This window comes from Paraburkholderia nemoris (assembly GCF_905221015.1).
Lineage (GTDB): Bacteria > Pseudomonadota > Gammaproteobacteria > Burkholderiales > Burkholderiaceae > Paraburkholderia > Paraburkholderia nemoris.
Genome location: NZ_CAJNBO010000001.1, coordinates 1 through 57,042, shown reverse-complemented (window position 1 = coordinate 57,042; position 57,042 = coordinate 1). Strand labels below are relative to the sequence as shown.

53 protein-coding genes and 2 pseudogenes (1 of these 55 only partly in view) are annotated in these 57,042 nt (G+C 62.3%); 26 read left to right on the top strand and 29 right to left on the bottom strand.

Going from position 1 to position 57,042, the window contains the following annotated elements:
• Window positions 1-609, bottom strand: partial view of an ABC transporter ATP-binding protein gene (locus KHO33_RS00275; protein ID WP_200562215.1) — the 5' portion only. Its footprint begins 549 nt before the window's first position; the window shows 609 of its 1,158 coding nt (coding positions 1-609); it begins with the start codon at window positions 607-609; its stop codon lies beyond the left edge, outside the window.
• 195 nt (window positions 610-804) lie between these two features.
• On the opposite strand from KHO33_RS00275, the gene KHO33_RS00270 reads away from it, so the two are divergent.
• From KHO33_RS00270 to KHO33_RS00245, 6 genes are all read left to right on the top strand, one after another.
• Window positions 805-1,839 (top strand): LacI family DNA-binding transcriptional regulator, encoded by a 1,035-nt coding sequence (locus tag KHO33_RS00270; RefSeq protein ID WP_054039028.1) that lies wholly within the window; start codon window positions 805-807, stop codon window positions 1,837-1,839.
• Window positions 1,840-2,090: 251 nt separating this feature from the next.
• Window positions 2,091-2,855: a flagellar brake protein gene (locus KHO33_RS00265; RefSeq protein WP_200562217.1), complete on the top strand. Its 765-nt coding sequence runs from the start codon at window positions 2,091-2,093 to the stop codon at window positions 2,853-2,855.
• 470 nt (window positions 2,856-3,325) lie between these two features.
• Window positions 3,326-4,330 carry a sugar ABC transporter substrate-binding protein gene (locus KHO33_RS00260; RefSeq protein ID WP_054039031.1) on the top strand — a complete coding sequence of 335 codons (1,005 nt, stop codon included), beginning with the start codon at window positions 3,326-3,328 and terminating at the stop codon, window positions 4,328-4,330.
• A 163-nt stretch (window positions 4,331-4,493) separates the two neighbouring features.
• Window positions 4,494-5,480 carry an ABC transporter permease gene (locus KHO33_RS00255; RefSeq protein WP_054039033.1) on the top strand — a complete coding sequence of 329 codons (987 nt, stop codon included), beginning with the start codon at window positions 4,494-4,496 and terminating at the stop codon, window positions 5,478-5,480.
• Window positions 5,481-5,499: 19 nt separating this feature from the next.
• The gene (locus KHO33_RS00250) at window positions 5,500-6,297 is read left to right on the top strand and encodes an ATP-binding cassette domain-containing protein (protein ID WP_054039035.1); all 798 of its coding nucleotides are present in this window, start codon (window positions 5,500-5,502) and stop codon (window positions 6,295-6,297) included.
• A gap of 30 nt (window positions 6,298-6,327) precedes the next feature.
• Window positions 6,328-7,554 carry an ROK family transcriptional regulator gene (locus tag KHO33_RS00245; RefSeq protein WP_200562219.1) on the top strand — a complete coding sequence of 409 codons (1,227 nt, stop codon included), beginning with the start codon at window positions 6,328-6,330 and terminating at the stop codon, window positions 7,552-7,554.
• 10 nt (window positions 7,555-7,564) lie between these two features.
• Here the strand turns inward: KHO33_RS00245 and KHO33_RS00240 are convergent, their stop codons facing one another.
• Together KHO33_RS00240 and KHO33_RS00235 are read right to left on the bottom strand one after the other, a co-directional pair.
• Window positions 7,565-10,645, bottom strand: a complete 3,081-nt coding sequence (locus KHO33_RS00240) for a transglycosylase domain-containing protein (RefSeq protein ID WP_200562221.1) — start codon at window positions 10,643-10,645, stop codon at window positions 7,565-7,567.
• Between the two features lie 195 nt (window positions 10,646-10,840).
• Window positions 10,841-11,812: a LysR family transcriptional regulator gene (locus KHO33_RS00235; RefSeq protein ID WP_200562223.1), complete on the bottom strand. Its 972-nt coding sequence runs from the start codon at window positions 11,810-11,812 to the stop codon at window positions 10,841-10,843.
• 172 nt (window positions 11,813-11,984) lie between these two features.
• On the opposite strand from KHO33_RS00235, the gene KHO33_RS00230 reads away from it, so the two are divergent.
• The 5 genes from KHO33_RS00230 (at window position 11,985) to KHO33_RS00210 (ending at window position 16,574) form a co-directional block, all read left to right on the top strand.
• Window positions 11,985-12,917: a dihydrodipicolinate synthase family protein gene (locus tag KHO33_RS00230; protein ID WP_154558523.1), complete on the top strand. Its 933-nt coding sequence runs from the start codon at window positions 11,985-11,987 to the stop codon at window positions 12,915-12,917.
• 189 nt (window positions 12,918-13,106) lie between these two features.
• Window positions 13,107-13,676 carry an RNA polymerase sigma factor gene (locus KHO33_RS00225; RefSeq protein ID WP_200562225.1) on the top strand — a complete coding sequence of 190 codons (570 nt, stop codon included), beginning with the start codon at window positions 13,107-13,109 and terminating at the stop codon, window positions 13,674-13,676.
• Entirely contained in the window at window positions 13,676-14,458 is a 783-nt protein-coding gene (locus KHO33_RS00220) for an anti-sigma factor (RefSeq protein ID WP_200562227.1), read from the top strand. Before KHO33_RS00225 ends, KHO33_RS00220 begins: the two co-directional genes overlap by 1 nt.
• Window positions 14,459-14,473: 15 nt before the next feature.
• Window positions 14,474-15,775 (top strand): NAD(P)/FAD-dependent oxidoreductase, encoded by a 1,302-nt coding sequence (locus KHO33_RS00215; RefSeq protein ID WP_200562229.1) that lies wholly within the window; start codon window positions 14,474-14,476, stop codon window positions 15,773-15,775.
• Between the two features lie 118 nt (window positions 15,776-15,893).
• Window positions 15,894-16,574 (top strand): TetR family transcriptional regulator, encoded by a 681-nt coding sequence (locus KHO33_RS00210; RefSeq protein WP_097396063.1) that lies wholly within the window; start codon window positions 15,894-15,896, stop codon window positions 16,572-16,574.
• A gap of 90 nt (window positions 16,575-16,664) precedes the next feature.
• On the opposite strand, the gene KHO33_RS00205 is transcribed toward KHO33_RS00210, so the two are convergent.
• Genes KHO33_RS00205 through aroQ form a run of 3 tightly spaced genes read right to left on the bottom strand, consistent with a single transcriptional unit; the run spans window position 16,665 to window position 19,433 of the window.
• On the bottom strand, window positions 16,665-18,035 hold the full coding sequence (locus KHO33_RS00205; protein WP_093645333.1) for an MFS transporter: 1,371 nt from the start codon (window positions 18,033-18,035) through the stop codon (window positions 16,665-16,667).
• Window positions 18,036-18,081: 46 nt separating this feature from the next.
• On the bottom strand, window positions 18,082-18,981 hold the full coding sequence (locus tag KHO33_RS00200) for a shikimate dehydrogenase (RefSeq protein WP_200562231.1): 900 nt from the start codon (window positions 18,979-18,981) through the stop codon (window positions 18,082-18,084).
• The gene (gene aroQ / locus KHO33_RS00195; RefSeq protein ID WP_093645328.1) at window positions 18,978-19,433 is read right to left on the bottom strand and encodes a type II 3-dehydroquinate dehydratase; all 456 of its coding nucleotides are present in this window, start codon (window positions 19,431-19,433) and stop codon (window positions 18,978-18,980) included. Before aroQ ends, KHO33_RS00200 begins: the two co-directional genes overlap by 4 nt.
• Before the next feature lie 321 nt (window positions 19,434-19,754).
• Between aroQ and KHO33_RS00190 the strand changes: the two genes are divergently transcribed.
• The 3 genes from KHO33_RS00190 (at window position 19,755) to KHO33_RS00180 (ending at window position 22,606) form a co-directional block, all read left to right on the top strand.
• Window positions 19,755-21,638, top strand: coding sequence for a bifunctional sugar phosphate isomerase/epimerase/4-hydroxyphenylpyruvate dioxygenase family protein (locus KHO33_RS00190; protein WP_200562233.1), 1,884 nt, complete (start codon window positions 19,755-19,757; stop codon window positions 21,636-21,638).
• Between the two features lie 218 nt (window positions 21,639-21,856).
• Window positions 21,857-22,189 (top strand): hypothetical protein, encoded by a 333-nt coding sequence (locus KHO33_RS00185; protein WP_054039046.1) that lies wholly within the window; start codon window positions 21,857-21,859, stop codon window positions 22,187-22,189.
• A 156-nt stretch (window positions 22,190-22,345) separates the two neighbouring features.
• Window positions 22,346-22,606, top strand: coding sequence for a hypothetical protein (locus KHO33_RS00180; RefSeq protein WP_054039100.1), 261 nt, complete (start codon window positions 22,346-22,348; stop codon window positions 22,604-22,606).
• A gap of 20 nt (window positions 22,607-22,626) precedes the next feature.
• Here KHO33_RS00180 and KHO33_RS00175 read toward each other — a convergent pair whose 3' ends face one another.
• The 5 genes from KHO33_RS00175 to KHO33_RS00150 form a co-directional block, all read right to left on the bottom strand.
• On the bottom strand, window positions 22,627-22,956 hold the full coding sequence (locus KHO33_RS00175) for a hypothetical protein (RefSeq protein WP_200562235.1): 330 nt from the start codon (window positions 22,954-22,956) through the stop codon (window positions 22,627-22,629).
• Between the two features lie 12 nt (window positions 22,957-22,968).
• Window positions 22,969-23,736: an AraC family transcriptional regulator gene (locus tag KHO33_RS00170; RefSeq protein ID WP_054039102.1), complete on the bottom strand. Its 768-nt coding sequence runs from the start codon at window positions 23,734-23,736 to the stop codon at window positions 22,969-22,971.
• A gap of 147 nt (window positions 23,737-23,883) precedes the next feature.
• Window positions 23,884-25,488, bottom strand: coding sequence for an FAD-dependent oxidoreductase (locus tag KHO33_RS00165; protein ID WP_234480415.1), 1,605 nt, complete (start codon window positions 25,486-25,488; stop codon window positions 23,884-23,886).
• Entirely contained in the window at window positions 25,481-26,608 is a 1,128-nt protein-coding gene (locus KHO33_RS00155) for an NAD(P)/FAD-dependent oxidoreductase (protein WP_200562319.1), read from the bottom strand. Before KHO33_RS00155 ends, KHO33_RS00165 begins: the two co-directional genes overlap by 8 nt.
• Window positions 26,605-27,552 (bottom strand): 4-hydroxyproline epimerase, encoded by a 948-nt coding sequence (locus KHO33_RS00150; RefSeq protein WP_200562237.1) that lies wholly within the window; start codon window positions 27,550-27,552, stop codon window positions 26,605-26,607. The genes KHO33_RS00155 and KHO33_RS00150 overlap by 4 nt, the downstream gene beginning before the upstream one ends.
• Before the next feature lie 355 nt (window positions 27,553-27,907).
• Between KHO33_RS00150 and KHO33_RS00145 the strand changes: the two genes are divergently transcribed.
• Entirely contained in the window at window positions 27,908-28,813 is a 906-nt protein-coding gene (locus KHO33_RS00145; protein ID WP_200562239.1) for a dihydrodipicolinate synthase family protein, read from the top strand.
• 79 nt (window positions 28,814-28,892) lie between these two features.
• On the opposite strand, the gene KHO33_RS00140 is transcribed toward KHO33_RS00145, so the two are convergent.
• Window positions 28,893-29,612, bottom strand: coding sequence for a response regulator transcription factor (locus KHO33_RS00140; RefSeq protein ID WP_200562241.1), 720 nt, complete (start codon window positions 29,610-29,612; stop codon window positions 28,893-28,895).
• A gap of 407 nt (window positions 29,613-30,019) precedes the next feature.
• On the opposite strand from KHO33_RS00140, the gene KHO33_RS00135 reads away from it, so the two are divergent.
• Window positions 30,020-31,321 (top strand): MFS transporter, encoded by a 1,302-nt coding sequence (locus tag KHO33_RS00135; protein WP_200562243.1) that lies wholly within the window; start codon window positions 30,020-30,022, stop codon window positions 31,319-31,321.
• Between the two features lie 143 nt (window positions 31,322-31,464).
• Window positions 31,465-33,039, top strand: coding sequence for an MFS transporter (locus KHO33_RS00130; RefSeq protein WP_234480416.1), 1,575 nt, complete (start codon window positions 31,465-31,467; stop codon window positions 33,037-33,039).
• Between the two features lie 51 nt (window positions 33,040-33,090).
• Here the strand turns inward: KHO33_RS00130 and KHO33_RS00125 are convergent, their stop codons facing one another.
• The 6 genes and pseudogenes from KHO33_RS00125 to KHO33_RS00105 form a co-directional block, all read right to left on the bottom strand.
• A complete protein-coding gene (locus KHO33_RS00125) occupies window positions 33,091-33,363 on the bottom strand; it encodes a hypothetical protein (RefSeq protein WP_054039060.1) in 273 nt (90 codons plus the stop codon).
• A 64-nt stretch (window positions 33,364-33,427) separates the two neighbouring features.
• Complete coding sequence (locus tag KHO33_RS00120) at window positions 33,428-33,859, bottom strand: DoxX family protein (RefSeq protein WP_200562247.1); 432 nt, start codon at window positions 33,857-33,859, stop codon at window positions 33,428-33,430.
• A gap of 210 nt (window positions 33,860-34,069) precedes the next feature.
• Window positions 34,070-34,153 (bottom strand): annotated as a pseudogene (locus KHO33_RS42760) (VOC family protein); the annotation flags it as partial.
• Window positions 34,154-34,174: 21 nt separating this feature from the next.
• Window positions 34,175-34,639, bottom strand: coding sequence for an RbsD/FucU family protein (locus KHO33_RS00115; RefSeq protein WP_168435985.1), 465 nt, complete (start codon window positions 34,637-34,639; stop codon window positions 34,175-34,177).
• A gap of 121 nt (window positions 34,640-34,760) precedes the next feature.
• Window positions 34,761-35,021: a hypothetical protein gene (locus KHO33_RS00110; RefSeq protein ID WP_200562249.1), complete on the bottom strand. Its 261-nt coding sequence runs from the start codon at window positions 35,019-35,021 to the stop codon at window positions 34,761-34,763.
• A 30-nt stretch (window positions 35,022-35,051) separates the two neighbouring features.
• Complete coding sequence (locus KHO33_RS00105; protein WP_054039068.1) at window positions 35,052-35,420, bottom strand: nuclear transport factor 2 family protein; 369 nt, start codon at window positions 35,418-35,420, stop codon at window positions 35,052-35,054.
• 292 nt (window positions 35,421-35,712) lie between these two features.
• Here KHO33_RS00105 and KHO33_RS00100 point away from each other — a divergent pair, with 292 nt between their 5' ends.
• The 7 genes and pseudogenes from KHO33_RS00100 (at window position 35,713) to flhC (ending at window position 39,747) form a co-directional block, all read left to right on the top strand.
• Window positions 35,713-36,084 (top strand): type II toxin-antitoxin system RelE/ParE family toxin, encoded by a 372-nt coding sequence (locus KHO33_RS00100; protein WP_211629143.1) that lies wholly within the window; start codon window positions 35,713-35,715, stop codon window positions 36,082-36,084.
• Entirely contained in the window at window positions 36,081-36,383 is a 303-nt protein-coding gene (locus KHO33_RS00095; RefSeq protein ID WP_054039070.1) for an addiction module antidote protein, read from the top strand. The genes KHO33_RS00100 and KHO33_RS00095 overlap by 4 nt, the downstream gene beginning before the upstream one ends.
• A gap of 163 nt (window positions 36,384-36,546) precedes the next feature.
• A complete protein-coding gene (locus KHO33_RS00090) occupies window positions 36,547-37,425 on the top strand; it encodes a helix-turn-helix domain-containing protein (RefSeq protein WP_054039107.1) in 879 nt (292 codons plus the stop codon).
• A 93-nt stretch (window positions 37,426-37,518) separates the two neighbouring features.
• Entirely contained in the window at window positions 37,519-38,049 is a 531-nt protein-coding gene (locus KHO33_RS00085) for a GNAT family N-acetyltransferase (RefSeq protein ID WP_200562251.1), read from the top strand.
• A 50-nt stretch (window positions 38,050-38,099) separates the two neighbouring features.
• Window positions 38,100-38,349 (top strand): annotated as a pseudogene (locus KHO33_RS00080) (YeeE/YedE thiosulfate transporter family protein); the annotation flags it as partial.
• 493 nt (window positions 38,350-38,842) lie between these two features.
• A complete protein-coding gene (gene flhD, locus KHO33_RS00075; RefSeq protein WP_007177882.1) occupies window positions 38,843-39,163 on the top strand; it encodes a flagellar transcriptional regulator FlhD in 321 nt (106 codons plus the stop codon).
• 14 nt (window positions 39,164-39,177) lie between these two features.
• Complete coding sequence (gene flhC, locus KHO33_RS00070; RefSeq protein WP_054039111.1) at window positions 39,178-39,747, top strand: flagellar transcriptional regulator FlhC; 570 nt, start codon at window positions 39,178-39,180, stop codon at window positions 39,745-39,747.
• 166 nt (window positions 39,748-39,913) lie between these two features.
• On the opposite strand, the gene KHO33_RS00065 is transcribed toward flhC, so the two are convergent.
• The 10 genes from KHO33_RS00065 to KHO33_RS00020 form a co-directional block, all read right to left on the bottom strand.
• Complete coding sequence (locus KHO33_RS00065) at window positions 39,914-41,242, bottom strand: Nramp family divalent metal transporter (protein WP_200562253.1); 1,329 nt, start codon at window positions 41,240-41,242, stop codon at window positions 39,914-39,916.
• A gap of 59 nt (window positions 41,243-41,301) precedes the next feature.
• A complete protein-coding gene (locus KHO33_RS00060; protein ID WP_054039075.1) occupies window positions 41,302-42,504 on the bottom strand; it encodes an acyl-CoA dehydrogenase family protein in 1,203 nt (400 codons plus the stop codon).
• Between the two features lie 144 nt (window positions 42,505-42,648).
• Window positions 42,649-43,305: a methionine ABC transporter permease gene (locus KHO33_RS00055; RefSeq protein WP_121108153.1), complete on the bottom strand. Its 657-nt coding sequence runs from the start codon at window positions 43,303-43,305 to the stop codon at window positions 42,649-42,651.
• Window positions 43,298-44,455 (bottom strand): methionine ABC transporter ATP-binding protein, encoded by a 1,158-nt coding sequence (locus tag KHO33_RS00050; protein ID WP_200562255.1) that lies wholly within the window; start codon window positions 44,453-44,455, stop codon window positions 43,298-43,300. The genes KHO33_RS00055 and KHO33_RS00050 overlap by 8 nt, the downstream gene beginning before the upstream one ends.
• Before the next feature lie 13 nt (window positions 44,456-44,468).
• Window positions 44,469-45,884, bottom strand: a complete 1,416-nt coding sequence (locus KHO33_RS00045; protein ID WP_200562257.1) for an LLM class flavin-dependent oxidoreductase — start codon at window positions 45,882-45,884, stop codon at window positions 44,469-44,471.
• Window positions 45,885-45,925: 41 nt separating this feature from the next.
• Window positions 45,926-46,765: a MetQ/NlpA family ABC transporter substrate-binding protein gene (locus tag KHO33_RS00040; protein ID WP_200562259.1), complete on the bottom strand. Its 840-nt coding sequence runs from the start codon at window positions 46,763-46,765 to the stop codon at window positions 45,926-45,928.
• 383 nt (window positions 46,766-47,148) lie between these two features.
• Window positions 47,149-48,765, bottom strand: coding sequence for an efflux transporter outer membrane subunit (locus KHO33_RS00035; RefSeq protein ID WP_054039084.1), 1,617 nt, complete (start codon window positions 48,763-48,765; stop codon window positions 47,149-47,151).
• 13 nt (window positions 48,766-48,778) lie between these two features.
• Window positions 48,779-51,964 carry an efflux RND transporter permease subunit gene (locus tag KHO33_RS00030; protein WP_200562261.1) on the bottom strand — a complete coding sequence of 1,062 codons (3,186 nt, stop codon included), beginning with the start codon at window positions 51,962-51,964 and terminating at the stop codon, window positions 48,779-48,781.
• Between the two features lie 74 nt (window positions 51,965-52,038).
• On the bottom strand, window positions 52,039-53,250 hold the full coding sequence (locus KHO33_RS00025; RefSeq protein WP_054039087.1) for an efflux RND transporter periplasmic adaptor subunit: 1,212 nt from the start codon (window positions 53,248-53,250) through the stop codon (window positions 52,039-52,041).
• Between the two features lie 45 nt (window positions 53,251-53,295).
• On the bottom strand, window positions 53,296-54,150 hold the full coding sequence (locus KHO33_RS00020; RefSeq protein ID WP_200562263.1) for an alpha/beta hydrolase: 855 nt from the start codon (window positions 54,148-54,150) through the stop codon (window positions 53,296-53,298).
• 174 nt (window positions 54,151-54,324) lie between these two features.
• Here KHO33_RS00020 and KHO33_RS00015 point away from each other — a divergent pair, with 174 nt between their 5' ends.
• Window positions 54,325-55,329: a LysR family transcriptional regulator gene (locus KHO33_RS00015; protein ID WP_054039090.1), complete on the top strand. Its 1,005-nt coding sequence runs from the start codon at window positions 54,325-54,327 to the stop codon at window positions 55,327-55,329.
• 223 nt (window positions 55,330-55,552) lie between these two features.
• On the top strand, window positions 55,553-55,861 hold the full coding sequence (locus KHO33_RS00010; protein WP_054039092.1) for a DUF4148 domain-containing protein: 309 nt from the start codon (window positions 55,553-55,555) through the stop codon (window positions 55,859-55,861).
• Between the two features lie 488 nt (window positions 55,862-56,349).
• Here the strand turns inward: KHO33_RS00010 and KHO33_RS00005 are convergent.
• A partial coding sequence (locus KHO33_RS00005; RefSeq protein ID WP_211629142.1) for a transposase occupies window positions 56,350-57,042 on the bottom strand: 693 nt, incomplete at its 5' end.

Genomic DNA, 57,042 nt, shown 5'->3' with positions numbered 1-57,042 from the left:
GGCGAGCGTCATCGCTTCGATCTGGTCGTGCGTGACGTACACCACGCTGGCTTTGGCGAACTGCTTATGGAGCCGCGCGATTTCGATGCGGGTCTGGCCGCGCAGCGTCGCATCGAGATTGGAGAGCGGCTCGTCGAACAGAAACACGCCCGGCTCGCGCACGATGGCCCGGCCAATCGCCACCCGTTGCCGCTGGCCGCCGGACAGTGCTTTGGGCCGGCGCTCGAGCAGCGCTTCAAGTTGAAGGATGCGCGCGGCTTCTCGCACCTTGCGGTCAATTTCGTCCTTGGGGGTTTTGGCCAGCTTGAGGCCGAAGGCCATGTTCTCGAACACGGTCATATGCGGAAACAGCGCATAGCTCTGGAACACCATCGCCACACCACGCTGCGCCGCCGGGACGTCGTTGACGAGGCGGCCGGCAATCGACAGGTCGCCGTCGGTTACGTCTTCAAGGCCGGCGATCATCCGCAGCAAAGTGGATTTGCCGCAACCGGACGGACCGAGAAATACGCAGAACTCGTTCTCGCCGATTTCCAGATCGACATCGCGGATCACTAGCGCGCCGTCGCCATACGCCTTCTGCACGCCCTTCAACGAAATGCTCGCCATCGCATCGACTCCGTGATTTAATCGGCTCGACGTCGGAGATTAAGCGCTTAATCAGCAGGGCCGAAAAAATCGATCGCTACCGATCGCTGGGGCCTTACCTGTCTCCGATATCGTTTTGTCTGTGCGGCAAATGGTGCCGCGCCTTGGGCTTTGATGCAAATGTCGGACACCCATCCCAAATATTGAATACGCATTATGACAACCCTTAGCGAAGTCGCGCGTCACGCCGGCGTCACCCCTGCCACGGTGTCGAACGTGCTGCGCAATCGCGGCCGGGTCGGCGCGAGCACCCGGCAGCGGGTGCTGGACGCCGTCGCCGCGCTCGGCTACCGCCCGCATCTGGCCGCCCGCGCGCTCGCCGAGGGCCGCGCGCCGACGCTGGCGTTGATGGTGTCGAGCATTGCCAATCCGTTCTATCCGGAGTTCGCGCTCGCGGTCGAACACGCGGCGCGCAGCAGCGGTCACTTCGTGATCATCTGCAATACGAACGAAGATCCACTGACCGGGCGTGCCTATCTCGACCAGATCGCAGGGACGCTTTCCGAAGGTGTGCTCGTCACCAATGCGAACCTGGACTTTGCAGACCTTCATACGACCGAATCGCGCGGCACGCCCGTGGTGCTGTGCATGTGGGAGCGGCCCAATGAGCCGCCGGGGCTGCCATGTGTAGCGGTCGATTTTCGTCTGGCAGGCGAACTGGCCGGCACGCATCTCCTGACGCTCGGCCATCGGCGAATCGGCGCGATTGTCGGCAGCAAGGCCTCGGGTATTCACGCAGCGCGCTACGAAGGTTTTGTCGATGCGCTGCATGCGGCCGGCGCGCCGAAAGGACGGGTCAAGCATGCGCCCGATACGATACAAGGCGGCTACGCCGCGGCGCGTGCGCTGCTGGAAGCCGATCCGAAACTCACCGCGATCTTCGCGACCAACGATCTGCCCGCGCTCGGCGCGATGCACGCCGCCGCCGATCTTGGTCTGAACGTGCCGGGCGATCTGTCGGTGATCGGCATCACCGATATTCAACTGGCGCGAGAGTCGCGGCCTGCGTTGACCACAGTCGCCGTGCCGACTGTCGAAGTCGCCGACCTGGCGGTATCGCTGCTGCGCGAGTTGATCGAATCGTCGTATGGGCAAGCAGGTCATCAATCAACGGCAAGCGTGCCGATGCGGATTTCCTCGGCGCCGAAACTGGTTGTGCGCGCGTCGACCGGGGTGCCGCACCCGAGGTAACGTGGCCGTAACAATATCGAGGACGTTACGTAGCGAACCCCATCCACGGCCGCCCCACCTCCCGGGCCGCCGTCCGCAAACGCCCGTATCAAGCGGGTCCGCGGCAAAAACAGCGTTTCAATCAGTCCATCCATGCAGTTGGCACGGTCCCTGCAATAAAGCAGGCAAAGGCTGAGCGCCGGCATGACTCACATGCCGCCTGCGCTCCCCCAACCGGCCAGGCCAAGGCCATAACAAGCATGGATACTCAAATGAACGCCGCTCTTCTGCTGGACGCCGATCTCGCCGAACAGACCACCGACGCAGACTCGCGCTTCGCGCAGCGCCATCCCTTGCAAATCGCAGTTTGCCTGCGCAAGCTGATGGCCGGACAGGACTTCGTGACGGTGGAATTCAACGGCCGCCAGATCGTGACGCAAGTACTCGAAGTCGATTCGCGCAACGCCCGCTTTATCTTCGACGCCGGCAGTACGGAGCTGGACAACTACGCGCTGCCGTCAGCGCGCCAGTTGATCTTTCGCAGTTTGCCGGGCGGCATTCGCACGGAGTTCACGACGCTCAACGCAGACCCGATCATGTTCGAAGGACGCCCGGCTTTCGAGGCAGCCTTCCCTACGCTCCTGTACTACGTTCAGCGCCGCGAATTCTTCCGCGTGCAAACGCCCGTGCTGGATCCGTACATCGCTAGCGGGCCGTATGTGGACGGCGGTTCGTTCAGCCTCGAACTGCAGGATCTTTCATTGGGCGGCGTGGCGTTGAAAACTGCCGATGCGCGTTTCGGCTCGCTTGAAAGCGGCACCGTATTGCGCGACGTTACGTTGCAACTGGGCAGCTTCGGCACGCTTCTCCTCGATCTGGAAATCGTCGCGCCACGGCAATCGACTACGCCGAAGGGCGACGTACGCTTCGTGATCGGCTGCAAGTTCGTGACGACGCCGGGGCCGGCTGAACGGATCTTGCAGCGTGTCGTTACGCAACTCGAAACGAAGCGTCAAAGGCTCACGCCGCGGGGGTGAGTTCCTGCGGGCACGCTCGCCACGATTCTCACGGAGTAGATAAAGTCTGCCGTCATCGCCGCTGAGAATCGCTGCTTTTCGGCCACCACTTAACGCCTTCGCGACGACAGTCAAAACCGTCGCAACGCATCAACTAACATTTCAATAAGCTTTCAATCGAGCCAGGACTTTCCCGAAGTCCCGGCGCTCGATCTTGCATCGCACCACTCCCGCAAAGCCACGTCACGTAAGGCTCATAGCCTTGGCGGCAGCTTTGGCGCGTCGCCCCCCTCCCCGCGCGTTTCCTTGACTCCCGTCCCCACGCCTGCTCTACTAAATCAACCAAAGTGATTTAAGCGATCGATTTCGGACGACCACGGAGTCGCATCAGCTTCGAAACCAGATCGCAAACAGGCGGCAAGCGCGCAGCGTTCGCGTGTGCAATCACCCGCAGTTCACAACGTCGTGACTAATAACCGGAGGAGCGTCCCATGAATCTGAATTCCCGCAGGCACCCTGTCGCCAGGAAAATCGTATCGATGTGCGTCGCGGCATCGGCCGTGTGGTGTGCGAGCGCGAGCCAGGCGGCCGACCAGCCTGTCGTCGGCCTCATCACCAAGACGGACACCAACCCGTTCTTTGTGAAGATGAAACAGGGCGCCGAAGCAGCGGCATCGAAAGACGGCGCCAAGCTGCTCACCGCCGCCGGCAAGTTCGACGGCGACAACGCGAGCCAGGTCACCGCCATCGAAAACATGATGACGGCCGGCGCGAAAGCGATTCTGATCACGCCGAGCGACACCAAGGCGATCGTGCCGAGCATCAAGAAAGCGCGCGCTGCGGGCGTGATGGTGGTCGCACTCGACACGCCGACCGATCCGCAAGATGCCACGGACGCCCTCTTCGCCACCGACAACTTCAAAGCCGGCGTGCTGATCGGCAAGTACGCGAAAGCCGCCATGAACGGCAAGCCCGCGAAGATCGCGACGCTTGACCTCGCACCCGGCGTCTCAGTCGGCGTGCTGCGTCATAACGGCTTCCTGGAAGGCTTCGGCGTGAAGGAAGGCGATCCGTCGATCGTCTGCAGCCAGGACACCCGCGGCGATCAGTCGAAGGGCCAGACGGCGATGGAAAACTGCCTGCAAAAATCGCCGGATATCAACGTGGTCTACACGATCAACGAACCGGCTGCAGCGGGTGCGTATCGCGCGCTCAAGGCAGCGGGCAAGGACAAGAGCGTGATGATCGTTTCCATCGACGGCGGCTGTGAAGGCGTACGTAACGTGAAGGCCGGTGCGATTGCCGCGACCTCGCAGCAGTATCCGCTGAAGATGGCCTCGCTCGGCGTGACGGCGGGTGTCGAGTATGCGAAGACCGGCAAGAAGGTCTCCGGCTATCAGGACACCGGCGTGACGCTGATCACCGACAAGCCGATGTCCGGCGTCGACAGCAAAGATACAAAGTACGGCCTCGACAACTGCTGGGGCAACAAGTAACGCGCACTGAACAGCGGCCCACTTCGCTGGGCCGCTCACGGATTGCCAGCCACTGAACCGCCGGCCGCGGGATACCCCGCGGATCGCCCGGTACACCAGATGGCCAGCTTCCGAATTTGCCACGTGGCCTGCCCGCCACGTTCATGCATCGAGGACACCAATCATGTCGACACCTTCCGCGCCCGCCGGCCACCCACGCACCTTCACCGATCGCTTGCCGTCGCTCGCTGAAATCGGACCGCTGATCGCCCTGCTGCTGGCCTGCGGCTTCTTCATTTCGCAGAGCAACCGTTTCCTGTCGTTCCAGAACCTCTCGCTGATCCTGCAGCAGACCATGGTGGTCGCAGTCATCGCCATCGGCCAGACGCTGATCGTGCTGACAGGCGGGATCGATCTCTCGTGCGGGATGGTGATGGCGTTCGGCTCGATCATCATGACCAAATTCGCGGTCACGCTCGGCGTGCCGCCCGTTCTCGCGATTCTGTGCGGCGTCGCCGCGAGCGCGTTGTTCGGCGCGCTCAACGGCGTGCTGATCACGCGCATCAAACTGCCCGCCTTCATCGTCACGCTCGGTACGCTGAACATCGCATTCGCGCTCACGCAGATCTATTCGAACGCGGAGAGCGTCTCGAACCTGCCGGACGCGATCATGTTCCTCGGCAACACCTTCAAACTCGGCCCTGCTGACGTCACCTACGGCACGGTGCTGACGTTGCTGATGTATGGGGCGACGTGGTTCGTCTTGCGCGACACCGTGCCCGGCCGGCATCTGTACGCGCTCGGCAATAATCCCGAAGCCGCACGCCTGATGGGCCTCTCGTCGCAGAAGATCCTGCTCACCGTGTATACGCTGGCCGGTGCGATCTATGGCATCGCCGCGCTGTTATCCGTTTCGCGCACCGGCGTCGGCGATCCGCAGGCGGGGCAAACCGAGAACCTCGACAGTATTACGGCGGTGGTGCTGGGTGGCACGAGTCTGTTCGGCGGACGTGGCTCGATTAGCGGAACGCTGCTTGGCGCGCTGATCGTCGGCGTGTTTCGCAATGGCTTGACGCTAATCGGTGTCTCTTCGGTCTACCAGGTGTTGATCACCGGCATGCTGGTGATTCTCGCGGTTGCCGCGGACAAACTTTCCCATCGTCGCGGTTGAACGCCCAAAGGAACCTGTCATGTCGACACCTACTTCCGCTTCTGCTGTGATGCCCGTTCTGCAGGCGCGCGGACTCGTCAAACGCTACGGCAACGTCACCGCGCTCGACGGCTGCGATTTCGAAGTGCTGCCCGGCGAGATTCTCGCTGTGATCGGCGACAACGGCGCGGGCAAATCGTCGTTGATCAAGGCACTTTCCGGCGCCACCATCCCCGATGAAGGCGAAATCCTGCTCGACGGCAAGCCGGTCAAATTCCGCAGCCCTCTGGACGCGCGCGCTCAAGGCATCGAAACCGTGTACCAGGAACTCGCGGTGGCGCCCGCCATGAGCATCGCCGAAAACCTGTTTCTCGCCCGTGAGCTCGTCAAACCGGGCTGGCGCGGTTCGATCTTCAAGATGATCGACAAGCGCCGCATGCTCGACGAAGCCACCGCGCACATGAAGGATTTGCAGATCGGCATCCGCTCGATGCGCCAGGCGGTCGAAACCTTGTCCGGCGGTCAGCGTCAGGGCGTGGCTGTCGCGCGCAGCGCGGCGTTCGCACGGCATGTGGTGATTCTCGACGAGCCCACCGCCGCACTCGGCGTCAAGGAAGGCAACATGGTGCTCGAATTGATTCGCCGCGTGCGTGATCGCGGCCTGCCGGTGATCCTGATCAGCCACAACATGCCGCACGTGTTCGAAGTCGCGGATCGTATTCATATCCAGCGGCTCGGCAGGCGTGCCGCGGTGGTCAACACCAAAGACATCCACATGTCGGAGGCCGTGGCGATCATGACGGGCGCGAAGCAGGCGGACGTCAAGGCGATTGCATGATGCACGCATCCCGCTGAGGGGCACACGACGATGGACACCACCGGTACACGTTCGCCTCTCAAACGCACGGTCGGCTCGAACCAGGTCGGCATGCGGCAGTTCAACGAACGGATCGTCCTGCAAGCTATCCGTTTGCATGGGCCGCTGCCGAAAGCCGATGTGGGCCGTCTCACGCGTCTGTCGATGCAGACCGTCTCGATGATCGTCGACCGTCTGATCGACGACGGCCTGCTCGAAAAGCAGGCGCGCGTGCGCGGCCGCATCGGTCAACCGTCTGTGCCGATCGCTCTGCGTGCGGATGGCGCGTACACCATCGGCATCAAGGTGGGCAGACGCAGCCTCGACGTGCTGGCGATGGATTTCGCGGGCCACGTGGTGTGCCGCGATGTATTCGACTATGCCTATCCCGATCCGCGCACACTATTCCCAGCGCTCGAAAGCAAACTGGCGCGCGTGAATCAGACGCTCGGCGCGAAGGCGAACAAAGTGGTTGGTGTGGGCGTGGCGGCGCCGTTGTGGCTCGGCGGCTGGCGCGACTTTCTCGGCGCCCCGCAGGACGCGCTGGAAGCGTGGCACGAGATCGACTTGCGCAGTCGCATCGCGACGATGACGGGCTTGCCCGTCGAGTTCGCCAAAGACACTACCGCGGCCTGCGCGGCCGAACTCGTGATGGGTCAGGGCCGCGGGATTCACAATTTTCTGTACCTGTTCGTCGGTACGTTTATCGGCGGCGGCCTGGTGATCGACGGCCGTTTGCATGCCGGACCGCACGACAACGCTGGCGCAGTCGGCTCGATACCGCTGCGAGACGGCAGCGCTCGCAAACCCGCGCGACAACTGCTGCACGCAGCATCGGGTTTCGTTCTGGAACGGCTATTGAGCGATGCAGGCGTGCCGCCCGCCGCCGCGCACGATCATCGCGCGTTGTCGCCTGAACTGTGGCGGCAGACCGAACAATGGCTCGACACCGCGTGTCCAGCGATCGCCAATGCATTGACCAATGCGGCGGCGCTGCTCGACCTGGAAGCGGTGGTGATCGACGGCGAACTCGACCGGCAACTGGTCCGCGAAATCATCCGCCGAACCGAGCGCGTACTCGATCGCTTCGAATGGGAAGGCATGGTGCGTCCGCAACTACTGGAAGGCACCATCGGCGCCGACGCGCGAGCGATGGGCGGCGCAATTCTGCCGCTGTACGCGCATTTCGCGCCGGTGCACGAGCTTTTCCTTAAGCCGGCGACAGACGCCAGCTACTAGGCACAGTTGCTCATTGCGCGGCGACTTTCGCTATCGCAGCCGTTTTGGCCGGCGGATTTTGCAGCAAGGGCTGCAGCACCGGCGCCAGCGACTTCAGCAACTGCACCGAGAGCGCACTCGTGAACTCGTAATGCGCCGCATACGGCTCATGCACCCAGGCAGTCAGCGTGCCGTAGAAGCGGTCTCCCATCACGAACACGAAGGTTGCGCTGCGGTTCACCTTGCGCGACTCGATCAGGCGCGCGCCTTTGGCCCACACATTGAAGCGCTGATCGCCGGTGCCGGTCTTGCCGTAAATTTCGAGTGTCTGGCCATCGGGGAACGTCATGCCCTGCGCGAGACGCTTGGCCGTACCGCCTAGCACGACATCACGCAGCAGTCCCCTGACCACCCCGGCGATCTCCGGCGACAACTGCTGCTGCGGCGCCACTGCCGCGCGCTGGAAATGCGTTTCGTACGGCGTGTTTTTCGCGAAGTCGAGTTGCGTGAGGCTTTCGGTCGGCACCTTGTTGCCGTTGTTGGCAATCACGCCTATCAGTTGCGCGAGCGCTGCCGGCCGGTCGCCGGACGCGCCGATCGCCGCCGCATACGACGGCGTGAGCGTCGCGAACGGATAGCCGAGCGCCTGCCACGATTTACCGATTGCATCGTAGGCGCGCAGTTCGACCATCCGCTTGATGCGGCGATCCTGAGTGGCGTGATAGCGGGTCTTGAAGAGCCATGAATAGGTCGACAGACGCACGTCGCGGCTCGCGCTTTGTATCTGGTCGAGCGTCGCGTCGGGATGGGCGCGCAGATAGTTGAGGGTCCACAGTTCCAGCGGATGCACGCTCGAAATGTAGCCGCGATCGTTCAGATTGAAGCGGTCAATCGCATATTTATCGTACAGGTTCGCCAGGTCCTCGTCGTCCAGGATTGAGGCAGCCGGCGTGTTCTTCAGCGCGGCACGCATCTTCGCGTTGAACCACGCGTTCGATTCGTCCGGCGCGACACTGCGCAACACCGTCGCTACTTTAGGCGGCGATTTTCGCACGCCGAGCAGCAGCAAGGCCAGTTGCTGTTCGGGCGCCTTGCCGTGGTACTTCGTGTAGAAACGATTCATGTACACGCGGCTTTCCTGATCGGCGAAGCGTGTGAGATACATCTTGCGAATCGCCGGATCACCCAGCCATTGCGACGACGGTCCGGTGGTCTGCACCATCTCGTAGTGGACGATATCGCGCATCAGCCGCACGAACACCAGATTCACCGAATGCTGGAACGCGCGGTGCACGGTGAGAATGCGGCTGTTGTCGTCGGATTCGAAGTTGTTGAAGGTCTGCGCGCCGCCGCCCGTGTAAAACGTTTCGCCCGGACTTGCCGAGTATTTGCGTTCCACGGCCGCGTCGAGCATGGCTTGCAGCGAGCGGTTCGAGGTATGCGCCAGATAGTCCAGCGACCAGCGCGTGAGCTGATCGTTCGGATCGTACTTCACGGCTTTCAGCTCCGTTGTGCTCAACGGAGCATAACGCGCATGCAGTTCGGAGACGATCTGCAAATACGTCACCACGGTACGCATTTTCGCGGTCGAACCGAGATTCAGTCGCGCACCGGAATTGATGTCGAATGGCTGGTTCACGCTATCGGTTTGCACGCGCACCAGGTTCGCGCCGTCACGCCGTTCGAACAGCGTGAAGCTATAGGCGATTCTCGATGGATCGTCGGAGGCGCGCAGCATTTCATAGCCGACCAGCCCCGCGGCTTTTGCACCATCGCGCGTCGCGGCCGCAGCAAGACGCTCACTCACGGCCTGCTGCACGGCGTTGTTGAGCGTGCCCGTTGCCTGCATGTCCAGCCGGTCGAGTTCGTAGAAACTCGGAATGCCGAGCGCCGTCAACAGGTGCGAACGCATCGACGTCACGGCCTTGCGCGATACGAACGAGTCGGCGTTGTGCGTTTTTTCCGGTGTGCGGCGCAAATCCACTTGCGCGGACAACGCGGCATCGCGCAGCGGGATCGAAATAACACCACCGCTCGCCAGCAAGCGCAGATAGCTATCCGTCAGACGTTCAAGTTCGGCATAGCCGTGATTCAGGAAATACGACGGCGCACGTTGCGCGATCATCAGCGAGAGCACCTGGCGAAACGCCACGCCCTGCTCCGCAAGATTCTCTTCTGTTGAAAGCGCTTTGAGAATGCGGTTGACGTCGTTGAAATCGCGACTGTACCAGGCGGCCAGACCATCGCCGATGCCATTGATCTCACCAATACCCGGTTGGGCGGCAAGCGGCACCGAGTTGAGATAGTGGACGACGATCTGCTGGCGCGCGGGCATGGTCTGCGGACCATTCAGATAGGCACGTACCGAGGCGGATGCGATTTGCCGCAATTTCTCGGGCGGCGTTGCCGTGCGCCCGCCCGCTGAGTGGCGGAACTTCTCGATCTGCGTAGCGAGCGTGCTGCCGCCGGGCGTCGACTGATGCCGGTTGAACACGCGCGCGCCCTGGTCGACGAGCGCATGGCTAAAGCGTCCCCAGTCGATCGCCGGATTACGGTTCGGCTGATCCGGATCGAGCAGATAGCGGTCTTCGATAAACAGCAGCGAATTGACGATCAGCGGCGGGATCGAATCGAAGCTGTCATAAACGCGCCCCGGATACTGTGCACCAAAGAGCGGCGCGCCGGTACCGTCGAAGAGTTGCAACCCCGCCTGATCTTTTTCGGCGTAAGGAATAAATAGACCGCTATCGGCCAGCGACAGCATTCGCTCGGAATCACGCGACTGCGCGCTGATTTCAAACCCGCGTTCGAGCAAGCGTTTCTGGAACGACGGCAGCAACGCGTAGCCGAGGCGGCTGTCGTAAGGGCCTTTGTCTGTTTGAGGGAAGCGGATGGAATGACTTGGACCGCTCTCGACGGAAAAACCCACGTCGCGCGTGAGTTCGGAGAGATAGCGCGCCTGCAGTCGAGACGTTTCGATCTCGACCTGGACAAAGCGGGCCGCCAGAGCCAGCGCGAGCACGAATCCCGCTGCCAGCCCCCATTTAAGCCACTTCCTGACGGGCGCCGTGCCTGTCGCGCGAAGCGGTAACCGAATCAGTGGCCGATTCATGGCTGCTCTCCCCGAGCGTGCGCCATTCTCTTGATTCTGGCGCACCTTCGATCAAGTGTAGCGCGGAACGCGAGCATGCAATCGGTTCGGATTTACCCGAGAGTGTCGCCGCCGCAACACCTTCTCGTCGCGCATGGCGAAGCACTAATTGCCATGAGATATTGAAGGTCTTTCGCGCGTCAAAAGAAAGCAGATTCAGGCGTTTTTTTGCGCCGACGCCGTTTGCCCTTCCACCTGCCCGATCGTCCGTCCACGCAGTAACTCGATGAATTGCTCAGCCGGCGGCGACAGCACGCCGCCTTTGCGCGTCACAATGCCGAAGGTTTGTGACGGCGACTTCAGTTTGACCGGCACCAAGCGCAGCATTTTCTGCCGCACGAACAAATCCGCGATCGCCGTCGGCAACAACGAAACCAGATCGGCACTGCTCTGCAGTAATGCAACTGTCACGAAAGTGGAGGCAGTCGAGATCGGGTTGTCTGGCATCTCCAGCCCCGCCAGATCCATCTCCCGTTCGAGCAACGCATGCAAGGGCATATGCGACGGATACATGACCCAGCGGTGGCCGGCAAGGTCACGCAGTTTCACTTCTCTCCTCGGCAATGGCGGATGGCCATAACCCACCACCACGGATAACGGCTCGTCCCCAAGCGGACGGTAGTGATATTTCGACGGGTCGGCGGCAACCGCCGCACGGCCGATCACCAGATCGAGCCGGCCTTCGTCGAGTTGCAGCAGCATGCGCGCGCTGGTGTCTTCCATCACTTCAATCGACAGGCCCGGCTGTCCGGCATGCAGATCGTTCAGCGCCGGCACGACACACTCCGGAATCGCACCCATGATCGCGCCGATCGCGAGCCGCCCGCCGCGCCCCGAGCGGATCTCAGCGACGTCCTGGCAGAGCGCGGTAAGGTCCGTCGCCACAAGCCGCGCGTAGCGGATCACGCAGTGGCCGAGCTGGTTCGGAATCATGCCGCTCTTCGAGCGCTCGAAAAGCGGCGCCTCGAGCATCGACTCCAACTCCTGCAACGCCTTGCTGGCGGCCGATTGCGTCATCGACATCGCGCCGGCGGCTTTGTGCAGCGACTTATGATCGTCGAGCGCGATCAGCAATTGCAGCTGCTTCATGCGCAGTCTCGACAGCAGGACGTTCAGGGTGTCTTTCATGAATTGCCGGGTAGCCGCGGGGTGAATCGCAAGGTGAGTCGCAAAAGCGATCACAAGATGGAAACAATTCAATATACCCGCCACGCACCCCGCCGTATAGTCAGCGACGGAGACATTCAAACACCCACGCCTCATCAGGTCGTCATCTCACCTCGGCACAACGCACATCACCATGACCCACACCCACAACCCTGCTCCCATGCGCGGCGTGTTCCCCGTCGCACCGACCATCTTCGACGAGGCCGGCGGTCTCGACCTGGAAGGCCAGAAACGCTGCATCGATTTCATGATCGACGCGGGCTCCAACGGCCTGTGCATTCTGGCGAACTTCTCCGAACAGTTCGCGCTGTCCGACGACGAGCGCAACACACTGATGCATGTGGTACTCGAACACGTTGCCGGCCGCGTGCCGGTGATCGTCACGACCACGCATTTCAGCTCGTACCAGTGCGCTGAACGCAGCCGAAGCGCGCAGGCTGCCGGCGCCGCGATGGTGATGATCATGCCGCCGTATCACGGCGCGACGATCCGCATCGGCGAGCGCGGCATCTATGAGTTCTATCGCACCGTGTCCGATGCAATCGGGATTCCGATCATGATCCAGGACGCGCCGGTCAGCGGCACGGCGTTATCCGCGCCGTTTCTCGCCCGCATGGCGCGTGAACTGCAGAACGTGTCGTACTTCAAGATCGAAGTGCCGCAAGCGGCGAACAAGCTGCGCGAGCTGATCGAACTGGGTGGCGACGCCGTGGTAGGTCCATGGGATGGCGAAGAAGCGATCACGCTAATGGCCGATCTCGATGCGGGCGCAACCGGTTCGATGACCGGCGGCGGCTACGCGGACGGCATCCGCCTCATCGTCGACGCCTATGCGGCGGGCGACACTGAAGCGGCGGCCGCCCACTATCAGGAATGGCTGCCGCTCATCAACTATGAAAACCGCCAGGGCGGCCTCGCATCGTGCAAGGCCTTGATGAAAGAAGGCGGCGTGATTCGATCGGACGCAGTGCGCCATCCGCTGCCGCCGATGCATCCGGCCACACGCGCAGGCTTGCTGAAAGTCGCACGGCGACTCGATCCGCTGGTATTGCGCTGGGGCGTCTAAGCTCGACCTGGAGCAGTCCAAAGCAAAACAACGAGCGCCCACGCGCAACCCTTGGACGCAAACCCCGGGTCCTGCATCGATATACGCGGCCATAAGCCTGGCGGATGCAGCACATCCGGGGAAAAACCACATATAAGGTCGGAAGGAAATTGAGTAACATAGGCCCGCAAGCTCACCACTCCACTTTCCATGACCGCCGATCCTCGAGAACTGACGCCGGAAACCCTCGCCGAGTTGCTCGAACGCATTGCCAAAGAGGATGCTTCGGCACTGCGCGAGCTATATGATCTCGCCGCCCCGAAACTGTTTGGTCTTGCGCTCCGTATATTGAGCAAGCACGAGTGGGCCGAAGAAGTATTGCAGGACAGCTTCGTCAACATCTGGCGCTTTGCAGGCGACTACCGGCGGGCGCTCTCCGCCCCCATGACGTGGATGTCGGCAATCGTCCGGAACCGTGCTCTCGATCACCTGCGGCGGGTCAACAAGCAGGAAACAGAATGGAGCGATGCGTTGGACGATCTTGTGGCAACCGGCGATCCGGATCCCGAAGCACTGACCGCGGTCAGCCTGCAGGCACGTCTGCTGGCCGGGTGCATGCAGCAGCTGGAACCGGCGCAGCGTCAGGCGGTGGCTCTCGCCTACCTGCGTGACCAGAGCCATAGCGAGATCGCTGAAGCGCTGATGGTGCCGCTCGGCACCATCAAATCCTGGATCCGGCGCGGCCTTGCCAAGTTGAAGACCTGCCTGGGAGGCGAGTGATGAATCTCCATCGCTACCCTCAACTGGTCGATATGCTGGCCGCCGAGTATGTGCTCGGCACGCTGCGTGGCGGCGCCCGGCGACGCTTCCAACGCTACGCGGATCACGATGTGGTGATTCGTCAGGCCGTCGAAGAATGGCAGCGGCGGATTTCTCCGCTGGCCGAACTCGCGGAGCCGCGTATGCCGCCGGCCGCCATCTGGGATGCCATCGAGCGGCGGCTCGGTCTGACCTCGGCACGCGAGGCGGCACGACCGCGCACCGTGGTCGAAAAACCCGCGCGTCCGTCCGGCAGCATTTTCGAGAATCTCGCGTTCTGGCGCGGCTGGGCAATCGGCGTGACAGGGTTCGCCGTAATCGCCGCGGTGGTTGCCGTGCGCTCGCTGTTGCCGTCCGGCGTAATACCGTCCACGACGCCGACCGTCGCGCAACAGCCAGAGGCGGCCGTCTCGCATGTCGCGGTGCTGAATGACAAGGACGCGCATCCGGTCATGCTGGTCGCGTGGGATGAAGCCCGCTCCACCATGACACTGCATCCGCTCGGCAAGGTCGACTTGCCGGCCGGCCGGGCGATGGAACTGTGGGGCATCCCGGCCAAAGGCCATCCAGTGTCGCTCGGCATGCTGCCGGACAGCGCCAACGGCAAGGTCACGGCCGGTCAGCAGAAGCCGGAGAGCTACGCGGCGCTGGCGGTCTCGATCGAAGCGCCGGGCGGCTCGCCCGATCACAATGCACCTACGGGTCCGGTGGTGTTCAGCGGCAAGCTGCTGCCGGTGTCCTGATCTACCCTTAGCCCTATGCAAAGCTTTTACGAAGCCACTGTCACCCGCGCTGCCGCGCACTCGTCCGCTTACGCGCCGCTAACCGGCCGGCGCAGCGTTAACGTCTGCATCATGGGCGGCGGCCTCGCGGGGTTGTCCACGGCATTAGGACTCGCCGAGCGGGGCGTCACCGACGTCGCCGTGCTCGAAGCCGAGCAGGTGGGCTTCGGCGCGTCCGGCCGCAACGGCGGCTTCGTGTTCGGCGGCTACAGCCTCGATTGCGCGGATCTGCTCAAAACCCTCGGGCCGGCCCGCGCGCGCGAACTCTATGCACTGACAACCGACGCCGTCGATCTGATGAGGCAACGTATCCAGTGCTACCGCATCGATTGCGACGTAACTGATGCCGGTGTGATCCTCGCCAACTGGTTCGACGAACCGGCAAGGCTCGACACGCAGCGGCGCCTGATGCGGGATTCGTTCGGCGTCGAGTGGGAACCCGTAGCGCCCGCGGAGCTCGCTTCACAATTGAAGACGAGCCGTTATCACGGCGGCCTGTTCGAGCGCAACGCGTTCCACTTTCATCCGCTGAAATATGTGCTCGGTATCGCGGGCGCTGCGGCTAATGCGGGCGTGCAGATTCACGAGAAGTCGCCTGTTGTGCGCTTTGAGCGCGACGGCGCCGGCTTCGTGGTGCATACGCCGCAGGGCGCGCTCGAAGCACGCCACGTGGTGATGGCCGGCGGCGGCTATGCGCGCAACGTCTATGCACAGGTCGAACGCGCGGTGCTGCCGATCGCCACCTACGTGATGGCCACCGAACCCCTCGGCGCCCGCCTGAAAGACGCGATGGACACCCGCGCCGCCGTCTACGACACCCGCTTCGCCTTCGACTACTACCGTCCGCTGCCCGACACACGCATCCTGTGGGGCGGCCGCATCTCGGTACGCGACCGTGCTCCCGACGACATCGCGCGACTCTTGCGGCGTGATCTGTTGAAGGTCTATCCGCAGTTGCACGACGTGCGTATCGAGCACGCCTGGGGCGGCCTGATGAGCTACGCGCGGCACAAGATGCCGCAAATCGGCCGCAGCACGGACGGCGTCTGGTACGCGGTCGGCTTTGGCGGCCACGGCATGGCGCCCACCACCGTCTCGGGCGAATTGCTGGCGGCGGCCATCTCCGGCGAGCGGCCGGTGCCCGAGGCATTTGCGGCTTTCGGCCTGACCCGCACCTACGGCGCGCTCGGTCTCGCGGCCGCGCAACTCACCTACACCGCCATGCAAACGCGCGACGCGCTCGCCGCCCGGCGCACTTCGGCTCGGCCGGCACCGTGACGCTAAGCAGTAAGCGACCCGACTGCTGGCTCAATACGCCGCCGCTTATGCCCGAGACCCGCTCCGGAGGCTGGTTTCAGCGTGCTAGAATGCGCCGTCATCGCCGCTCGAATACACAATGAAAAAGGGAAGCAAGGCCGCCGAGCCTGATACCAACGGCATCGCGTCCGACACCCGACGCAAGTACGACCCCGAACAGACGAAGCGCAACATCCTCGACGTCGCGACGCAGGAGTTCTCCGCGATGGGATTGACCGGCGCACGCGTCGACGCGATCGCGGAGCGCACGAACACCACCAAGCGCATGCTGTACTACTACTTCGGCAGCAAGGAAGGGTTGTACCAGGCCGTGCTGGAAAAAGTGTATGGCGACATTCGCGCGCTCGAACAGGATCTGCACGTCAGCGAACTCGATCCGATCGAGGGCATGCGCGCGCTGGTCGAGTTTACATTCGACTATCACGACCGCCAGCGCGACTTCGTCCGCCTCGTGACGATCGAGAACATTCACGGCGCGAAGTACGTCGAGCAGGTGAAGAGCTTCAAAGGCCGCAACGTCACCGTCATTCATACGATCGAAGATCTGCTCTCGCGCGGCATCGCAGCGGGACTGTTCCGCAGCGACGTCGATGCAATCGACCTGCATCTGATGATCAGCTCGCTGTGCTTTCACCGTGTCGGCAATCGCCATACCTTCGGTACGGCGTTCGGCCGCGATCCGTCGCACCCACGCCTGCGCGCGCGTCATCGCGCGATGATCGTCGACGCCGTGCTGCGTTTCGTGCGCAAGGAAGACTGAGGCAAACCTGAAACAAAAAAGCGGGACCTGGTGTTAGCCAGGTCCCGCTTTTTTTTGCCCAATGAAAGCCGTTCGAACGATACGTGCCGTTTAATCCACCAGCACGATCCGCTTGATATCGCCGACGATAAAGATGTACGACAGCGCGCCGATCAACGCGATCGCGCCGATGAACACCAACGCACCGACAAACGAGCCGGTTGCCGCGACGATGAAACCCACCACCAGCGGCGTGACAATGCCGGCCAGATTGGCGGCAAAGTTGAAGATGCCGCCGGTCACGCCAAGCAGACCATCCGGCGCAATGTCCGACACCAGCGTCCAGCCCAGCGCCGCCATCCCCTGCGCGAAAAACGCCACCGACAGAATCGCGATCACCGCCACGTTGCTCTCGACATAGTTGGCGAGAATGATCGTCGAGGCGAGTAGCAAGCCGGCGATGATCGGCAGCTTGCGCGCCACGTTCGGCGACTTGCCGCGGCGCAGCAGCCAATCGGAGAAGATGCCGCCGAACATCACGCCGATCGACGCGGCAATGAACGGCATGATCGCGAAGAAGCCGATCTTCAGCCATGCCATATGGCGTTCGGTGGCGAGATACGTCGGGAACCAGGTGAGGAAGAACACGAGCGTCGAGTTACCGGCAAATTGGCCAAGGCAGATGCCGGCCAATTGACGATGCTTGAGCAGGCGCCCGATGGTGCGCCATTCGAAACCGCTCTTCGCCGATGCGGCCGGTGCGCCGGAAACATCGGCGTCCTTCTTGCTGTGCGTCAGACCGCCGCCTGCTTCGATATAGTCGAGCTCCGCCTGATTGACGGACGGATGATCGTGCGGTTCGCGATAGAACATCCACCAGATCACACCGAATACGAGACCCACGCCGCCCACCACGTAGAACAACGAACGCCAGCCGAACGTACCCATCAACATGAACAGGAACGGGCTGAAAAACGCGAGGCCGATATATTCGCCGACCGTGTAGGTGCCGGTCGCCATCGCGCGTTCGCTCTGTGGGAACCATGTGGCCACCACGCGGCTATTGGTCGGAAAACACGGCGCTTCCGAAACGCCGAGGCCGAGCCGGAACACGAACAACGCGCCGATGCCATGCACGAGCCCTTGCGCGAGGGTGCACAGCGACCAGAACGTCATCGAGAGGAAATACGTGAGCTTGCTGCCGAAACGGTCGAGAAACAGACCGCCCGGAATCTGCGAGGCCACATAGCTCCACGAGAACACGGAGAACAGCAGGCCCATGAGCGCGGCGTTGATGCCGAGTTCCTTGGTCAGTTGCGGCGCCGCGATACCGAGCACCGTGCGGTCCAGATAGTTGATCATTGTGCCGACCGCTAGCAGCGAGAGAATCTGATAGCGGGCTTTCGAGCGGCGCGCGGTGCTTACCGTGGCAGCCGTTTGGCGAGTTGCTTCGGCGGGCGTGGAATGAATGGGTTGTGGCATGGCGTCTCTGTCTCCTCGGTCGGGTTACGTACCGGATATGTAGGGCTTATGTGCTACTGGCCTGGCGTTGCAACAAGGACTGGAAATGCGTGTACACGCGCTCCGCGTCGGGTTCCAGACCCGTGAAGATGCGCATCGCGTCGACCGCCTGATATACCGCCATCCCGCCGCCGCTCAGCGTGCGGCAGCCGAGTTCTTCGGCGGCCTGCAGCAGCGTGGTGCGGATCGGGAAATAGACGATGTCCGCAACCCATAAATCGCGGTGCAGCAATTCAACCGGCAGCGGCAAGCCAGGCAATTTCGCCATGCCGGTGGGCGTTGCGTGAATCAGGCCGTTAGCGGCGGCCAGCGATTCTGCGAGCGAACTGCCGGCACCGACGTTGGAGGCGGGGAAACGCTTCTGCAATTCCGCGGCGAGCGATGCGGCGCGCTCGGCGTCCACGTCGAATAGCGTGAGTGTTTGCGCGCCCATGGTCAGCGCGGCATGCGCGACCGCTGCGCCCGCGCCGCCCGCGCCCAGTTGCACGACGCGTTCCAGCGATACGTCCGGCAGGCCGCGTTGAAACGCACGCGCGAAACCGGACCAATCGGTGTTGTGGCCGATACGTTTGCCGTTCTTGAACAGAACCGTGTTGACCGCGCCGAGTGCGCGCGCGTCATCGGAGAGTTCGTCGAGCAGCGGAATCACGGCCTGTTTGCAGGGGTACGTGATGTTCAGCCCGTTGTAGCCCATGCGTTCGGCTGAAACGAGCAAATCGGAGAGCGCCGTGATGTCCAGCTTCAACGCTTCCAGATCGATGCGTCGATACACATAGTGCAGGCCGAGTTTGCTGCCCTCTTCCTCATGCATCGCGGGGCTAAGCGATCCGCCGATGCCCGAACCGATCAGACCGACGAGAAACGATTGTGGGCTCGCTTGTGCGTTCATGTTCGCTTGTGCGTTCATTTGGCCGCCCTATTCTTAAGGATGACCGCCATCCGCTCCAGAGCGAGCACATAGCCTTGCGTGCCGCAACCGACGATGATCGCCTCGGCCACCGCCGATACGTACGAGTGATGCCGGAACGCTTCGCGGCGATGCACGTTTGAAATATGCACTTCGATGACGGGCTTTTCGATCGCAGAGAGCGCGTCGGCGATCGCCACCGAGGTATGCGTGTAAGCCGCTGGATTGATCACGATACCGTCGACCTTGCTGCGCGCCGCATGCAGCCAGTCGATGAGTTGGTGTTCCGCATTCGATTGGCAGAAATCGACCGACAGATCCAGCCGCTCGCCCGCGTCGCGGCAGAGCCGCGCGACGTCGTCGAGCGTTTCCGAACCGTAGATGGCCGGCTCACGCGTGCCGAGCAGGTTGAGATTCGGTCCGTTGAGGACCAGCACTGAGGCAAAACTCATGACGACCACTCCTGCAAAAGTAAGGCATAAAGCGGGCCACAGCACGCGCTGCGGCTCTACAACGTAATCGCAGTGTGCGCGCATTGCCCGAAATCGTCATTCGGGGTTTATACGAATTTGTACCATCTAGTTAGTTTGTATAGACTGTCGGGAAATTCCGCTAATATGGGCGCTTCTGGCCTGCGACCTACTGGTTGACGGTAACTAGCTAGACCATTTTGCGCATTGCAGCATAGCGGAGCGCAAGACATGCGGACGCCGCACAGCGGCCGCTTCGTGCGGGTCCCAATAGCCGTTTCATTGTTTTTGCAGGAGCCGTTCATGCAACGTTCGATTGCCACCGTGTCGATTAGCGGGACCCTCGTCGAAAAGCTGACCGCAATCCAGGCGGCGGGCTTCGAAGGCGTCGAAATCTTCGAGAACGACCTGCTGTATTTCGACGGCTCACCCGCCGACGTGCGGCGCATCGCCGAGGATCTCGGGCTGAAGATCATGCTGTTCCAGCCGTTCCGCGATTTCGACGGCGTCAGCGCGGAGCGCCTCGAACGCAATCTGGATCGGGCGAAGCGCAAGTTCGACGTGATGCACGAACTGGGTACGGACCGGATTCTGGTGTGCAGCAACGTCTCGCCCGACACCATCGGCGACGATTCGCTGATGACCGACCAGCTCGGCGCGCTGGCCCGCGCGGCCGAAGCGGCCGGCGTGATCGCCGGCTATGAGGCGCTCGCGTGGGGCAAGCACGTGAAGACCTACCGCCACGCGTGGAAACTCGTCAACGCAGTCAATCATCCGAATCTGGGGCTCGTGCTCGACAGCTTCCATACCCTGTCGCTGAACGATACGGTGGACGCGATCGCCGATATCCCGGGCGACCGTATCGCCTTCGTGCAGATTGCCGATGCGCCGAAGCTCGCCATGGACGTGCTGGAATGGAGCCGCCACTACCGCTGCTTCCCGGGCCAAGGCGATTTCGATCTGGCAGGCTTCACCGCCCAGGTCGTGAAAACCGGCTACTCAGGGCCGCTTTCGCTCGAAATTTTCAACGACGGTTTTCGCGCCGCACCAACCGCCATCACCGCGGCGGACGGCCATCGCTCATTGCTGTTCCTCGAGGAACAGACTCGGGCGCTGCTTGAATCCACCCGGCAGCCGGTCGGCGAGCTCTATCGATCGCCCGCCGCGCCCGCGCACGTCGGCTATCAGTTTCTCGAGTTCGCGGTCGACCACACCACCCGCGCGCATCTCGTCGACTGGCTCGGCAAGCTGCGCTTCCGTCAGGCCGGCCAGCATCGTTCGAAAGATGTGACGCTGTTTCAGCACGGCGCGGCGTCGATCGTGCTGAATGCTGAACCGGATTCATTCGCCAATGCCTTCTTCCAGCAGCATGGTTTGTCGCTGTGCGCGTCGGCATTTCGCGTGGATGACGCCAATCAGGCATTCGAGCGCGCCGCCGGGTTCGGCTATGCCCCGTTCTCGGGCCAGATCGGCCCGAACGAACGCGTGCTGCCGGCCGTGCAGGCGCCCGACGGCAGCCTGAACTACTTCGTCGACGAGACACCGGACCAGCCCACTCTGTTCGAAGCCGATTTCGTGCTCACCGATGTCAACGGTCCAACCGAAGTGGGGCCGCTCGCGCGCATCGACCATGTCTGCCTGTCGGTGCCGGCGCCTTCGCTGGATACGTGGGTTCTGTTCCTGCGCACCGCGCTCGGCTTCCAGGCCGAGCCGAGCGTGCTGGTGCCCGACCCTTACGGGCTGGTGCGCAGCCGCGCGCTGCGCAGTCATGACGGTTCGGTGCGCATCGTGCTGAACGCCTCGGTGGACCATCACACGGCAGTGGCCGAAGCCTTGCACACCTACCACGGCTCGGGCCTGAATCACGTCGCATTCAGCACCGGCGATATTTTTAGCGCAGTTCCCGAATTCGTCGCCGACGGTCTGCCGGTGCTCCGCATTCCGCGCAATTACTACGACGATCTTGCGGCTCGCTATGCGCTGCCGGACGAAACGCTCGAGGCGCTGCGCGCGCACAACATCCTGTACGACCGCGACGAACGCGGTGGCGAGTTCTTCCACGCTTACACAGAACAACTGGATCAGCGCTTTTTCCTCGAGATCGTCGAACGACGCGGCGGCTACGACGGTTATGGCGCGGCCAATGCTGCCGTGCGGCTCGCAGCGCAGGCTCAGCGCCGCAAGTAGGCGTTTGCGGCCGGCAATGCTGGTGGGGGCTGGTGTGTTGCGGTTCGCGGCCCTTCACCCGCGAATTCAGGCAGATCGGGCACGGCCCATGCTCCATCGGCTCAAGCGGGCGCGCCGCACCGATATAATGGCGTTTGATCCGCGGCCCGACGCCGCGCGCACTCTGCCCCATGCGGGTGTGACGCGAACCGTCAGCCGAATGAAACGCCAGGAGAGATATGAAGAAGTTTGCCGTAGTTCTGTCAGTTCCCCTGCTTCTCAGCGCTTGCGCGTACTTCCAGAAGAATCCGGATGCTGGCGAGCCCGTCACGGACACCACCACGCAACGCTCGGTCAACGACGTAGTCGCCTGCCTGACGCAAGTGGCGACGAGCCACAACGCCGCGTTCAAATCGACCCAGATCCCGCAGGGTCAGATGCTCGATTTCGGCGACTCGAATATCGTCAAGGTGCGCAGCGACAACGGCGCAACGACTTATCGCTTCTACGCGGGCAAACGCCACGTGAACAATCTGTGGATTGAATCGGCGAGCAAAACTTGCGCGCCGTAAGGTAAGCAATGGCAACAATCGGCCAGGTGTAACGGTCGGTAACTTGTTCCGGCGCAATCATAGTGTCACGGTGTTACATCACAATGGTGTCTTAAGAATCGTTTAAGACTTCATCCGCATGATCCATCCGACACTAATCCGCACAAGGTGCGCTTCATGAACCAGCCCGATCAAAACACGAATGACTCGCCCGCACCGGCGAAAAAGCCCACGATTCTGCGTCGCTTGCTGAGCCACCACGAACTGGCGACGCTGCTGCTGTTGCTGCATGCGCCGATCGATGCCTCCGCGAAACCCGAGATTCCGCAGCTTCACGAAGCCGGACTGATCGAAACGATCTCCGGCGATGCAGGCGACTCGCATATCCGTCTGACACCCGAAGGCAATGCAGTGCTGCGCGGACTCGGCGTGAAATAAGGCGCGTTTTAAATTTTTAGTTACGCCTGCCAGACGCCGTACCCCGCCTCGCGTAGTCCAATCGCCAACTCCACTTCCATATCCTGTGCGCCGCGGTAAGGCATCGGATTGTAAACTTCATACAATTCAGGCATGAGGCGCAGACCGTAATCGCGCACATAGCGATTTGCCTGAATATCGGCCTTGTGCCGGTCGAATCTCAGATCCGGGTCCAATCCCGTCATTCCCACATACACGCACGGCTTGTCGAACCGGTAATCCGGATTCGCGCGGCGAAAGCGCGCCTCGTTCCAGACGGTGTCGTCCAGTGCGACGACATAGACGTAGTAATTATGCTTGCGACGAACCATGTGCGCGGCGGCTCAGCTTCGCGAGGTTCCGTGCAGCAGCATCCGGTACTCGGTCGGCGTGACGCCGACGGTCGCCTTGAATTGACGCGTAAAAGCGCTGTGGTCGGTGTAGCCGCAAAGTGCGGCGACGTCCGTGACCTTGTCGTGTGAAACCAGCAATGCGGTGGCGGCGTCCAGCCGCGTTTTCAGCAGAACCTGGCGCGGCGTCAAATGAAACACTTTGTGAAAGTAGCGCTCCAGTTGCGCCACCGACATATCCGCCATTGCAGCAAGCTGTTTCAGATTCAGCGGCTGCACATAGTTTTCCTGAATGGATTGCACCACTTCAGCCAGCCGGCTGTAAGCGGGATGACTGCTTTCGTCCGCTTTCAGGTCACGGGAGATGCCCGCGAGGCCGACCACCTTACCCGCCGGATCGCGCAGCGGCTGCTTGCAGGTCAGACACCAACCGGGCTGACGGCCGGGATACAGGTGCAGCTCCAGCTGATCGATCATCTGGCTGCCGACGTTGATGATCGCTTTGTCCTGGGCGGTGTAGATACGGCCAAAACGGTGCGGGAAGACGTCCTCGGCGGTCTTGCCGAGCAGCGCGGACTTTTCCTTGAAGCCACAGCGCGAAGCCAGCGTGCGATTGACCAGCGCATAGCGGGCCTGCGCGTCCTTGACGAAGAACACGACGTCCGGCATCGCATCGAACACGGGCTCGAGTAGCGTGAAATGCGACAGCATGCCGGACAGCGTTGCGTCGTCCGGTTCGAGCGGATGAGCCAGCGTGTTCATCGTGCGGGTTCCGAGGTCGGTGCGGTTGTACGTTGGGTGCGTTGGTGCGTTCACCCGCCGCGCAACTACACGGGTTGGCACTTGCGGTCGATTATAGGGCCACGCGCTGCTGAGAATATCCAGCGGACGAATGGATGACGGTGTCATTCAGCGGGCTGACTCATCCTCGCTAATTGCCATCAACGTGCCGATTTGCGCCGGACTGAACGGCGGGCGCGGCGCTGCAGCTTGCCAGCCTAGATACAGAGAAGCCGCGGCGCCGCAGATACGGCCCTGGCATGCGCCCATCCCGCAGCGGGTATGCAGCTTGGCTTCGCGCCAATCCGGATAGGCGCGCACCTCGCCGAGGCTGACGTCTTCGCAACGGCAGAGCAGCGTGGCGTCGTCGGGTGGCGTGCGCGCGGCGGTCTGCAAGGCAAAGGCCGCTTCGACGCGACTCGCGAAACGGCGCCATCGGGTTCGTTGCGCAAGCAGCGCGGTGGCGTTTTCCGGGATGCCGCTTGCTAAGCCGCCGCTCGCGGCTAGCCCGGCAATCTCTCCCTCCACACCCGCCAGTTCCGCGCCGCCGACGCCCGTGCATTCGCCTGCCGCCAGCACGCCGTCGACCGAAGTCCTCTGTTCACCGTCGACGACGATCTCGCCCGCTTCGGTGATCGCACAGCCGAGCGCCTGCGCAAGCGTGATGTTCGGCACGAGTCCATAGCCGCAGGCGATACGGTCGCAGTCGAGCGTCGACTCCTGCTGGCCGCGCCGGATCGTCACGCGCTCGACGCGGCCATCGCCATGCGCTTGCCGGACGATGCTGCCGGTCCAGTAACGCACGCCCGCGAAGCCGCGCGTCATGGAAAAGGCTTGCCGCAACTTCGCCGGCTCGCCTAACAATGAGACTCCGAAGCGGGCGACCTGAAGCGCCGATGCCTGCTCGACTACCGCCACCACCTCCGCCCCGGCAGCACGCGCGGTGGCCAGCGCCGCGATCAGCAATGGACCGCTGCCTGCAATCACGATCCGTTCGCCGCGTACCGGCATGCCGCCTTTGATGAGTGCCTGCAGTGCGCCCGCACCGGTCACGCCGGGCAACGTCCAGCCGGCGAATGGCAAGAGCCGCTCGCGCGCGCCGGTCGCGAGGATCAATCGATCGTAGCTGATCGACACGCCACCATGCTCAGCCGACTCGAGCAGCAAACCTCGCGGACTCAAAGGCGCGATCACGCGAGTCGACGGCGAAAGGGTGACATTGGTTTGCGTCTTCAAAGCGCCGAGCAGGCCTTGTAGCGGCACTTGCTGCAGATGGCCGGGACCTTGCCGCCAGATTTGACCGCCGGCGCGCGGATTGTCGTCGAGCACCGCGACTGTGGCGCCCTCGCGCGCCGCTGCATGCGCGGCGTTCAGTCCGGCTGGACCGGCGCCTACCACGACGACGTCGAAGTGATGCTTCATCTTTTTTCTGTGGTGGTGGGGGGTGCTGGTCGCACCGGTCGCATTGGCCGCAGCCGCGCCAGTGCAAACCATCTGCCCTTCGCGGCAAAGCGTCTGGCATGCCAACACATGCGCCCGGCCGTCGATCGTGACGCGGCACTCCTGGCACACGCCCATCCCGCACAGCGCTGCACGCGGCTCGCCGCTGACCGACGTCCGCGTACGGCCCGCGCCCGCCATGGCAAGCGCCGCGGCCACGATCGTGCCGGCTTCGACCTCGACGCTTCTACCGTCGATCGTCAAGTGAAGGTACGTTGCATCGGCGTCAGCCATGGGCCACCTGTTGCGCAAAACGGACCGGCAAGTACGGCTCGACGGGAATCGGTGCAGTGTTCCCAGTGATCTGCGCGGCGAGCAACTTTGCCGTTGCCAGCGAGGTCGTCACGCCAAGGCCCTCATGTCCAACCGCAAGCCACACGCCGGGTGCAATATCACCGGCCGGACCGATCAACGGCAAACCGTCCGGCGACGCAGCACGAAAGCCGGTCCACGCGCGAATGCCATTGAGCGTCGGCAGGATCGGCAGATAGCATGCCGCGCGTTGCAGCATCTGTGCGAGCACCGGCATGTCGACGGCAGGATCGGTTGTATCGAACTGCCGCGACGAGCCGATCAGCAACTGGCCTGTAGGCCGCGGCTGCGCGTTGAACGCCACCGAGGTGCCGGCCGCATGATGCGCGCTCTTGATGTAGCCCAGTTCGAGCAGTTGATGGCGAATGAGTCCGGGATAACGGTCGGTGATCAGCAGATGACCTTTTTTCGGTTGCAACGGCAGCGACCGCAGCAGTTGCTGAGCGCCCAGACCGTTGGCCACGATCACATGCTCCGCGCTAATGCGCTCGCCGTCGGCCAGCGTCACACCACCCGCGTTGATTGCGGCCACCCGCGTACCGAGCCGCACGCGGATCTTCTCGACTCCTGACGATTGCGTCAGCAGCCACTCGGCAACCGTGGGCGCATACACGATGCTGTCGTGCTCGATCCGCAGGCCGCCTGCCATCGATGCCGCCAGCGCCGGCTCGCACGCCCGCAGCGCGGCCGCGTCGAGCAGTTGAGCGGAGACACCCTGCGCTTCGAAGGCGGCATGCATGGCGCGGGCGGCTTGCCATTCCTCATCGTCGGCGGCGACCCACAAAGTACCGCAGCGCGCGAACGCGTCGCGCGTGCGCAGTTGCGGCGCGAGCGCCAGCCACAAGTCGCGCGAATAGCGGCTCAACGCGAATTCCACGGGCGAGTCGTTCATCACGACGATATGGCCCATGCCCGCCGCCGTCGCGCCGCCACCGATGCCCTGCGCGTCGAGTACCTCAACGCGCATGCCGAGCGCGGCCAGCTCCGCCGCGCAAGCCGCGCCGACAATGCCGGCCCCGACGATCAACGCATCCGCTGTCATGCCGTGCGGATGCCCCATGCGAACGGGTCGCGCTCGTCGAAACACAAACGCCCTTCGGCCATGATGTGCGCGTGGCCGGTGATAGTCGGAATCACCGAGACGCCATCGCCTACGTGACGATAGCTCGCCTCGAATACGCTGCCGATGATGCTCTCCTGCCGCCACACCGCGCCTTCGGCCAGCTTGCCGTCGGCGGCGAGGCAGGCGATTTTCGCGCTCGTGCCGGTACCGCACGGCGAGCGGTCATACGCGTTGCCGGGGCAGAGAACGAAGCTGCGGCTGTCGATACCGTCTCGCGAGCCGGGTCCGAAAAGTTCGATGTGGTCGATCAAGGCGCCGTCCGCGCCGGTGATGCGCTGCGCGATCAGTGCATCGCGGATTGCCGTACTGAACGTGGTCAGCTCGGGGATACGCGCCGCCTCAAGCGTGTGTCCGTGGTCGGCGACCAGAAAGAACCAGTTGCCGCCCCAGCCGATGTCGCCAGTCAGCATGCCGTGGCCCGGCACGTCGACCTGCACGCCTTGCCGGTAGCGAGACGCCGGCACGTTGCGCACGGCCACGCTGCCGTCCTCGTTGAGCGTCGCTTCGACGACACCGACCGGCGTCTCGATCCGATGCAGCCCCGGCCCGATCCGCCCCATGTGCGCGAGCGAGACGACGAGACCGATCGTGCCGTGCCCGCACATGCCGAGATAGCCGACGTTGTTGAAAAAGATCACACCGGCCGCGCACGCGGGGTCGTCCGGCTCGCACAGCAGCGCGCCGACCACCACGTCCGAACCGCGCGGTTCGGTGACGATGCCTGCGCGCCAGTCGTCGAAACGCGTGCGAAACACGTCGAGACGCTGTGCCAGCGTGCCGCCGCCAAGCGCTGGGCCACCCGACACCACCAGGCGGGTCGGTTCACCGCCGGTGTGCGAGTCGATGATGTCTAGGGTTTTCATGATGCAATGGTAGGAATACCGGGTGTCGAAGTCTTGGTGTGCATAATCGTGGATTGTGACGATTTCAGCATATCTTATCTGTCCATCTGCGCATGCGTCGACTATTGAAATCAGACGGGCACCGCCGCTGAACAGACTCTCTCGAGCGAACTCAGGAGCACACGTGAGGCCCGTTCCACATGGTTCCGACGTATTTTGCGTCCTATGCTGAAATAGCCGAGCCGCTTGACCTTGTCGGGTATGCAGGCACAGCTGCTATGCTGAAATCGTCATCCGCCACGCGTGAATCACGCAAGACGGCAGCATTTTCCCTGCTTACACTGCGCTTCGACTCAACACACTCAGGAGAGCAGTCGTGGCGCATATCTGGGAAGGCGTATTGCCCGCAGTTACCACCAAGTTTCACGCGGATTTCAGCATAGATCGCGAATGGACCGGCAAGAATATCGAGGCGCAGATCGACGCGGGTGTGGACGGCATCATCGTGTGCGGATCGCTCGGCGAAGCATCGACGCTCTCGCTCGATGAGAAGCTGCAAGTGCTCGACATCGCCGTCGAGGCCTCGCGCGGCCGTGTGCCCGTTCTGCTGACGATCGCCGAGAACAGCACGCTCGACGCATGCCGCCAGGCCGAAGCCGGCAGCCGGCATGGCGCGGCCGGTTTCATGGTGCTGCCCGGGTTGCGCTATCTGTCCGACCGCCGCGAAACGCTGCACCACTTTCGCAGCGTCGCCGATGCGAGCGCGCTGCCGCTGATGATCTATAACAATCCGCTGGCCTATGGCGTCGACATGACGCCCGAGATGTTCGCGGAAATCGCCGACGAAAAGAAGATCGTCGCGATCAAGGAATCATGCGGCGACGTGCGGCGCGTGACCGATCTGATCAACGTGGTCGGCGACCGCTTCGCGATTCTGTGCGGGGTCGACAATCTCGCGATGGAAGCGATATTGATGGGTGCGCATGGCTGGGTGGCCGGTCTCGTGTGCGCGTTTCCGCGCGAGACGGTGGTGATTTACAAGTTGCTGAAGGCGGGCCGTCTTGAAGAAGCGCGCGCGATCTATCGCTGGTTCGCGCCCCTGCTCGCACTCGACGTTTCGTCGAAGCTGGTGCAGAACATCAAGCTGGCCGAGACGATCGTCGGACTCGGTACGGAGCCGGTGCGGCCGCCGCGTTTGCCGTTGGCCGGAGATGAACGCAAAGCCGTTGAAACGTTGATCCGCCAGTCGATTGAAAACCGTCCGACGCTGCCGCAGGTTTAAGTTGCGGTTTGAGTTGCAGCAAGCTGATGGGTAGCCGCTCCCGGCCGCAGAGCAGCGCGGCCGGTGAGGTACCCGCTTGTCAGGCCGCCTGCTTTTCCGCGGCCGCTTCGCCTTGCCGCAGATGCAGCAGCCGATAACCGCTCTTGTAAACGGGTTGCAGCCGGAAGTCGTTTTGCGGCTCGATCTCAAGCAGCAAACGCAGGCGCGACACATGGCTGTCGATCGTGCGGGTGAACTCGCGGAACTCACGGCCCCACACCATCGCGAAGATATGGTCGCGCGACATCACGCGGCCAATATTGGAAAAGAACAGCGACGCCAACCGGTATTGCGTACCCGATAGCGGCACCGGCTGACCGCGCAGCATGACGAGCTGGCGATGCGTGTCGAAATGGTAGGGGCCGACATCGAAGCTCGCGGCGCTGAAACGGTCCGGATAGGCGCGGCGCAGTAAGGCCGCAACGCGCTCGCGGAACTCGCCTGGACGCAGCGGCAGCCCGACATAGTCGTCTGCCCCGCTGACAAAGGCGCGCACCACGCTGTCCTCCGACGTCTCGGCCGAAGCGAACAGGACCGGCAGGCGGTCGCCGCCAACGGCGCGCACCGACCTCAGGACTTCGGCGCCGGAGAGGCGAGTGCCTTGCCAGTCCAGCACCAGCATGTCCACGGTGGAACGGGCGAGCGCTTTCGACATGCTCAGACCGTCGTCGTAGACCATACAGGTATGGCCGGCACTCATGAGAATCTTTTCGATCGATTGACGCGTGACGGGGTCACGCTGAAGGATGGCAATGCGCATGGGATGACTCTTAACTGATAGCTCGGACGCGATTCTCAGAGGGACGCCCAAGCCATCCCATAGGAGCATTCCTAATTTGCGCGTCAATCGCCCCCTTCCGACCCGTGTGTGCTGCATTCCTACACGCGACCGCTGCGTCTCGCACGACACACAGGCCAGCCGTCCTGGCTGCCTTCGAAAAACCCCGTTTCGGGAACTTTTCCCAATCTAATTAAGCACTTCCCGAAGCGATCGGCTTTCATCCTGTAAAATCGCCGCCCTGGCCCCAGTCGTCATCGCGCTTGCCCTATCCGGGCCGGCGCGCCGGTGTCCCGTGCTCTACCCAGCGCTTGCCACACTTCTCGCCCGACGACCGCCGTTTTTCCACGCGCTACGTGCGGTTTCCAATTCAAGACAAGACACAAGCAATGCAAGCGACAAATCTGGGTGGAGCGCAGGCTGTCACCCCACGCCCTCTTGGGCGAAGCGATTACAAGACGCTCGGTCTCGCCGCGCTCGGCGGGGCGCTGGAGTTTTACGACTTCATCATCTTCGTATTCTTTGCGCCGGCGATCGGCCAGTTGTTCTTCCCCGCCGCGATGCCGGACTGGCTGCGTCAGGTGCAGACCTTCGGCATCTTCGCGGCCGGCTATCTGGCCCGGCCGCTCGGCGGCATCATCATGGCGCACTTCGGCGACCTGTTCGGCCGCAAGCGCATGTTCACGCTGAGCGTGCTGCTGATGTCGGTGCCGACGCTGATGATGGGTCTGCTGCCCACCTACGCCAGCATCGGCGTGATGGCTCCGGTCTTGCTGCTGGTGTTCCGCGTGATGCAAGGCGCGGCGGTCGGCGGCGAAGTACCGGGCGCATGGGTGTTCGTCTCCGAGCACGTGCCGCAGCGGCACATCGGCTATGCGTGCGGCACACTGACAGCCGGCCTCACGGCTGGCATCCTGCTCGGCTCGCTGATCGCCTCGGCGGTGAACCGCAACTTCGCGCCGGCGGAAATCTCCGCCTACGCATGGCGCATTCCGTTCCTCGTGGGTGGCGTCTTCGGCATGTTCTCGGTTTATCTGCGCCGCTGGCTGCATGAGACGCCGGTGTTCGCCGAGCTCAAGCAACGCAAGGCGATCGCCGCGGAAGTGCCGCTCAAGGCCGTGCTGCGCGACCACGGCCGCGCCGTGATCGTGTCGATGCTGCTCACGTGGATGCTGTCGGCTGCGATCGTCGTGGTGATTCTGATGACGCCGACGCTGCTGCAGAAGCAGTTTCATATCGCGCCGGCCACCGCGTTGCTGGCGAACTGCGTGGCGACGCTGTGCCTGACGATCGGCTGCGTGATGGCGGGCTCGATTGCCGGCCGCATCGGCGCGGGGCGCACGATTTTCATCGGCGGCCTCGCGCTGGCCGTGACGTACTACGTGATGTTCCAGCAGCTTGCCGTCGATACGTCGGCGCTGGTGCCGCTGTACGCCGTGGCCGGCCTGTTCGTCGGTGTGATCGGCGCGATTCCGTTCGTGCTGGTGAAGGCATTCCCGCCGGTCGTGCGATTCTCGGGCATCTCGTTCTCGTATAACGTTGCCTACGCAGTGTTCGGCGGCCTCACGCCGATCGCCGTTTCGCTGATGATGAAGTCGAACCCGATGGCCGCGCCGCTGTATGTCGGCGCGATCTGCATTGTCGGGGCGTTGACTACGCTGCTCATCAAAGACGCGCCGCAAGCGCGCTAATCAAGCTGTTTTGTAACGGCGCACCGCCTGGTGCGCCGTTGTTTCAATCGGCTTCACGCTCAGCCTTTCCGGCAATTGCGGCAACATCGACACTTCACGCCGCCGCGAAACATCGTGCGCCGCATCGGCCTACGATGTGTCTCATGAACTCTTCCAATACCCCCGTCTCGCCCAGCCTCGGCCGCGTCCTTGCGACCGTCAGCATCGGCTTCGTCGTCACGCAACTCGACGTGACCATCGTCAACATCGCTCTGCCGAAGATCGGCGCGGACCTGCATGCGGACGTCGCGGGCCTGCAGTGGGTCGTCGACGCGTACACACTCGCGTTCGCCGTGCTGATGCTTTCGGCGGGCGCGCTTGGGGACCGGCTCGGCACACGGCGCATGTACGCGGCCGGCATCGTGCTGTTTGCGCTCGCGTCGCTCGCCTGCGGACTCGCGCTCGACGCCACCATGCTGGTCGCCGCGCGCGCCGTGCAAGGCATCGGCGCCGCCGCCATGCTGCCGAACTCACTGGCGCTGCTCAATCAGTCATACGGCCACGATCCGAAGCTCCGGGCACGTGCAGTCGGGCTGTGGACCGCCGCCGGTGCGATTTCGATCGCGGCCGGACCGGTGGTTGGTGGCGTGCTGATCGCGGCATTCGGCTGGCGCAGCATCTTTCTCGTCAACCTGCCGATTTGCGTAGCTGGTTTGCTGGCGACGTTGCTTTGGGTGCCGCGGTCCGGGTCCACAGGAAAAGACGCGCAAGCAGCGGCTTCGTCTCCTGCTACGACCACGACTGGTACTCGTACGAGGACTGGGACGGGGGCAACGGGGGACACTGCCGCGAGAACTCCGGCTGGAGCTACGGCAACGGCATCGGCTACGGCCACAGCAATCCCGCGTGGCATCGATCTGAGCGGCCAGGCCCTTGCGATCGTGGCACTCACCGCCTTCGTCGCCGCTGTGATCGAATGGCGGCCGCTGGGGCTGAGCCATCCGCTGGTCGCCGGCGGTTTCATACTCGCGCTGATCTCGGCCGGCGCATTTATCGTCGTGGAATCGCGTGTCGCGACACCGATGCTGCCGCTCTCGCTATTCAGCAAGCGCACCTTCAATGCAGCGGTGCTGTTCGGCATCTGCGTGAATCTGACGTACTACGGCATGGTGTTCGTGCTGAGCCTGTATTTGCAGCGCGTACGCGGCTATACCCCGCTGCAGGCGGGCCTCGCGTTCCTGCCGTTGACGGGTGGCTTTCTGCTCTCGAACGTAGCAAGCGGCTGGGTGGTCGGACGCTTTGGCGTACGTGTGCCGATGATCGCCGGCGCGATCACTGCGGGGCTCGGCTATGGCCTGCTGCATTTCGTCGATGCGTCTACGCCGCTCGTCGGCTTGCTGTTGCCGTTCCTGCTGATTCCGTCCGGGATGGGTCTCGCGGTTCCGGCCATGACGACCGCCGTGCTGGCTTCCGTCGAAGCGCAGCGCGCGGGCACTGCGTCCGCCGTGCTGAATACCGCCCGGCAAGCAGGCGGTGCGGTGGGTGTGGCCGCTTTTGGCGCGTTGGCGAGCGGCGCAGCCGCCACGCAGATCGTTGCGGGGATGCAGGCCGCGACGGCCGTCTCGGTCGGTCTGCTGGTGCTCGGTGGCGTAATGGGGTGTCTCGTGCATCCGGAACCGCACGCGTCGGCCTCGACGCCGCACAAGATCGGTTCCGGGCACGTGGGTGAATCGCGCTGATCGTCTCTTCGGTTGACCAGCGCGGTTCGGCAGCACTGCCTCCGCACGGACTTACAGCGGCGCTTCCTGAATCGTGCCAGTGTCGATCGCACGCTCGATCAGCCCTTCGTTTTGTGCCTTGGCGATCGCGTCGGCAATCAACTTTTCCGGCTGTTCAATTTCGGCCTTGATCGTGCTGATAAAACCCGATGCGTCCAGAACCACCAGTGTTTTCGCCGAATCGGCAAGGCTGATGATGACGCGATGCGGCGTAGGCCCTTCGCCCAGACTTGCACACAACTGCGTGACCTTGCCGCCAATGGTTTGCTCAAAACTTTGAATCATTATTTGCTCCCTTGATTACGGCCACAATCAAAAGCGACCTGCACAGACTACCTCAATTGCGTGATCAGAGATTCAGCCCGCCGCGTGGCGAGCGCGCGCCGTCGATACTGATTCGGCCCGCTCCAGTCACGAACAGCAGCAGGAAACCACCCGCGATACCGATGTTTTTCCAGAAGTGGATCACCATATCGCGTTGCAAAGCGGGATCGGTAACATTCCAGAAATCGTGGCCCAGCACTGCGGTTGCCACGGTGTAGACGGCCATGATGACCGCGAGCGGACGGATCTTGAAGCCGACGATCAGCAACAGGCCGCCGAGTGCCTCGACCGCTGTTGCGATCGGCGCGGCGACCTGGACGAGCGGCACACCCTTCGCATTCAGATAGCCGACAAAGCCCGCATAGCCCAGCAGTTTCATCACGCCGCCCCACAAAAACAGCACGGCAAGGGCAATACGCGCGATGAGGATGACGCCGGAATCGACGGGACGCGTCATGAGGGGCTCCTGTAAATGAATAAGCAGCAGACCCGGCCAGACGGCCGCAGTTCCCCACTTTGCACCTGAGAATAGGTGCACTGCCCGCCTTTTCCAAGGCTGCGCCGGCATGAACTGCGCAATCCGCGCCGTCTCAAGGGAGGGGAAACGGTGTCCGAGCGCACAGCGCGTGCCCGATCGTGCACGCCACGGACAGTATCAGCGCCGTGCCTAAGCGCGGGGATATGTCGCGACCTCGGACAGATTGCCATCCGGATCGCGGCACTACACCGAGGTCATCTTGCCGCGTGCGCCGTAGTGAGGTGCTGTTAGGTGCTATTGCTGCGGCGCATCCGGCGCGAGCAGGACACCCTTCGTAAAAACGAAGCAGCCGTAACCGCGCTCTTCGCCGGTAGCGATCACGCAATAGGCTTTGCGCGCCCGCTCATAGAAAGCGAAACGTTCGACCGAAGCAAACGGCACCTCGCGTCCTTCCGCCGCATTGATTTCGATCTGCACTTCGCGCTGAACGGCAGGAATCGTATTCGGTTCGCCCACCACTTCCATGCGCGACGCAGGACGCTCGATGAAGGTATCGAGCGGCATCACCGACAGGATCGCGCGAATGGCACGCGGTGCGTTCACACCATCGAGGCGCAGCAGCTTGCCCAATACCGTCTCCTGCGCAACGGACGCACCTGGAAAGTTGGCATCGCAAACCACCAGTTCGTCGCCATGCCCCATCGAGCGTAGCGCATGCAGCACATCGGCATTCAGCAGCGGGTCCAGATTCTTCAGCACGGTGTCTCCTTGAGGTTCGGTTGGCCGCCAGCCACCCGGGTTCGAGCGGATTGCCCTTGTGGCGCGTCGCGATCGATTGTAGCAAGACCGTGGCGCACGGTCCGTGGCCTGCTGCTCACGGTCAATTCGCCTTTCCACACGATGCGGCGAGCGGCATTCCGCGACACCGCCACCGCAGCCATCCAACCAACGCTAGCAGCACGAGACCCGCGCCACCCAGCACCGGCTCGCGCCAGGCCAGCAACGCCGTGAAGGTGAACGCGCGCGTGCCGGCCAGCAGAGCGAAGCCGGCGATCGCGCTGGAGAGCGCGTCGACAGCGCCCGACAGGCGCGCGACCGTGAGGACAGTACCGGGAGCCGTGACGGCAACGGACTCGTGCATGATCGTCTCCGTGAAAAAACTTGCGAGTGCTCAGGTAGCGGCAGGGACCTGGTCGAGGAAACCGGTCACCGCCTGCAGGCGGCCATGCGTGTCGAGCACGCCGAAGTCGGATCCCTTGACGATCGCCTCGCCGGCCGGTGTGGTGAGCGCCCACGAAAAACGCAGGCGGTTCGCGAAACCGTCGACTTCCGTCGTGCGGTGAAACGTGTGATGCGGGAAGCGTTCATGGACCGCACGGATCATCGCGTCGATGCCGTCATGGCCCGCGCCTGCCAGCAGCGGATCGCGATAGTCGGCATCGGCAGTCCATGTCGCGGCGATCAGTTCGCGGCGGCGCACTGCATCGGTTTCATTCCATGCGTCGAAATAACGGTCGATCAGATCGGTATGCGCATTCATCTCAGACTCCTTGATTGGCACGACTGAGCACTACGCTCGGCAGACACGTTGTATGCGGCGGGCTCGGAGTGAAGATTGACGGCCCGAGCGCGGCGCGTCGATTACGTGGGAGGTAAGCATCCGGATGCACCGGCGTGAAGAACCACGCGTTTTGTCCACCGGATTGGCCATCCGGCCGAGTCGTCACCGGCTGCGTCAGCCGCTAACCTCATGGCGGAATTGGGGGCCGCGCAGCGTCGACTCGCGGCATGTGACGAACTGAATGGGCGCGGACACAAGCCGCTTTTTTAATATGGTTTTCACACTTGCAAGACCGTATCCACCAGGATACACTCATCAACAAATCGGTTCACCGCCTGTGTACACGGTCAAGCGCACCGAGGAATTCGACCACTGGCTTGCCGGCCTCTCAGACTTGAGGGCGAGAGCCAAAATCCTGGTGCGGGTCCGGCGTGCTGAGCGAGGTCATTTCGGCGACGTCAAGTTGCTGGAAGACGGTGTATCCGAGATGCGCATCGATTGCGGGCCCGGCTATCGGGCCTACTTCGCGCGCGAAGGGCGCATGGTGTTCCTGCTGCTCTGCGGTGGCGATAAATCCACGCAGCCAGCCGACATCAGGCATGCCAAATCAATGTGGGCAGACATCAGAAAGGAACTGTCATGAGCAAAGTCAAAACCGCACGGTTCGACGCATCGCATTACCTCGATAGCGAAGAGATGATCGCCGAGTATCTCAACGCAGCACTGGAAGAAGGCGACGCCGACCTCCTCCTCGCCGCGATCGCCGACATCGCAAAAGCACGCGGCATTGCGAAGGTTGCGGCCGACGCTGGACTCGGCCGCGAAAGCCTTTATAAAACACTCGCGCCCGGTTCCAAACCGCGTATGGATACGGTGTTCAAACTGCTGCGCGCGCTCGGCGTCAAACTCAACGCCGTGCCGGAAGGCGTGGCGCCCGCCTGATTCGCGCCTGGCGTGTTGTCGCTTGGGGTAACGGTAACGCCCTGAATGAGCTGCGTATTCATGGGTGCTCCTACGCTTTCTCGGATATTCCTGGACATTCCCGGGGTATTCCATTACCTGTCAGGTAATGGATCGCTAACGCGCTTTGGCTATCATCGGCAACATGAACACACTCTCTCTTGCACAAACCATCCCGTCGAACAGGCCGACGGCAAGCCGCACGGTCGGCGATCTGCTGCGCGAATGGCGGCAGCGGCGAAGAATGAGCCAGTTGCTGCTCGCCGCTGAAGCCGATATTTCAACGCGGCATCTGAGCTTCGTCGAATCGGGCCGTGCGGTGCCCAGCCGGGAAATGGTTATGCATCTCGCGGAGCGGCTCGACGTGCCGCTGCGCGCGCGCAATGCGCTGCTGATTGCGGCGGGTTATGCGCCGCTGTTCCGCGAACGCCCGTTGACGGACCCGCAGTTAGCCGCCGCACGCGAGGCAGTCGAGTTGGTGCTCAAAGGTCACGAGCCGTATCCGGCTCTTGCGATCGACCGTCACTGGACCATCGTTGCCGCGAACAATGCGCTTGCGCCGCTGCTTGCAGGCGCAAGCCCGGAACTTCTGAAACCACCGGTCAATGCGATGCGACTGAGCTTGCATCCGGAAGGCATCGCGGCGTCGATCGTCAACTGGCATGCCTGGCGCGCGCACGCGCTGTCCCGACTCCAGCGACAAATCGACGTGAGCGGTGACGACACGTTAAGCGCACTGCGCGACGAACTCGCCGCATATCCCGCTCCGCCCGGCGCGGAAGCAGCCGACCACGACGACACCGCGGGCAATCAGATCGCCGTGCCGCTGCGTTTACGCACGCCGATCGGCGTGCTGTCGTTCTTCAGCACGACCACGGTATTCGGCACACCGGTAGACGTCACACTGTCGGAGCTTGCTATTGAAGCCTTCTTTCCCGCCGATCAGGAAACCGCCGCGGCGTTGCGCGAGTTTGCCGTGAGCCAGCGCGCCGAAGGCCAAGACGCTGAAGCCGCGAAACCATAGCAACACTGCTGAACCGCAGAAACCCAAAGAGCAACATCGAAAGCCGAGTTGTTCTCGCTTGCAGCGCCATTCAAACCAAACGGAGAGACCCACTTGATCAACAGCGCCCTACTGGTACGCCAACTCGGCGCCGACGACCGCGACGCCTACTTTCAGCTTCGCCTGCGCGGACTGAAGGCGCATCCGGAGTCGTTCGGGCAAAGCTACGAGGAAGCGGTGGCCAGGGGCGCAGCCCGGCACGATGCGATTTTGCAAGGCACGCGCGCAGCCGAAGGCGACTTTTTGCTCGGTGCTTATGAATCGGCCAATGCCCCGTTGATCGGCGTGGTGGGATTGCTGCGTAACCAGAGCGACAAGGAACGGCACAAGGCCTCCGTCGTCGGTATGTATGTCGCGCCGGAAGCCGCGGGGCGCGGCGTCGGGCGCGCCTTGCTTAATGAATTGCTGGCGCGAGCGGCACAGGTAGAAGGTCTACGGCAAATCCAGTTGATGGTGGGTAGCCGCAACGAGGCAGCGCGCAAACTCTATGAGTCGCTTGGCTTTCGCAAATATGGCTGCGAGGTCGACGCATTGAACGTCGGCGGAGTGTTTCACGACGCTGATCTGATGGCGCGCTTCATGTAACAGCTATCTGTAACAGCAATCGGACGCCAATCCGGGTCTCGGGGCTTACGGCCCGCTCGCTGGTCGCGGCGGTGACCGGCGGCCTGATGCTCGGCTACGGAGCCCCGTCTGGCCTACGGTTGTAACATCGGCGCCTGTTTCAGCGGCACCGTGTCAGGCAGCTTGTACGGCTGGCTGTGGCTGGTCGCCGCCTTCGTCGGCAACGTACTCGGTACCCGCCTGCGGCCGGTGTTCGGCCTCAAAGTCGGACGGATCCGCGCAAACGGTTGCGAGAAGTTACAAATGCAGCCTCGTTTGTAACTGGGGCTGCATCAACCTGTTACACGCCTGATTTGTCCCCATAGCAGCACCAACGAACGGTATTTATTACTTTCAATTGGGCTCGCTTTCTATTTCCTTTCTGATTCAATCCTGATTTTCCGGCTCTCGGCCAGGCCCACGCCATTGCTCAGATGAATGAGTCTAATGCCCACCACACAAGGGTTTTCATGGATCAGACAAAATTCTCAGGCAACAAAAAAACCACAAAGCATCGTCTATTACAGGACTGTGAAAGACTTACCGAAATTTGATGTATCTTTTTGAGATATTTTTTTGAGAAGGGATTGATTTCTTGTTTTGCCCTTCATACAATTCGACCCAAGCTGTTACGAAATGTAACGCGATGTATCAAAAAGTCGCCGTCTGTATCAGGTGGTGACATGTAGCCGGAGGACAACGTTTCCGGCGAGGCACAAAAGACATAACGGCAAAAAAAGCCGACTTAGTAATTCGGGGCTTCGGAAAACAGAAAATGGACCGTAGCAGCGAGACGCTGGATTCAATCCGCGAGATCAACTTGTCTTACATCATGCTCGCGCAACGTATGTTGCGTGAGGACAAACCGGTCGGGATGTTCCGACTGGGACTGTCGTCGGAACTGGCTGATTTGCTTGCCGGGCTATCGCTCGCGCAGATCGTCAAGCTGGCCGCTTCCGATCAGCTTTTGTGCTTCTTCCGCTTCAACGACCACTCGATGTTGTCGGCGTTGACGCAAACGACGAAGCACACAGCAGTTGCACCGACTCACGCGGCGATCCTGCTTGCAGGCCAGCCTGCTGAGCAGTTTGCTTAATCGAGGTGACCGCGATGCTTAAGCGTAGCCTGACGGAAGACGCACAAGAAGTATTCCGTGCCATCGCGCTGATTGAACTCGGCGCGCGCATGCAGGTGCTCGAAAGCGAGTTGACGCTTTCGCGCGACCGCATGATCCGCCTGTACCGCGAGGTCAAAGGTGTGTCGCCGCCCAAGGGCATGCTGCCGTTCTCGGCGGACTGGTACATGACGTGGCTGGCGAACATCCACGCGTCGTTGTTCTACAACACGTATCTGTTCCTGAAGAACGAAGCGCGCTGCTCGCACCTGGATGCGCTGACTAAAGGGTATCGGCTGTATCTGGAACATTGCCAGCACAGCGATTCCGAACCGGTGCTGGATCTCACGCGGGCATGGACGCTGGTGCGTTTCTTCGACGCCGACATCCTGCAGCTGACGAAATGCTGCCGTTGCACCGGCAAGTTCGTCGCGCACAAGCACGACCTCCAACACAACGTGGTGTGTGGCGCATGCCAACCGCCATCGCGCGCCGGCAAGACCAAAAAGGCAGCCGCCGCTCGTCAGGAAGCGCTCGAAGCAGCGCAGATCGCGCAAGCCGCCTGAGTTATGTGGAATCGATGAGGGCCGGTCCAGCCTGATTCGAACCGAAGCACCTTGGAAAAAGTCCGCCATCCCGCGGACTTTTTTTTGTGTGGTTCTCGTCCTGACACGGACACCTCACATTTAACAGCCGACTCTGGGCGCTACCCGGCTACCTCCCGCTGCCGCATCAGTCCACCAGCCCCACCGTCTGCACCACCAGCCACAGGTTCGCCGCACTGATCACCACGAACAGCGACCAGGCGAGGAGCCGCGTCGGCAGTCGGTTGGCAAATTCGCCCATCAGCGAACGATCGTTGGTCATACGGATCAGCGGATAAAGCGCGAACGGCAGTTGCAGGCTCAACACGACCTGGCTTGCGACCAGCAGTTTGCCGACTGCACCGTTGCCCATCATCTGCACGCCGATCAGCGCCGGAATCAAGGCAAGCGCCCGCGTGATGAAGCGCCGCTGCCAGCACGGAATTTTCAGCTTCAGGAAGCCTTCCATGATGACCTGCCCCGCCACGGTGCCGGTGAAGGTCGAACTTTGCCCCGACGCCAGCAGCGTGATCGCGAACAGCACCGCCGCGAAACCGGTGCCGACGATCGGCGCCAGCAGCTTGTACGCATCTTCGATCTCGGTGACCTGATTGTGGCCGGTCGCGTGGAACGCGGCGGCCGCGAGAATCAGGATCGCCATGTTGATCAGCAGCGCGATGATCAGCGAGACGATCGTATCGATGCGCGACATGCCGATCGCCGAGCGGATGCTGGCCGAATCGCGCTTAACCGCGCGGGTCTGCACGATCGACGAATGCAGATAGAGATTGTGAGGCATCACGGTCGCACCGAGAATGCCGATCGCCAGATACATCGGCTCGCGGCTGCTGAGCGCCTGCAACGAAGGAATCAGTCCTTGTGCGACGGACGGCCAATGCGGCTTCACCAGCGCCAGCTCGATGATGTAACCGACGCCGATGGTCGCGATCAACCCCAGCATGATCGCTTCAAGGTCGCGGAAATTCTTGCCCTTCAGGCCGAGCACGATCAGCGTATCGAATGCGGTCAGCAACACGCCGGTGGTCAGCGAACATTTGAAGAGCAGATGGAAAGCCAGCGCGCCGCCGAGCACTTCGGCCAGATCGCAGGCCACGATCGACAGTTCGGCAAGCAGCCATTGAAAGCGCGCCACACTAGGTGAGTAACGCAGTCTCGACAATTCCGCGAGGTCCCGCCCGGTAGCGATGCCAAGACGCATGCTCAGGCATTGCAGCGCCATCGCCGCCAGACTCGACAGCATGACGACGAACAGCAGGCTGTAGCCGTAACGCGAGCCTGCTTCGATATCGGTGGCCCAGTTGCCGGGGTCCATGTAGCCGATCGAAATCAGCAGCCCAGGCCCCGCGAATTGCAGGATTTTTTTCCAGAACGGCGCGCCTTGCGTAACGGCGACCGTGCCTTGCACCTCGGATGGGCAAAACGGCGCCGTTGCGGTGGTCGGTAATTTGAACTGCAAGCCGATGGTCTCTTGAAGGGGATAAACCGCGACGCCTCAGGCAGACGCCGCGAACCGCCTCAAGTGTACAAAGAAACTTCCGGCAATGTCCCGCTTAACGCATAACGGCCGACGTCGCGGACGCGATAGTCGAGCGGATCGTGCAGCGTATGCACGCGAGCGTTACGCCAGAAGCGGTCGAGCGCGAGCGGCGCGTGTGTGGCGCGCGCGCCGCAGGCATCGAAGAGTTTTTCGCTGACGTCGAGCGCGGCGCGGTGCGCGACGATTTTCGCCTCCGAGGTGGCGAGCGCCACCTGAGCACGGGTTTCGGCGTCCAGAGCCGGGCCTTGTTGCCATGCGTCTTCCAGCGCGTAGGCAGCGCGCACCGCCAGCGCTTCCGCACTCACCGCCTGCAGACGCATCTCACCGAAGCGCTGGATCAGGTAGGGATCGTCTGTGGCTTTTTCGACGCCCGAGGATATCCACGGTTTGCCGTACTGCGTGACGTACGCGCGTGCTTCTTCGAGCGCGCCCTGCGCGATGCCGACGAACAGATTGATCAGCACCTGCTGCGAGATCAGCGTGCGCAGGCTCGCGTATGACGTGTCGGCCCGCTCGAGCACCTCATGCGGTTCAACCTTGACCTGCACAAAGGAGACGCTGCCGCTATCGGTTTGCCGCTGACCGATCGGATTCCAGTCTTCATTAACGGTGATGCCTTCACGCGTGGTCGGGACCACCGCGAACACCGGTTTGCCGGTAAGCGGATCGTGCCCGGAAACCGTCATCATGTGCGAGCCGCGCGTGCCCGAACAAAATCCTTTCTGCCCATCTAAAAGATAGCCACCGTCGCTGGTTGCGCTTGCAACGAGTCGCGTGTCGAGCGGATTGACCGCATTGCCCCACCACCAGCGCTCCTCCACCGTGCCGCCCAGATAGCGGGCACGTTGTTCCGGGTTGCCCCATACATTGACGCTGACCACCTGCAGACACGTGAAGCCCAGCAGATGCGCGAGCGCACTGTCGACTCGCGCGATCTGACGGATCGTCTCGTAGATCTCGGGCCAGCGCGTGCCGGAACCGCCGAATTCACGCGGCACGGCGAGCGTGAGCAGCCCCGCGTCGGCGATCCATTGTTTTTCCTGCGCGGCGTGGCCGCCGTCGCGATCGCGCTGAGCCGCGCTGGCACGCAACGCATCGAGCAGGCCGGTCAGATCGCGCACCACAGGCGCAGCGCCGGTTTGCAGCGGTTGCAATGCCTCGGGATGTCGAGGTTCGTTCATGCAATGTCCACGTGGAGAAGTTTGGCGAGCGGGAGTCTCGCTGCGCCCAGCGTTGTAAATAGCATGATAGACGGTGGCGTCAACACTGAAAACGTGGGCCGCAAGCGCGTATTCGTCATGCAAATAGCGGGCGAAAGGAGAAGATCATGCGCGTTGCGCAAGCCGTTGCACGAAACGGTCGCCGACGAACTGCACCGCCGTCACGATCACGATCAGCAGTACGATCACCGTTACCATCACGGTCGTATCGAACCGCTGATAGCCGTAGCGGATCGCCAGATCGCCGAGACCACCGGCGCCCACCGCGCCCGCCATGGCCGAGGAGCCGATCATCGCCACCACGGTGATCGTGAAGCCGCCGAGAATGCCCGGCAGCGCTTCAGGCAGCAGCACATGCCAGATGATATGCCGGCGCTGTGCACCCATTGCCTGCGCAGCTTCGATCAAACCGCGGTCCACTTCGCGCAAGCTCACTTCGGCCACGCGCGCAAAAAAAGGAATCGCCGCGATACTGAGCGGCACGATGGCAGCCCATACGCCGATCGTCGTACCGATCAGCAAACGTGTAAGCGGCAACAGCGCGACCAGCAAAATGATGAACGGCGTGGAGCGGAACGCGTTGACGAGCGCGCCCAGTGTGCTGTTCACCACACGCTTTTCAAAGATGCCGCCGCGCGTGGTGGTAACCAACACGAGTGCAAGGGGAATGCCGACCAGCGCCGCGACGAAGGCCGATACGCCAACCATGACGATGGTGTCGCGAATGGCATCGGCGAGTTCCGAGAGCCAGAGATCAGACATAGCCGAGCACCTCGACATGATTGGCATAGTGCCGCGCACGTTCAAGCAGCGTAGCGATCTGCTTTTGCACCGTGCCGTCCGCGTTCGCGCGCACTTCCGCCGACACCACCAGACGCCCTTGCGCATGCCCCTGAATCCGGTCGATGCCGCCATGCACGAAACTCACGCGGCCGCCTTCAATGCTCAATGCGGACGTCAACCCGCCCAGGTCGGGCTCACGCGCATCGTTGCCGGTGAAGCGCACGTCGAGCAGAATCTGCGCATCCGCTTGTTCGATCTCGTGCAACGGTTTGACGCGCGCGGCGAGATCCGCAGGCAGATCATGCACAAGGGTCCGCAGCAACGCGCGCGTCGCATCATGCCGCGGGTCGCCGAACACGCGCCACACCGGCCCCGTCTCCACCACCTCACCGCGTTCGATCACGGCCACCGTATCGCAGACTTCGCGAATCACCTGCATCTCGTGCGTAATCAGCACGATGGTCAGGTTGAGCCGCTGATTGATATCGCGCAGCAACGCGAGAATGGCTTGCGTCGTTTCAGGATCGAGTGCGGAGGTCGCCTCGTCGCACAGCAGAATGTCCGGGTCGGTCACAAGGGCGCGCGCAATGCCGACGCGCTGTTTCTGGCCACCGGACAAACTCGCCGGATAGGCATCGCGCTTGGTCGACAGGCCGACAAGTTCGAGCAAGGCGTCGACCTTTTTGTCGATCGCAGCTTTCGGCGCGCCAGCGATTTTTAGGGGCAACGCAATGTTTTCGCGCACCGTTTTCGCGGAGAGCAAATTGAAATGCTGGAACACCATGCCGATACGCCGCCGCAGCGTGACGAGCCCGCGTTCGTCGAGTTCGCCGACGCTCACGCCGTTCACGCGCACGGCGCCGGAACTCGGCTTTTCCAGACCATTGACGAGCCGCAGCAGCGTCGATTTGCCTGCACCGCTTCGGCCGATGATGCCGAACACTTCACCACGCGCCACCTTCAACGTGACGTTCGCCAGCGCCGCGGTCGACACACCGCGCGTGTTGGCGAACACCTTGCCCACGTCGTCGAATACGACAACTTCTTGCGCGGCATCGGCCGCATCACGATTCAAGGCGAGGGACGGCGCGTCTTCAATGAATTGCGGCACGTCGAAAAGATGAGCCATGGCTTCGTTCCTCTCATGCGTCCACGGTGGACCGCGCGCCGCTTTGCGCAATAGGTGCATTACGCCGATGCTGCGCGCCGGCATGCACCTCAGGCAGTCGCGCCCGGCCGCCGCCGAATAGCTTTTCGCGCAGCGTCGGCGCCGGGTCGTAGTCTTCCTTGTAGACGCCGCGATTCTGCAATTCCGGCACCACCAGATCGACGAAATCTTCGAACGATTCGGGCATGACGGTACGCGTCAGATTGAATCCGTCGACGCCGGCCTCTTCTATCCACGACACCAGCTCGTCCGCGATCTGCTGCGGCGAACCGACTACGGGCTTCGCACGGCCGCCGAGCGTCATCTGTTCGAGCACCTTGCGTTTGGTCCATACGCCGCTCACGCTCTTCTTCGAAATCGCTTCAACGGCCGATTGCATCGATTCGGTCTTCACATACGAAATCGGTTCATCCAGTTCGTACTGCGAGAAGTCGATGCCGGTCGAACTGGAAAAATGCGCAATGCCGCCCTCGGCGCTCGCATAGCGCCGGTACTCTTCGAATTTGTCCTGCGCGGCGCGTTCTGTTCCGCCGACTACAACGGTGATGCCGGCAAAGATCTTGATATCGTCCGGCGCGCGGCCGAAGCTGACTGCCCGTGCGCGAATGTCGTCGACAATGGAACGCGTGAGCTGCTTGTTCTGACCACCGACAAACACGCATTCCGCGTGACGCGCCGCGAAATCGACGCCCCGGCTCGACGAACCCGCCTGATACAGCACCGGCGTGCGTTGCGGCGACGGCTCGCTCAAATGAATGGCGTCGATCGAATAGTACGGACCGTCGTGCTTCACGCGATGCACCTTGTCAGGATGCGAGAAGATACGCGCCTCGCGATCGCGCACTACCGCGTCGTCTTCCCAGCTTTGCTCCCACAGCTTGTAGACCACGTCCATGTAATCGTCGGCGCGGTCGTAACGGTCGTCGTGGCTGATCTGTTGCGCGAGACCCATGCCGCGCGCCGCGCTATCCAGATAGCCGGTGACGATATTCCAGCCGACCCGGCCCTTCGTCAGGTGATCCAGCGTCGACATGCGGCGCGCGAACAGGTACGGCGGCTCGTAAGTCAGATTCGACGTGACACCGAAGCCGATATGCTTCGTCACGTGCGCCATCGCAGGCACGATCAGCGAGGGATCGTTGATCGGAATCTGCACCGATTCACGCAACGGGGTTTCCGGGCCGCCCTGATAAACATCGTATACGCCGACGATATCCGCAAGAAAGATCCCGTCGAACTTGCCGCGCTCGAGCGTTTGCGCGAGGCTCGTCCAGTAGTCGAGGTCGGTGTAGTGCGCAGAGCGGTCGCGCGGATGCGTCCACAAACCATGATTGATGTGGCCGACCGCATTCATATTGAACGCGTTCAGCAGGATCTTTTTCTTCGCCATCGTGCGGCTCCTTGCTGGTTGCAACGTTGCTAGCGGCGTGCTTACCAGGCGACGGCGTAGAGGCTGCCGAAGGCTTTGTCGAGCGCGGCGCGCACAGCGGGCGAATGCTGATAGATCGAGATGAACTTGCGGATACGCGGATCATTTGCGCTTTCCGGGCGTACGACCCACTGGATCGCGTAGTTCTTGTTTTCCAGGCCGTCGAACAATAAAGCGCTATTCGGATCGGTGGTGCCCGCGAGCTTGATGAAGCTCGGGTAGCCTTGGGCGAGATCGACGTCGTCGAGCGAGCGGGCCAATTGCGAGGCCTCGAGCTGGACGATCTTCAGGTGCTTCGGGTTGTCGATGATGTCGAGCGTCGTGGCGCGATAGTCGATGCCCGGCGTCAGCTTGATGAGACCGGCGCGTTGCAGCAACAACAAACCGCGACCGCCGTTGACCGGATCGTTGGCGATGGCAACCGTGGCGCCGTCTTTCAATTCGTCGAAGCGTTTGATCTTCTTCGAATACAGACCGATCTTCATGATCGTGCCCGGTGCGATTGCGACGAAGTTATAACCGCCCTGCTTCTTTGCGTTCTCGAGAAACGGGATGTGCTGGAAATAGTTGGCGTCGATATCCTTGTTGGCGAGCGCCGCGTTCGGCGTATTCCAGTCAGTGAACTCGATGATCTTCACGTCCAGCCCTTGTTCCTTCGCTTCGCGCGCGGCGACTTTGAGCGCCTCGATTTGCGGGCTGGTGGCGGTGCCGATTTTCAGCGTGGGCGTGTCCGCCGCGAACGCGGGCGTCGCGGACAACGTCAGCGCGAGGCCGAACGCGCCGAGGAGTGTCAGCGTCCGCGCCTTGAAAAAACGCCGTGCAGTGGTCAGAGAAATGCGCATGGTGAACTCGTTAGGATGGGGGCGTGGTGTGTTTCGAGGCGAGCCGATCCGACGGCATGCGGGCAGGCGCACCGGAATCGGTCGGACAACGGAAATCTGCAGCGCGCGGGTTAGCCGGCGTGCGGCAGCGATAGAACGCGCGAGCGGATCAGCGCGGACAGCGGCAGGTCGGACAGGTCATCGCCTCTCTCCAGATGAGGTGCGAATCATCATAGACGGCGGGAAACCGGCGGTCTACGAACGGATTTTTGGAAGGAAAGCGGGAAAAATGATTTGGGGCTCGCCCCATGGAGCCGGCGCAACACGTCACCAAAGAAAAAACGCCGGGCCGCGCTTTAGCGCAACCCGGCGTTCTTCACCAGCCAACAAACTAAAAGCAAACCCTAGCGCTTCGCCACCTGCTCCGCCGACGCAGACGCAGAAGCTGCACCCGAAGCCGGCGCAACCGCCCCAACCGCCTCGTCGCCCGCCGGCTTCACATCACCCCAGCCGCCGCCCAGCGCGCGAATCAGATTAACCGTCGCCACCGCCTGCGTGCCCGACAGATGGCTCGCCTGAAGTTGCGACGTCAGCACCTGCCGCTCGCCGTCGATCACATCCAGATAGCTGACCGCGCCTTCCGTGTACTGCGTGCGCGACAGATGCGCCGCGCGTTGCGAGGCCACGACCGCATCGTTCTGCTCGCGCATCTGATCGTCGAGCAAACGCAGATCGGCCAGGTTGTCCTCGACCTCGCGGAACGCCACCAGCACCTGTTGACGATACTGCGCGACATCTTCGTCGTACTTCGAGCGAGCTTGCGCGAGGTTGGCCTTGCGGCGTCCGCCATCGAACAGCGGCACGGTCAGCGCGGTGCCGGCCAACGGCCCGAGCAGGAACGCGCGGCTCGACCACATGAACAGATCGCCGAGTGTCGCCGACTCATACCCAAACGCGCCCGTGATATCGAGCTTCGGGAAAAATGCCGACTTCGCCAGACCGACTCGTGCATTGGCCGCCATCATCGCCCGCTCCGCCGCCGAAATATCCGGCCGGCGTTCGAGCAGCGCCGAAGGCAAACCTGGCGGCACACGCACCGTCACCGGCGCGAGCGGCGCTTCCGCGAACGAGAAATCCGCCGGCGGCTTGCCGAGCAGAATCGCCAGACTATGCTCGGAGGCCGCGCGCTGACGCGCCACGCCGACAGCATCGGCACGCGCACTCGCCAGTTCGTTACGGGAGCGCGAGACATCCAGCTCGCCGATATCGCCTTCCTTGAAGCGGCGCTCGACCAGCTTCAGCGTGTCCTCGCGCAAAGCCACGGTACGGCGGTACAGATCCTGATCCGTGTCGAGCTCGCGCAACTGGAAGTAGTTCTGCGCGACGTCGGCCTGCAGCGACAACTGGACCGACCGGAACAGCGCTTCACTTTGCTGCTCGTCCGCACGCGATGCATTCACGTTAGAACCGACCCGTCCGAACAGATCGGTCTCGTACGAAGCACCCACCTGTGCGCGCCAGATCGTGCCCGTCGTGCCGCCCACGCTATCCGGCTGCAATTGCGAGGCCGCCGACGCCCGTTCGCGCGTCGGGCCGAAGCCCCCGTCGAACTTCGGGAACCAGTCCGACTTCGCCGCCTGCGTCACCGCACGCGCCTGCTGCACACGCGCCGCAGCCGCCTTCAAGTCCTGATTCGCGGCAGCCGCCTGTTCTTCCAGCGCGTTCAACTGCGGGTCGCCGAAAATCGTCCACCATTCGCCGCGATGCGCGTCGTCGGCGGGCTGGGCCTGCTTCCAGCTGCCCGTGTCCTGCGGCGATGCGGCGGAGGTAGCCGATGTAGCCGATGTAGCCGACGCTCCGGCCGCAGCCGACGCAGCAGTCGGCGTTTCCTTGAACGCAGCCGGCGTATCCACCTCTGGCCGCTTATACGTGGGCTCAACGGAGCAGGCCGCGAGCAACGCCAGCAGCAAACCGCTGGCAGCCGCTCTGCCCCACCCGCTTAAAGATTCAAAACGCTTCATTATTATTTTCTCCTCAGGCGTCCGTCACCGGCGCACCAAGGTGCGGCGCGTCTTTCTGCGCGACGTGAATCGTCCCGCCCGCCAGCGTACGCAGCACCACATAGAACACAGGGGTCAGCATCAGGCCGAACAGCGTCACGCCGAGCATGCCGAAGAACACCGCGATACCCATCGCATGACGCATCTCCGAACCCGCGCCGCTCGAGAGCACCAGCGGCACCACACCCATGATGAAAGCGATCGACGTCATCAGAATCGGCCGCAGACGCAAGCGGCTCGCCTCGATTGCCGCAGCCAGCGGCGTACGCCCGTCATGTTCGAGTTCGCGAGCGAACTCGACGATCAGAATCGCGTTCTTCGCCGACAGCCCCACCAGCACCATCAAACCGATCTGCGTGAAGATGTTGTTGTCGCCACCCGTGAGCCACACACCGGTCAGCGCGGACAGTACGCTCATCGGCACGATCAGGATCACCGCGAGCGGCAGCGTCAAACTTTCATACAACGCGGCCAGCACGAGGAACACGAGCAGCACGCTGATCGGGAACACCCACAAGCCCGCATTGCCGGCGATGATCTGCTGATACGTCAGGTCGGTCCATTCGAGCTTCACGCCGTGCGGCAATGTTTCCGCCGCTACGCGTTCGGCCGCGGCCTGCGCCTGGCCCGACGAGAAGCCCGGCGCCGGACCACCGTTGATGTCGGCAGCCGTATAGCCGTTGTAACGCACCACCATTTCCGGACCATATGTAGGCGTCACCGTCACCAGCGACGACAACGGCACCATGTCACCTGCAGCATTGCGCGTCTTCAGTTGCAGGATGTCATCGGCACGTTGACGGAACGGCGCATCAGCCTGCACCCGCACCTGATACACGCGGCCGAAGCGGTTGAAGTCGTTCACATACAGCGAGCCCAGATAGATCTGCATGGTGTTGAACACGTCCGTGACCGGCACGCCGAGTTGCTTGGCTTTCACGCGATCCAGGTCGACGTTCAATTGCGGCACGTTGATCTGATAGCTCGAGAACGTCGGTCCGAGTTCAGGCGTTTGCGCTGCCTTCTTCACGAACGCTTCCGCAGCCTTGTTCAACTCCGCATAGCCCACCGCGCCGTGATCCTCCAACTGCATCTTGAAGCCGCCCAGCGTACCCAGACCAAGCACAGGGGGTGGCGGGAAGACCGCAACGAACGAATCTTTGATCGCACCGTACTGCTGGTTCAACGCACCGGCAATCGCACCCGCCGAGAGCTTCTTGCTGCCACGCTCCTTGAAAGGCTTCAACGTCACGAACACGATGCCCGCGCTCGAACTATTGGTGAAACCGTTCACCGACAAACCAGGGAACGCCACCGCGCTTTCCACGCCCGGCTGCTTCAGGGCAATCGCGCTCATGTCGCGAATCACCTTTTCCGTGCGATCCAGCGATGCACCGTTCGGCAGTTGCGCAAACGCAATCAGGTATTCCTTGTCCTGCGCCGGCACGAAACCGCCCGGCACGACGCGCGACATCAACACCGTTGCGCCCAGCAGGATCGCGTAGACCGCGAGCATTGCACCCTTACGGCGCAGCACGCCCTTCACGCCACGGCCGTATTCCGTCGAACCGCGATGGAACACCTTGTTGAAGCCCTTGAAGAAGCGGCCCAGCACGCGATTCATCACACGCGTCAGGAAGTCTTCCTTGGCGCCATGGCTACGCAACAGCATCGCGGACAACGCCGGCGACAAAGTCAGCGAGTTGAACGCCGAGATCACCGTCGAGATCGCGATGGTCATCGCGAACTGCTTGTAGAACTGGCCCGTCAAACCGGTCATGAAAGCGAGCGGCACGAACACGGCAACCAGCGTCAGCGCGATGGCGATAATCGGCCCACTCACTTCCTGCATGGCCTTATACGTCGCATCGCGCGCACTGAGCCCGCTTTCAATGTTCCGTTCGACGTTCTCCACCACCACGATCGCATCGTCCACCACGATCCCGATGGCAAGCACCATCCCGAACAGCGACAACGCGTTGATCGAGAAGCCGAACGCCAGCAGCAGCGAGAATGTACCGACAATCGACACCGGTACTGCAATCAACGGAATGATCGACGCACGCCACGTCTGCAGGAACACGATCACCACGATCACCACCAGCGCGATCGCTTCGAGCAGCGTGTGAATCACTGCCTCGATACTCGAGCGTACGAACTGCGTCGGGTCATAGACGATCTTGTATTCGACGCCTGCCGGCATGTCTTCCGCCAGTTCCTTCATGGCGGAACGGACCTGGTCGGAAATCGCGAGCGAGTTCGCACCCGGCGCCTGGTTGATAGCGAGCGCCACAGCAGGCTTGTTGTCCAGCAGCGAACGCAGGCCGTATTCCGAGGCCGCCAGTTCGACCCGTGCGATATCACGCAGGTATGTCACGCCGCCATCCGGCGCGGTTTTGACGATGATGTCGCCGAATTCGCCCTCAGTCTTCAAGCGGCCACGCGCATTCACCGACAACTGCAGTTGCGTGCCCGGCACCGAAGGCGATGCGCCGATCACACCGGCTGCCACCTGAATGTTCTGCTCACGGATTGTGTTGACCACTTCGGTCGCCGTCAAACCGCGCTGTGCGACTTTCTGCGGATCGAGCCAGACACGCATCGCGTAGTCGCCCGAACCCCACAACTGCACTTCGCCGACGCCCTGAATCCGCGCCAAGCGGTCCTTGACGTTGAGCAGCGCGTAGTTGCGCAGGTACGTCATGTCGTAGCGATTGTTCGGCGAGATCAGGTGGACCACCATCGTCAGCGTCGGCGAACTCTTGATGGTCGTGATGCCAAGCCGTTGCACGTCTTCCGGCAGGCGCGGCAGCGCCTGGTTGACGCGGTTCTGCACGAGCTGCGTCGCCAGGTCCGGATTGGTGCCGAGCTTGAAGGTCACCGTCAGCGTGAGGTTGCCGTCGCTATTGGCTTGCGACTGCATGTACAGCATGTTCTCAACGCCGTTGATCTGCTCTTCAAGCGGCGCCGCAACGGCCTCCGCGATCACTTTCGGATTGGCGCCCGGATATTGCGCGTGCACCACCACCGAAGGCGGCACCACTTCCGGGTACTCCGAAATCGGCAGCTTGAAGAGCGAAATAATGCCCCCCAGCAGGATCAATACCGATAGCACGCCGGCAAAGATCGGTCGATCGATGAAGAATTTGGATATGTTCATGGGAAGCTCTTAACGTTGGAGCATGCGCCCGCTACGGCCCGTCAACATGACTGGCCAAGCGCGGCGCACGAGGCTCACGAATTCTTGTCCGCTGCTTTTGCTCGCGTCTGCGCAAGCGGCGCGCTGTTCGGATCCTGATCGGTGGTCATCGGTACCATGTGGGCGCGCACTGCATCGCCCGGACGCACGCGCTGGATACCGTTCACGACGATCCGGTCGGTTGCCTGCAAACCGCCCTTGACGACGCGCAGGTTGCCCTGCATGCCGCCCACTGCGATTTCCCGGTACACGACGTGATTGCTCTGATCGACCACCAACACGAACTTCTTGTCCTGATCGGTGCCCACTGCGGCGTCGTCGATCATCAGTGCCGGATGCGGCTCGCTGCCGCCGACCTTCACGCGCGCATAGAGACCCGGGATCAATGCACCGTCCTGGTTATCGAAGCGCGCACGCACCCGGATCGTGCCGGACGACGTATCCAGCCGGTTGTCGACGGATTCGATCGTGCCGCTGCGCGAGTAGCCGCTTTCATCCGCCAGCCCCAGGTCCACCGGCACCTTGCTGCCATCCTTCGCGCGGCTCAGGTACTGCAGATAGGTTTGTTCGTCGACGTCGAACGATGCGTAGATCGGCGAAACCGACACCAGCGTGGTCAACGGCGCCGCGCTTGCACCCGCCGACACCACGTTGCCCACCGTGATTTCCGCACGCGAGACGCGGCCCGACACCGGCGCGACGATCTTCGTGTAGCCGAGGTTGATGCGCGCGGTTTCGACGGCGGCTTGTGCGGCCTTCAGGTTGGCGCTCGCTTCGCGCGCGGCGTTCTGCTTCTCGTCGTAGTCGCGCTTGGCGATCGCGTTGTCGGCGATCAGGCGTTGCGCACGCTCCCAATCGCTTTGCGTATAGCCGGTACGCGCTTGCGCCGCCGCGACCTGTGCTTCGGTGCGATCGACTTCAGCGGCGTACGGACGCGGATCGATCACGAACAGCGTATCGCCCTTCTTCACCAGGGCGCCGTCCTTGAAGTTGACGGACACGATCGTGCCCGGCACTTGCGAACGAACGTCCACTTTTTCGACCGCTTCGAGGCGGCCGGAGTATGTTTGCCAATCGGTGATGGTCTTTTGCACCACCGTGGCCACATCGACTTCCGGCACGATGGTGGGCGCTGCAGGCGAGCTCGCGTCGACGCGGATCGCGCCGAACGTGCCCAGCCCGGCCACCACGACGACGGCTAGCACAGCGATCGCCACACGGCGACGGGAAAGAGGAAGGATAGTCATGAGAAGCTCCCGGTATCGTTGATTAAAGTTTTGCTTATTGGTGTCTCAGCGATGGGCGCGTGCATCGAAGCGCCACTGAAAAAATCGCACCGCTTCCTGCAAGGCGGGCGGATGGTCGGCCAACGCGGCGTGCGAGACGCTGGGATAGCGGACCACCTGGGTCAGCACACCCGCGTCGATCAGCCCGCTCGCGTATTTCTCCGCTTCCACATGCAGCACGTCGTTTTGCGCCGTCGCGATCAGCGTGGCCGGCAGGCCCGCGAGGCGCGACGATTCCAGCGGTGCGGCATACGGATGCATGCGTTGCGACGCTTGCGGCAGATACGCGCGATAACACGCCGCGCATTCCTTCGCGGTGATATCCGAGCCGAGGCGCTTTTCGTCGCCGAGGCGCGTCAGGCTCGGATCGAGCATCGGTCCGAACAGCGCTTGCGCCGCAATCCGCACGTCGCCGCGATCACGGGCGATGAAAGCGAGGCAGTTGGCCAACTGCCCGCCGGCATCGTGGCCCGCCACGCCGACCTTCTTGCTATTCCCGCCAAACGCGCGTGCTCGTGTTTGCACCCACAGCGCCGCGCGATGGGCGTCTTCAGGCGCCGCCGGAAACGGAAACTGCGGCGCCAGCGAATAACCGACCGAAACGACCAGAGCCGGTAAGTGTTCTGCGAAATACCGGGCGGCGAAGTCCGCCTGTTCGATCGAGCCCTTGGTAAAACCGCCACCGTGGAAGTAAAGCAATACCGGCAGTGCGGTTTTCTGTGCCTGGCGGTACAAACGCAACGTAATGTCCTGTGCGTGCCCTTCGATCTGCACGTCAGTGACGTCGAGAGCCGTGCTCTCAGCCTGTGCCGGGCCGCTGCCGGCGGGCACAAACGAGTACGGCGGTTTAAATGCATCCATGTCGAGCCGCGCAATGCGCATAGAACTTCAATGGTGCGAATTGTGGGTTCGGCAGACTCGTAAATAAATGCCTATAATCCGGCAACACAATTCGGCGCCCCTGAACAATCGAACGCGATTGCTCTGCGGATTCGATTCCTGCTCGGTGCGCCCGCCCCTTTCTGGAGGTTTGCAATGGACCGGCTTCAGGCCATGCAAGTGTTCACGCGCGTCGTCGACACCAACAGCTTTACCCGCGCGGCGGAAACGCTCGATCTGCCACGCGCATCAGTTACCACCATCATTCAGAACCTCGAAGCGTTCCTCGGCACGCGTTTGATGCACCGGACCACGCGGCGTTTGTCGCTGACGCCGGACGGCGCGGCGTATTACGAACGCTGCGTGCGCATCCTTGCGGACGTCGAAGAGACCGAGGCCAGCTTCCAGAGCGGCAATAAAAAGCCGCATGGCAAGCTGCGCATCGACATGCCGGGATCGATCGGGCGTTTGCTCGTGATCCCTTCGCTGTGTGAATTCCACACGCGTTACCCGGACATCGACCTGCAGCTCGGATTGACGGACCGGCCCGTCGATCTGTTGCAGGAAGGCGTGGATTGCGTGGTGCGGGTGGGCGCGTTACAGGATTCCTCGCTGGTGGCGCGCCGTATCGGTTTGTTCGAGGGCGTGACATGCGCGGCCCCCAGTTACATCGAGCGAGCGGGCATGCCGACTTCGCTCGAAGACCTCGAGAATCACAAAGCAGTCAATTATTTTTCGAGCCGCACGGGGCGCACGATCGATTGGGCCTTCATGGTTGATGGCAAAGAAGTCGAAGTGAAGATGAAGAGCATTGTGTCGGTGAACGACGCCGATGCTTACGTAACGTGCGGTCTGGAAGGCTTCGGCCTGTTTCAGCCGGCGCTCTTCATGGTGCTGCCGCATCTGCGTTCGGGTCAGCTGGTTGAAGTGCTGCCGGAGCTGAAACCTTTGCCGATGCCGATTTCGGCAGTCTATCCGCACAGTCGGCATCTGTCGCCTAAAGTCCGTGTTTTCGTAGACTGGATTGCCGAGCTGTTCGACCGCTGCCCATTGCTGAGCGGGCGCGGCAGTCTCGACGCTATGTGCACGAAGCGTACTTTCGAAGAGCGCGAATCTTCTCCGATACTCGACACGCCGGTGATAACGGAGTGGGTTGCCTGATTCGCGTGAGTTGAAGTACAGATTATGGAAAAGTGAATTTCAACCGCGGCTCTAATGCCGCGGTTGCCCCGCAGTAACCGGCTAGCGGGCACGTCGCCGCGATTGTTCTAGATTCGCGACAATTCATTTCGCGAAAGCGCGATTTATCCGCATCACCTCGAAGTCTACATTTCACCCTGTCGCAGCGCCGCTCGTGCTGCAAACGAATCGACAGGAGTGAATCATGAAGCGCAATCTCTTAGCAGGTCTGGCTCTTTCGCTGCTTGCCAGCGCACCGGTGTTTGCTCAAAGCAATGGTGGGGGCATTGGGCATGCTGGCACGTACCAGACGTTGCCTGCTCCGACTACCGTCGGCAAAACGCGTGCTGAAGTTAATGCCGAACTGGTCGCGGCGTATCGCGATGGTTCGCTGCCTGCGTTGAATCGTACGTCGTATCCGAATAAAGGTCTGATTGGTCAGACGCAGGCTGCGCGTATCGCTTTGCAGGAAGGCACTAGTGGCGATGTTACTCGCGTGGCGAATGGGCAGTAAGGCGAATGCGCCGCGATGATTCGGTTTCCAAAAGAAATTTTCATCGCGGTTGGTTGTTTGCACTCTTTACGAAGGAGCATGTTATGACACCGTCTGAACTTGATAATTGGGATGTGGATGTGGGTGTGTGGGTGCCTTTTCGGGCGCCGCAGCGGTAAGGGTTTGGTTTTTGTTTTTGTTTTTGCCTTCGCGGCGCTTTTTGTCAGTGTTCTTGGGGCTTTGGCCTTTCCTTGAATTGTTGGTGGTCTATTAGCGTTCCCCCTGTGCGGGGGGCACCTACTTTTCTTTGCCGCCGCAAAGAAAAGCAACCGTATTGGAAGTCAAGCGGCGAACAACGGCTCAAGGTGGAAACTGCTAGCGTCCGGGAGCATTTTGCGCGCGCGAGCCGTCCTCGCGACCGGCACGATTGAGTGACCTGTACATGGGTGGGCATGGAGGGTACGAGTGTCTGGGTTAAAGCACCCCAGGCGGCTCAGCCATGCTGGAAGTCAGTCGGCCGATGGGCTCCAGGGTGTCGAGTTGTGGACCATGGCGTTGAGCGTCACGATGAGCTTGCGAATGCACGCGGTCATGGCCACCTTGAACGGTTTGCCGGCCTTGCGCAGACGGTCGTAAAAGGCTCTGATCACCGGATTAAAACGCAACGCCGGTATGCAGGCCATGTAAAGTGCGCGCCGCACGATGGCGCGCCCGCCCTGCACGCGCCGCTTGCCCTGATGCTTGCCGCTGTCGCAATTGAACGGTGCGACGCCGGTGAGGGCGGCGATCTCGCGGCGGTTGAGCGAGCCGAGCTGGGGCATGAAGGCGATCAGTGTGGCCGCAGCGCCGGGGCCGATACCGGGCACCGAGCGCAGCAGATCCTCCTTCTGACGCCAGGCGGGCGAAGAGCGCATGAACGAATCGATGTCCCTGTCCGCGACGGTGAGCTGCTGTTTGAGCCATTTGATGTGGTCATTCAGGCTTTCCCTGGCCGCGGCATGGGCGCGATCCAGGCGCGCTTTCTCGGCCACGAGCATGTCGATGAGCTGGGCGCGGCGCAGCAGCAGGGCCTGCAGCTGCTCGGTCTGCATATCGTTGAGCGGCCGCACGACGGGTTTGATGACGGCGCCGAAATGGGCGATGACGAACGCGTCGATGCGGTCTGTCTTCGCCCGTTTGCCGGTGGCTTTGGCAAAGTCGCG

Coding starts and splice junctions, on each gene's coding strand:
- KHO33_RS00135 (WP_200562243.1), top strand. CDS start 30,020: ATGCAAGCGACAAATCTGGGTGGAGCGCAGGCTGTCACCCCACGCCCT.
- flhD (WP_007177882.1), top strand. CDS start 38,843: ATGGACCGTAGCAGCGAGACGCTGGATTCAATCCGCGAGATCAACTTG.
- KHO33_RS00120 (WP_200562247.1), bottom strand. CDS start 33,859: ATGACGCGTCCCGTCGATTCCGGCGTCATCCTCATCGCGCGTATTGCC.
- KHO33_RS00095 (WP_054039070.1), top strand. CDS start 36,081: ATGAGCAAAGTCAAAACCGCACGGTTCGACGCATCGCATTACCTCGAT.
- KHO33_RS00055 (WP_121108153.1), bottom strand. CDS start 43,305: ATGTCTGATCTCTGGCTCTCGGAACTCGCCGATGCCATTCGCGACACC.
- KHO33_RS00090 (WP_054039107.1), top strand. CDS start 36,547: ATGAACACACTCTCTCTTGCACAAACCATCCCGTCGAACAGGCCGACG.
- KHO33_RS00050 (WP_200562255.1), bottom strand. CDS start 44,455: ATGGCTCATCTTTTCGACGTGCCGCAATTCATTGAAGACGCGCCGTCC.
- KHO33_RS00105 (WP_054039068.1), bottom strand. CDS start 35,420: ATGAATGCGCATACCGATCTGATCGACCGTTATTTCGACGCATGGAAT.
- KHO33_RS00225 (WP_200562225.1), top strand. CDS start 13,107: ATGACCGCCGATCCTCGAGAACTGACGCCGGAAACCCTCGCCGAGTTG.
- KHO33_RS00265 (WP_200562217.1), top strand. CDS start 2,091: ATGAACGCCGCTCTTCTGCTGGACGCCGATCTCGCCGAACAGACCACC.
- KHO33_RS00010 (WP_054039092.1), top strand. CDS start 55,553: ATGAAGCGCAATCTCTTAGCAGGTCTGGCTCTTTCGCTGCTTGCCAGC.
- KHO33_RS00170 (WP_054039102.1), bottom strand. CDS start 23,736: ATGAACACGCTGGCTCATCCGCTCGAACCGGACGACGCAACGCTGTCC.
- KHO33_RS00165 (WP_234480415.1), bottom strand. CDS start 25,488: ATGGCTGACGCCGATGCAACGTACCTTCACTTGACGATCGACGGTAGA.
- KHO33_RS00060 (WP_054039075.1), bottom strand. CDS start 42,504: ATGAACGAACCTCGACATCCCGAGGCATTGCAACCGCTGCAAACCGGC.
- KHO33_RS00040 (WP_200562259.1), bottom strand. CDS start 46,765: ATGCGCATTTCTCTGACCACTGCACGGCGTTTTTTCAAGGCGCGGACG.
- KHO33_RS00015 (WP_054039090.1), top strand. CDS start 54,325: ATGGACCGGCTTCAGGCCATGCAAGTGTTCACGCGCGTCGTCGACACC.
- KHO33_RS00025 (WP_054039087.1), bottom strand. CDS start 53,250: ATGACTATCCTTCCTCTTTCCCGTCGCCGTGTGGCGATCGCTGTGCTA.
- KHO33_RS00175 (WP_200562235.1), bottom strand. CDS start 22,956: ATGGTTCGTCGCAAGCATAATTACTACGTCTATGTCGTCGCACTGGAC.
- flhC (WP_054039111.1), top strand. CDS start 39,178: ATGCTTAAGCGTAGCCTGACGGAAGACGCACAAGAAGTATTCCGTGCC.
- KHO33_RS00230 (WP_154558523.1), top strand. CDS start 11,985: ATGACCCACACCCACAACCCTGCTCCCATGCGCGGCGTGTTCCCCGTC.
- KHO33_RS00240 (WP_200562221.1), bottom strand. CDS start 10,645: ATGAATCGGCCACTGATTCGGTTACCGCTTCGCGCGACAGGCACGGCG.
- KHO33_RS00210 (WP_097396063.1), top strand. CDS start 15,894: ATGAAAAAGGGAAGCAAGGCCGCCGAGCCTGATACCAACGGCATCGCG.
- KHO33_RS00035 (WP_054039084.1), bottom strand. CDS start 48,765: ATGAAGCGTTTTGAATCTTTAAGCGGGTGGGGCAGAGCGGCTGCCAGC.
- KHO33_RS00260 (WP_054039031.1), top strand. CDS start 3,326: ATGAATCTGAATTCCCGCAGGCACCCTGTCGCCAGGAAAATCGTATCG.
- KHO33_RS00220 (WP_200562227.1), top strand. CDS start 13,676: ATGAATCTCCATCGCTACCCTCAACTGGTCGATATGCTGGCCGCCGAG.
- KHO33_RS00150 (WP_200562237.1), bottom strand. CDS start 27,552: ATGAAAACCCTAGACATCATCGACTCGCACACCGGCGGTGAACCGACC.
- KHO33_RS00130 (WP_234480416.1), top strand. CDS start 31,465: ATGAACTCTTCCAATACCCCCGTCTCGCCCAGCCTCGGCCGCGTCCTT.
- KHO33_RS00110 (WP_200562249.1), bottom strand. CDS start 35,021: ATGCACGAGTCCGTTGCCGTCACGGCTCCCGGTACTGTCCTCACGGTC.
- KHO33_RS00185 (WP_054039046.1), top strand. CDS start 21,857: ATGAAGAAGTTTGCCGTAGTTCTGTCAGTTCCCCTGCTTCTCAGCGCT.
- KHO33_RS00270 (WP_054039028.1), top strand. CDS start 805: ATGACAACCCTTAGCGAAGTCGCGCGTCACGCCGGCGTCACCCCTGCC.
- KHO33_RS00125 (WP_054039060.1), bottom strand. CDS start 33,363: ATGATTCAAAGTTTTGAGCAAACCATTGGCGGCAAGGTCACGCAGTTG.
- KHO33_RS00245 (WP_200562219.1), top strand. CDS start 6,328: ATGGACACCACCGGTACACGTTCGCCTCTCAAACGCACGGTCGGCTCG.
- KHO33_RS00100 (WP_211629143.1), top strand. CDS start 35,713: ATGGTTTTCACACTTGCAAGACCGTATCCACCAGGATACACTCATCAA.
- KHO33_RS00180 (WP_054039100.1), top strand. CDS start 22,346: ATGAACCAGCCCGATCAAAACACGAATGACTCGCCCGCACCGGCGAAA.
- KHO33_RS00205 (WP_093645333.1), bottom strand. CDS start 18,035: ATGCCACAACCCATTCATTCCACGCCCGCCGAAGCAACTCGCCAAACG.
- KHO33_RS00200 (WP_200562231.1), bottom strand. CDS start 18,981: ATGAACGCACAAGCGAACATGAACGCACAAGCGAGCCCACAATCGTTT.
- KHO33_RS00215 (WP_200562229.1), top strand. CDS start 14,474: ATGCAAAGCTTTTACGAAGCCACTGTCACCCGCGCTGCCGCGCACTCG.
- KHO33_RS00140 (WP_200562241.1), bottom strand. CDS start 29,612: ATGCGCATTGCCATCCTTCAGCGTGACCCCGTCACGCGTCAATCGATC.
- KHO33_RS00155 (WP_200562319.1), bottom strand. CDS start 26,608: ATGACAGCGGATGCGTTGATCGTCGGGGCCGGCATTGTCGGCGCGGCT.
- KHO33_RS00045 (WP_200562257.1), bottom strand. CDS start 45,884: ATGGCGAAGAAAAAGATCCTGCTGAACGCGTTCAATATGAATGCGGTC.
- aroQ (WP_093645328.1), bottom strand. CDS start 19,433: ATGAGTTTTGCCTCAGTGCTGGTCCTCAACGGACCGAATCTCAACCTG.
- KHO33_RS00020 (WP_200562263.1), bottom strand. CDS start 54,150: ATGGATGCATTTAAACCGCCGTACTCGTTTGTGCCCGCCGGCAGCGGC.
- KHO33_RS00250 (WP_054039035.1), top strand. CDS start 5,500: ATGTCGACACCTACTTCCGCTTCTGCTGTGATGCCCGTTCTGCAGGCG.
- KHO33_RS00235 (WP_200562223.1), bottom strand. CDS start 11,812: ATGAAAGACACCCTGAACGTCCTGCTGTCGAGACTGCGCATGAAGCAG.
- KHO33_RS00030 (WP_200562261.1), bottom strand. CDS start 51,964: ATGAACATATCCAAATTCTTCATCGATCGACCGATCTTTGCCGGCGTG.
- KHO33_RS00190 (WP_200562233.1), top strand. CDS start 19,755: ATGCAACGTTCGATTGCCACCGTGTCGATTAGCGGGACCCTCGTCGAA.
- KHO33_RS00255 (WP_054039033.1), top strand. CDS start 4,494: ATGTCGACACCTTCCGCGCCCGCCGGCCACCCACGCACCTTCACCGAT.